The sequence below is a fragment of the Granulicella pectinivorans genome (assembly GCF_900114625.1).
Lineage (GTDB): Bacteria > Acidobacteriota > Terriglobia > Terriglobales > Acidobacteriaceae > Edaphobacter > Edaphobacter pectinivorans.
The window spans coordinates 3,452,444-3,510,114 of record NZ_FOZL01000001.1 but is presented as its reverse complement, the minus strand read 5'-3'; the positions used below and the strand labels follow the sequence as shown (position 1 = coordinate 3,510,114).

Below are 57,671 nucleotides of genomic sequence, written 5' to 3'. Positions count from 1 at the left end.
GAGCTGCAAGCCGGTGTAGAAGCCTATCGTGCACGGCGCGGCGGCCCGCAGGAACTCCCCTGCCATGCCGCAGCCCTGCTCTTCGCACGCGCGGCCGGAGTAGAACCGAATCTCGAGCAGTGGCCCGAACTGGGACGCGGTTTGATGTTCGGCCCACTCACACCGACATCGTTCCGCATGAACGGTCGCGACAGCCTGCCCGATGCGCCCGCGCGTTTCGCCGAAGAGATCAAAGCATTCGGCTGCATGAGCTCCGATCAACTAACGCCGATGCAGGCAGGACAATTACAAGCCCTCGCAGGCGCTCGCGATGTCGAGTCCTTCGCCCGCTTCGTTGCAAGCGTACCCGTATCCCGGTAATCGGCAAGGAGGCTTCCTGCATCATCCTGATGCGTCCATTGATCAGGACTAAAAAGCGATCCCCTTGGTACCGGTAAGGCGACTTATAGTCGGTAATCCCCAAACACCATTTCCGCTAGCCTTGAGCAATCCCATCTTCTATAGGCCCAAGACTAATGCCGCGCAGCCGTCGAAGTCCGCTCTGCTCCTACCCTCCACCAAACTCGAAATTCAGCGTAACCGTCGTCATCACAGGCACCGGAACGCCATTCAGCATATAAGGCCGGTACACCCACCTGGAGACCGCATCGATATAGGACTTCCTCAACATCTCAGGTCCGGAAATCGGCATGAGGTTCTTAACATGGCCATCCGTACCGATGCATATCCGAAGCACAACTGAGCCGGAAACATGCGCCTTAGCCGCCTCCGGCGGGAAGATCGGGTCCGGACGGCTGATCAACTGCCCAGCCATCGTTCCACTGCTCACTCGCGGATGAAACTCCTCGCCCGGACAGAACTTTGCCTCGTCCGGCGGCAAGCGGGACGGATTCAAAGCCTGCCCCTGGGCGACCCACGCCCAGCATGCAAGAACAGTCAGCGAAATCCTTACCCAGGTCACCTTCGCCATGCCAACCTCCAGGCGCTCCATCATCCCACTCACTCGATGCCGCGTCAATCACTGCGCGGGCATCAACAACCAAACCCCATCCTCCACCAGGCTCACTCGCACCGGAGCCTGTCCAATCCACTCCCCATCCGCCTGCACATCCAACCGCGCCTCCCCCACCGGCACACACCGAAACCCGTCCACGCTCACCACCCGCACCAGCGGATTCCATCCCAGCATCCCCACCCAGCCCGTACAAAACCAAAGCGGCAGCGAAACCAGCGCCGGAGCCCGCACAATCACCACCCGCATCTCCATCCGCCCCACCAGCGACCTCTGCACCGAGTCCCCCAGCCCCCGAAACAACCCACCCATGTCCGCCACCCGAACCACCATCGCGGCCACAGCACGCACCGTCTCGGTCCGCCCTCCCGAGGCGATCTCGACATCGAACTCCCGGAACCTTCGCCGAACAAACATCCACCCGGCCCGCACATAGTAAGCAAACCGCCCCAGCCGCCTCTTATCCCCAGCGATCATCTTGTAAACCAGAGCCCCATCCGGCCCTGCTCCAGCCATCACGGCAAAGTATCGCACCGCATCGCCGATCTCCACCCGTCCCACCGGAACCCGTCGGGGAACAAATCCCCCCTGCATCCGCGCCGCCGCCACTGGGTCCATCGGCAACCCAAGATCCCGCGCCAGCGCATTGGCGCTGCCAAACGGAATCACCCCGAGCGCCGCATCCGTACCCACCATTCCCTGCATCACCTCGTGGACAGTCCCATCCCCGCCGCAGGCAAACACGACCCGTGCCCCGACCTCAACAGCTCCAGCCACCTGCGCACCCGCAGACCCCGGTCCGGTCGTAGCAACGATCTCTCCCTCGTACCCAACCGAAGCAAGCGCCCCACGCACCCGCTCCAGCAACTCCCGCCGCTCTGCCCTGCCACCCGCCGCCGGATTGAAGATCAGCACAGCCTTCACGGAATACGCCCCTGCTAAGGCGAGTGGCACGTCACAAATCGTGACTCAAGAATCTCGAAAAAAGGCAGCAGACTCGCCTGTCAAGTCCCAACGATGCGTATCTCTCTCTCTCCAAACGACATCGCCAATGAACCTCAGTTCCCCTTCGCGAAATACAATGGAGATAGAGAGTAAGAAGGCCCTGCAAGCAAACCGGGCCTTCTGGATGTCACCTCGGACTAGTTTCATGGAAGTCCAAAACTAAACCCATTGAATCGAAGACTTTAGCCTTCAAACGAGGGGGGTACCTCCCGAAGGCTGAATCACAATCTTCATCGAATCGGCCACCGGATGCGAAGCCAGCTCGATCCCCTTCACCGCATCCTCCAGCGAGAACCGGTGCGAGATCAGCTTCGTCAGGTCCAGCGTACCGTCCCGATATCCGTCGAACACCAACTGAATCCCCTCCTCCTGAATCGCAACGGAGGCCGAGTAAGACCCCATCAGCGTCTTCTCATCCATGCAAACTGCCGCCGGGTCGAACGCGGCCGTCCCATGCTGCGTGCTCGCAAACAGCATCACCCGCCCACCCGGCCGAATCGCATCCATCGCCTGCGCAATCAGTGCATCCGCCCCAACCGCAACCAAAGCCACATCCGCCCCGCGGCCATCGGTCGCTGCCCTGCAAGCCGCCACCACATCCCCCCGCGCATCCAGAGGCCGATCCAGCCCATATTGCGCCGCCACCGCATGCCGCTCCGCATACATATCGCTCGTCAGCACGGTCGCGCCCGTCCTCTTGGCCAGCGCCGCCAGCAGAATCCCGATGCTCCCCTGCCCAATCACCAGCACCGTGTCGTCCGGCTCCAACTCCAGCAGCTGAATCGCCTTGAAACACGTATTCAAAGGCTCGATAAATGCCGCCTGCTCAAACGGAATATCGTTCGGCACCTTCACCAGCCCGCCCGTAGCCACGATCCAGTCCATCACCCGGATGTACTCGGCAAACCCACCCCCCGCCGCCGCAAACCCCGCCGTAGTCCCCACCTTCTTGTACGTCTCGCACTGTGCAAACGTCTTCTTCCGGCAATAAAAGCACTCCCCACACGGAATGTGGTGAAACGCCATCACCCGCTCGCCCACAGCGAACCCCGTAACCCCATCCCCCACCTTCACGATGGTCCCCGCCATCTCATGCCCAAACACCCGCGGAGCCGAGTGCGATCCCGTATGAATCTTCTTCAGATCCGTCCCACAGATCCCGCACGTATCGATCCGAACCAGCACCTCGCCAACCCCAATCTCCGGTACCGGCACCCTCTCCACCCGCACGTCATCCACCCCGCGATACACCGCCGCCCGCATCGTCGCCGGAACCTCGAAACTCATCTCAGCCAAAGCCAATCTCCCGAAATCATCTTTACAACCAACACTAGATGCCGCTTCCCCGCAACCCTAAACAGACTCCGCGAGGAAGGATGTCATCTCCGCCGTCAAAACCGTCAACGCCCGCTTACTGTTGCCGGCCAACTGCCCCAACTTACCCCAGAGCGCTGGGCGCACGATCGCATACGCCGCAAACGCCGCCTCCCGAAACTGTCCATCAGGCGTCCCGAATCGATTAAGCCCATCCATCTCAAACTCCGCATCATCTGAGATCACCTTCAACGCCTGAAAACCAACCCCCTGCCCCTCCGCCAGTCGAGCCACGGTCGCCGCTTCCATATCTACCGCCGCTGCCCCATAACCGGACCACAACCGCGACTTTTCCGCCACATCCGCAACCGATGCCCCAGTTACCAGAACCTGCTCGAAGCGCCGGTCGATAAAGCGCTCCCCAGTCAGGACGTCGACCACGACTCCAGCCCGAACGACATCCCCAACCCTCATCGCAGGGTCGCACCCCCCAGCAAGTCCCGCCGACATCAGCTCCGTGCCCCCTTCCGCCAACGCCGCCTTCACCGCCAGCGTTACCCGCCCAGCTCCCATCCCCGCGCAAGCCACCACCGCCGCCCCCTTGCGATACACAAACACCCGACGCGCCAACTCACGCCGCTCCCAGCCCTTCACCAACCCGGCTACTTCACGCGGCAACGCCGCAATGATCGCCCTCATCGCTTCAGCTCCGGAGGCACCGGAGCGTACCCATTCGCGACAAACCACTCGATCGCTGAGCGCAGCGCGCCATACACCGGCAGCACCCTGAACCCCAACTCCCGCTCCGCCTTGGCCGACGAGGCAAACATCATCTTCTTCCCCATCCGCACCGACTCGACCGTCGCCCTCGGCTCTTTCCCCCGCAGCCGTCCCGTGAAGTTCTCCTCAAAAAACGCAAACGCCATTGCCACCGCATGCGGCACCTTCATCGTCGGCGACGGAATTCCCGTAATCGCAGACATCCGGTCCAGAATCTGCTTCAGCGTAAGGTTCTCTCCCCCCAGAATGTACCTCTCGCCCGGCGTCCCCCGCCCCAGCGCCTCCACATGCATCCGGGCCACTTCACCGACATCCACCAGGTTCAACCCCGTCTCCATATAAGCCGGAAACTTCCCATTCAAAAAGTCGACGACGATTCCGCCAGTAGGCGTAGGTTTCCGATCCTCGGCCCCAATCGGAGTCGTCGGATTCAGAATCATCACATGCTGCCCAGCCTTCGCAGCCGCAATCGCCTCCACTTCGCCCAGAAACTTCGACCGCTTGTATACCCCGATCATGTCCGCCACGGACACCGGCGAGGCCTCATCCACAATCGTCCCATCCGCCTTGAACCCCATCGTCGCCACGCTGGACGTATACACCACCCGCGGCACGCCCACCTCACGCGCAATCCGCAGCAACTCCCGCGTCCCGGTCACATTGGCCGCGAACATCGTCTCCGGATCCCGCACCCAAAGCCGGTAGTCCGCCGCCACATGAACCAGAGCATCGCACCCGGTCAGTGCCGCCCGCAGCCCATCCGCCTGCCGCAAATCCCCCACCACCGTCTCGCCCGCGATCCCCTCGAGCGAAGCCAAATTGCTCGAAGACCGCGTCAACAAACGCAACTCAGCCCCGCCCGCGGCATAAGCCCGAGCCACATGGCTCCCCACAAACCCCGTTGCGCCGGTAAGAAAAACCTTCATCGTATGATTCCGCCGTTCAAGTTCGCCCCAAGAATAGACCCAGGCATAGAGCCTGGGCCATGGAGAAGAAACTACGTTGCTTACTTTTCTTTAGTCCAGCATCTCCGGCGCAATCTGGATATTCGTCTCGCCCGCTGCCTTCTTCTCCCAGTACTTCTTCACCCAGGCCTCGAAGGTCTTGCCCGCGGCCGTATCGCGGCCGGTAAAGGCCAGAGCAGCAATCTGCGAGTACGCCACATTGACCTTAGTCTTCTCGTTCGTAGGAATAATCCGCACAAACGAGTCGTCCAGCGAGGTTCCCGAACGCCTGTCGAACAGATACCCGACCACAACCCCGCCGTCCTTCTTGGTAATCGTCACATCCCCGCGGTAGTCGAACGCCTTCTCCAGGGCCTCGCGCACCTCTGCGTCGGTTGCCAGCTCCGGAACCCAGCCCTCGAGCTGCTCCTTGTCGCGCCCGGCAATGACTTCGATATCGTCCTGGCTCTGGTGCGCCAACTGCTCCAGCTTCGCCGATTCCTGTTGTTCCGTAGCCATCGTCCTCATCTCCCGAAATCTTACTGTGAGAGCCACACCGAGCAGCTCGGTAGCCGTCCTAATCGCCCGAAACTTCCTGTAACTCAGCAGACTTCACCGGCGGCGCAATCTGTACCAGCGGACCATGGCTCGCCGGCTTCCACTCGTTCAGCAGCTTCATCGCGTCCGCGTCTTCGTACGTCGGCTTGAACATGTACTTCTTCGCCGTCTCGATAAAGCCCTTCAGCGACCCGAAGTTGTAGTCCACCGCCGAAGCCTCATGCCCGGAGTGCACCATGCAGTTTGCGCACTGCGGATTGCCGCTCTTCGCGCCGTAGTTGCCCCATTCCGTCGTCTCCATCAACTCTTGGAACGTGTCCGCGTAGCCATCCTGTAGCAGGTAGCATGGCTTCTGCCAGCCGAAGATCGAGAACGTGGGCATGCCCCACGGCGTGCACTCAAAGTTCTGCTTGCCCATCAGGAATTCAGAGAACAGCGGATGCGTATTGAACTCCCACTTTGGGTTCCGGTTCGAAAGAATCGCGCGGAACATCCTCCGCGAGCGCGCCTTACCCAGGAACTTGCTCTGGTCCGGAGCCTTGTCATAGGTGTACCCAGGCGAGACCATCATGCTCTCCACGCCCGCTTCCATCATCTGATCGAAGTGCCGGCGCACGCTGTTCGGGTCCGCGCCATCGAACAACGTCGTATTCGTCGTCACGCGGAAACCAGCCGCCACCGCAGCCTTGATGCCGCCCATTGCGATGTCGTACCCGCCTTCGCGGCATACGCCGAAGTCGTGGTGCTCCCGCTCGCCGTCCACATGCACCGAGAACGAGAGATACTTCGAAGGCTTGAAGAGGTGCAGCTTCTCCTTCAGCAGCAGCGCGTTCGTGCACATATACACATACTTCTTGCGCGCGACCAGTCCGGCCACAATCTCCGGCATCTGCGGGTGAAGCAATGGCTCGCCGCCGGGGATCGACACCATCGGTGTGCCGCACTCTTCCACGGCCTTGAAGCACTCCTCAGGCGTCAACTCCGCCTTCAGAATGTGCGCCGGGTACTGAATCTTCCCGCAGCCCGCGCACGCCAGGTTACACCGGAACAAAGGCTCCAGCATCAGCACCAGCGGATACCGCTTCCGGCCCATCAGCTTCTGCTTCAACACATATGACGCCACGGTCCAGGCCTGCGAGATAGGTACCATCGGGAAATCTCCTTAAGAAAACTCTTTCAACAAAAGCCGTTCAACTGACGAAGATCTAACCTTCAGCCGCCGCCCGCTCAATCGACTTCTTGTACGTCGTCAGGGCCATCAGCGGGAAATACTGCTTGTATAGATGGTACCCAAGATAGAACACCCGCGGGAACCCGGTGCCCGTGTAATAACTCTCTCCATTGCGTCCGGGCATCAACTCATCCCAGCTTCCATCCTCATGCTGCCGCTCGATCAGCCAGCGCACACCCTTCGCCACCGAGTCCGACCGGCTATCTCCGCCGGCCAGCAACCCCAGCAGAGCCCAGGCCGTCTGCGAAGGCGTACTCGGCCCCACGCCCTTGTACGAGTCGTCGTCATAGGTCCCGCAGGTCTCGCCCCAGCCACCATCGGGATTCTGCACCATCCGAATCCACTCCGTCGCTGAAACGACCGCCGGCTCGTGGTGCCAGTACCCCATCGCCTCCAGGCCGCGCAGCACCAGGAAGGTCCCGTAGAGATAGTTGACACCCCACCGCCCAAACCAGCTCCCGTCGATCGACTGTTCCTTCAAAATGAACGCAATCGCCTTGGCAACCCGCGGATCACGTTGCGTGTACCCGTACGCAGCCAGCATCTCGAGCGCACGACCCGTTATGTCCACCGTGGGCGGATCGATCATCGCATTATGGTCGGCGAACGGAATCGATTCGAACAGCTTCTTCGTATTGTCCTTGTCGAACGAAGCCCAGCCGCCGTTCTTGCACTGCATCGCAAACACCCACTCCACGGCGCGCTGCGAAACCTCGTGCTGGCGACGCTCCTGCGGATGGTCTACCGTCTTCAACGCCAGCAGCACTTCGCACGTATCGTCCACGTCCGGCTGATGGTCGTTGTTATGGAAGAAGCACCAGCAGCTCGCATCCGCGATCTTCACGTTATGCGACCAGTCGCCCTGGTACCGGATCTCCTTCGACAGCAGCCAGTCCGCGCCCTTCAGCAACCTGGCATCGTCCTTGCCCAGCCCCGTGTCGCCCAGCGCCGAAAGCACCTGCGCCGTATCCCACACCGGCGAGAAGCACGGCTGCATCCGGAACGTGGGCGTCGGATAATCCGGCGTACCCTCCGGGCAATCGATTCCCAGCTTCTCGAACTCGTCCATCGCGCGGATCACCTGCGGGTCGTCCTTCGAGTACCCGAGAACGATCAACGCAATAATCGCGTTCAACATCGCCGGATAGATCGCACCAAGACCATCCGAGCGCTCAAAGTGATCCAGCATCCACTTCTCGGCCTGTTTAAGCGCCTTCTTGCGCAACGGACGGATATGCACCCGCTCCGCCCAGTGCATCACCCGGTCCGTAAACAGGAAGACATTCCGCCACGAGAACAGATGCTTCTTGTCCCAACGCAGCCGCAGGTCAGCGTTCTTACGACCGCCGACGAACAGCTCATCGATGCTCTGCTCGGGCGTCAGCTTCTTGAACGGCTTCTTCGCGTAGATGATCGACAGAGGCACCAGAATCGCCCGCGACCACGCGCTGATCTCATAGATATTGAAGTAAAACCAGTCCGGAAAAAGAATGATCTCCGGAGGAACTGCGGGCACCGCGTCGTAGTCGTACTGCCCCATCGTGCACAGGTACATCTTGGTGAAGGTATTGCACTCCACCACGCCGCCGTTGGCCAACACCCACTCGCGTGCCTTCACCATCTCCGGCTGATCCGCCGTCCAGCCCATCAGCTTCAACGCCAGATACGCCTTGATGCCGTAGTTGATATTCGAAGGCCCACCCGGATACTGGCTCCATCCGCCATCCTCATTCTGGTGGCGAAGGATCTCGTTCACGGCCCGCTGCATCTTGCCCGGATCGCCCGTCCCCAGCAGCACATGCATGAAGATGTAGTCGGCCTCGAGCATCACATCCGCTTCGAGCTCCCCACACCAATACCCATCCGGATGCTGCTGACCGAGCAGCCAGTTCTTGGCCTTCTCGATCCCCGCAGACACGTACTCCAGCCCAAGGTCCATGCGGCCAAAACGGGGCCGCGCGGGCTGCGTCGTCGCCTGCGGATTCACCGAACCTGATTCCATCTGTATCTATTCCTCTGAAGCTCTAAGCCGTGATGTCGAACGCAGCGAAACTCCTCTGCGGGAAGCGCTCTCTACACCCGAGGTGCGGAAGCGATTGCCTGCACAATCTCAGGGGGCAGACCGAAGCGCACATTCTCCGGCATCACTTCGACCTCGTTGACGTCGCCATACCCCATCCCCTGCAGGTACTCCACCACGTCCTTCACCAGAACCTCAGGAGCCGAAGCACCCGCAGTCACAGCAACGGTGTTGACTCCATCCAGCCACTCCGGATTGATGGCGTCCGCCGTATCGATCAAATAAGAGTTCGTATCCAGGTTCTTCGAAACCTCAACCAGCCGGTTTGAGTTCGAACTGTTCTTCGAACCCACCACCAACACCAGATCAGCGCCATGCGCCACATTCTTCACCGCCACCTGGCGGTTCTCGGTCGCATAGCAGATGTCCTGCGCGTGCGGCCCGTGGATATTCGGGAACTTCTTCTTCAAAGCCTCGATCATGTACTTGGCTTCATCCAGAGAAAGCGTCGTCTGCGTCAGATAAGCAACCTTCTCGGGGTCCGGAACCACCAGCGCATCGACCTCTTCGAGAGTCGAAACCACCTGCGTCACATCCGGAGCCTCACCCTGCGTGCCTTCCACTTCCTCATGATCGCGATGTCCGACCAAAACCAGAGAATACCCCTGCTTGGCGAACTTGATCGCCTCGACGTGGACCTTCGTCACCAGCGGGCAGGTCGCGTCGATCACCTTCAAACCGCGAGCCTTCGCATCCGCACGAACCGCCGGCGAAACGCCATGTGCGGAATAAATCACACGTGCGCCCTCCGGGACCTCATCCAGTTCATTGACGAAGATGGCTCCCTTCTCCGCGAGATCATTCACCACGTAGCTGTTGTGCACGATCTCCTTGCGCACATAGATCGGCGCGCCAAATGTGTCTAGCGCAATCTTCACGATATCCACGGCGCGAACCACGCCCGCGCAGAATCCGCGCGGCTTCAAAAGCAGCACACGTTTGGTCTTCGGGCTGTCGTTGATGGTGTCGAGGTCGGCGATGCTGAGGGGTGTTGGCGCGGAAGTAATCACGTTCACCAGTATACCCCGTTTGAGAGGAGAAAGTCGCTGGTTTGCACCATCAGCGGTGCAAACCAACCCACCCACAAAAACAACCGGGCCAGGCGTGGTTCATGCGCCATCCGGCGAAAGAACCCGACCCAGCCCTGTTAATCGATCGAATAACGGCTAAACCAACTCGCCGGCGCAATGCGGATGACCGCACTCACAGGCCAGCGTAGTCAGGTCTTTTGAATCTTCACACTGCTGCGAGCAGTACTTGCTGCCCTCTTTGGCCATACAGCTACAAGCCGCGTGCTTACACTTTTCAGTTGCCATCGTAGAAATCCTCCACCGTTCACCCCGTACGATGCACGTTCCTATCAAGAAGATGTGCGCCCACCCCGCTCCCAGCCCACGAATCGCAGCCGATCAACCGGACATCTACCGGCTCGTCTCCACCAGATGCCGGGCATGCAGCAGCGAAGTCTCCGTCAACTTGGCTCCACTCAGCATCCTTGCAATCTCCTCGACACGCTCGCCCTCCTCCATCCGCCGCACATCCGTATGCGTTCGACCCGCCTTCTCCGTCTTCGCAATCAGAAAATGCTGATCCGCAAATGCAGCGATCTGCGGCAGATGCGTGATGCAAAGTACCTGCTGCCCCACCGAAAGCGTCTTCAGCTTCTGCCCCACCGCCTCGGCGGCCCGGCCGCCAATCCCGATATCGATCTCATCGAACACCAGCGTCCGCGGCAGCAACGTCTTCTTGCCCTTCTTCACGCCGCTCGCCTCCTCCTCGACCGTCACCTTCAACGCCAGCATCACCCGCGACATCTCGCCGCCCGAAGCAATCTCCTCCAAAGGCTTCAGCGGCTCGCCTGCATTCGTCGCAATCAGGCACTCCACGGTATCCCAACCATGCGCCGTCCATGCGTCTGTGGCTCGATCCGCTGTAACCCGCACATGAAACTTCGTCTTCATCGCCAGGTCGTTGATCTGCGCCTCCGACCTCTTCTCAAGCCGGCTCGCCGCAGCCGTCCTCGCCGCCGTCACCGCCCCCGCCGCAGCCTCATAGCGAGCAGCATCCGCCGCCTGCCGGCCCTTCAACTCCGCCAGCAGAGCATCCCTGTTCTCCACCTCGGCCAGCTTCCCCGCGGCATCCGCCCCAAAGGCAATGACCTCTCCAAGCGTCTTGCCATACTTGCGTTTCAGCCGGTCCAGCGCCTCCAGACGATCCTCGATCTCTTCCAACCTCTCCGGCGACGCATGCACATTCTCCGCGAAGTCCCTCACCTCGGCGTCGACGTCCTCCACCCCCGCCTTCGCCGCCGCCAACTGCTGCGCCGGCCCCTCAAAACGCGCGTCGTACTTCGCCAGCTCCTCCACATGCTTCAACGCCGCCCCCAGCATCGATTCCACCGACTGCTCCGCCTCATACAGGAGTTCATGCGCGTTCATCGCCGCGCTGTACAGCTTCTCGGAGTTCGCCAGCACCCGCTTCTCCGCCTCCAATTGCAGATCTTCATCCTCAGCCGCGATCGCCGCCCCGTCGATCTCTCCCGTCTGAAAACGCCACAGATCCGCCATCCGCAGCCGGTCTTGTTCGTCCGTCTCCAACTCCTCCAGCTTTGCGGTGGTCTCCCGCCACGCCCGGAATGCCTCCCCCACCGCATCGGTCGCCACCGCTCCAAACCGATCCAGCAGGGTCCTCTGCTGCACCGCATCGAACGCCCCCAGCGTCTCTCCCTGCGAGTGGACCAGAGCCAGTTCCGGAGCCAACAGCCGGAGCACTCCCACGGTCGCCGGCTGATTATTGATAAAGACCCTGCCTTTACCCGCCGCCGTAATCTCACGCCGCAACAGGATAGTGGCTTCATCCGCGTCGGCATCCACCCCGTTGGCCTCGAGAATCGCCCTTGCCCCCGGCGTCATCTCGAACACGCAGCCCACGACAGCCTTCTCCGCCCCGTGCCGCACAAAGTCGGCAGAGGCCTTGCCCCCCAGCAGAAGCGCCAGCGCGTCGATCAGGATCGACTTTCCCGCGCCCGTCTCGCCCGTCAGCAGGTTCAGCCCGCGACCAAACGTGGCCACCGCCCGGTCGATCACCGCATAGTTCTCCGCCCGCAACTCCAGCAGCATTCGCTTCGCCTCACGTTCGCTTTTGCGAAGCATACCACGTCCCCGTCAACGCGAAGGGCCTACGCTCATCCTTGCGGCAGCGAGAGCATCAACCGCATCATCTCCGCCTGCCGCCGCGTCCCGGTCTTCGCCAGCAGACTCTTCGTATGGAACCGCGCCGTATCCACCGCCACCCCCAGCTCCGCGGCCACCTCCTTCACCTCCAACCCCTTCAGCAACAGGTCCGAAACCCGCACCTCCGTCGGCGTCAACCCGTACAAAGCCTTCAACGCCGTCCCCCGTGTCTGCCGGCCACTCTCCGAATCGCTCACAAACACCAGCGACGCCAGTTTCTTCGAGCTCCCCTCCGTCACACCCCGAAACGGCATCACCGTCACGCGCAGCGGCCCGCCCTGAGGCCGATGCAGCAGCACCGAGCCGCTTGCCTCCCCGTTCCGCCCCTGGCGCAACAGACCCGCCAGCCCGGCACTCGCGCTTAGCCTGCCACCCCGCAACGACAGAGCATCCCCCGTCTCCAACAACTCACCCGCCCTCCCGTTGGAAACCACGACACGTCCGCTCTCATCCAGCCCAAACACCGCATGCCCCAGCCGATCCAGCGCCGCCCCCAACCCGGCTACCTGTCCTCGGGCATCCTCAAGCTGCAGATGCAGTTGCAAAGCCCTCTGCATATGCGGCATCAGAGCCTCGTAAACCGTATCCGCATGCACCCTTCGCCTCCCCCATCCTCCCCCTGTCACCGCGGCGTCCGAACGCACACACCGCACCGCGCCATCTCCGCCCAGCATCCCAGCCGTCACTGCGCCATCGAAGCCCGCATAGGCATGACACGCCACGGGCTTCAACCCCTTGAGCGCAAACATGCGCTCCTCCGGAATCCGCACAGAACCGCCATCCGCCGCCGCGGCGATCTTTTCCATCACCAGACTCCACAACGACGGGTCGTTCACCGTGGCATAGATCAGCTCGATCAACCCAAGCAGTTCCCTGCTTCCACCAAAAGCCAACGCCGGATCTTCAGTCATGGGACCACCTCAAGCATGCCGTTCTGCTTCATCGATTAACAACGTGCTCCCCGCAGAAAAACCTTTCGCTGCCACCCCGGAACTTCGTTTCCGCCACTCTCGCCCTTGAGTCAAACGCCAAAAGCACACCCCATGCCCCCTGCACCGATATCGAAGCAGGTAACCCAACGCGATCCCATCTTCATCCGTCCAACCCGAAGCCGCTACACTAGAGCGCAGCAGCACCTAAAAAACCGATGACGACACCCCTACTTTTCGCGCTAGCTCTTCTTCAGGAACCCGACGCCACCTCCACCGCCGTGCAGACCACCAACGGCTCGGCCATCGTGGAGATGCTGCATAACAGCGGCCCCGTCGCATTTTCGGTCCTTATCCTGCTCGCCCTCTCCAGCGTCTTCTCGTGGACCATCATGATCGCGAAGTGGCGTTCCTTCTCCGCCGCCCGCACCGGATCCACCGGTTTTCTCCGCGCCTTCCGCAAATCCGGACGTCTCTCCGAGATCGCGACCGTAGCGGAACAGTTCAAACCCAGCCCCCTCGTCGCAGTCTTCACCGAAATTCATGACGAGTACCTGCGCCAGAGCGGTGGCCGCGGCCTTCCCCGCAACCCCATCGCCCTCGATCGAGCCGCCCAGACCGCCTCGTCCGAGGCCCTCACGCTCATGGAGCGCCGGCTTACATGGCTCGCCACCATCGCCAACACCGCCACCTTCATCGGCCTCTTCGGCACCGTCTGGGGCATTATCGACGCCTTCCATGGCCTCGGCACCGCCGGAGCCGCCACCCTCCGCGCCGTCGCCCCCGGTATCTCCGAAGCCCTCATCACCACCGCCGCCGGCCTCGTCGTCGCTATCCCTGCCGTCATCGGCTACAACCAGCTCACCGCCCAGCTTCGCGACTTCGGCGCTCGCATGGACGACTTCGGCCGCGAGCTGCTCAATGCCATCGAAAATGCCGCCATGCTCAACCTCCCCGGTGACGACCCCCGTATCCTGCCCCCCGCATCCGATCCCCGCCGGAGGACCTTCTAGCCATGGCCTTCAACACCCGTGGCCGCACCCAGACCGCGCTCGCCGAGATCAACATCACCCCGCTGGTCGATGTCGTCCTCGTCTTGTTGCTCATCTTCATGCTCACCGCGCCTGTCCTGCAATCGGGAGTGGATGTGTCGATTCCTAAAACCCGCTCCGTCAATCAGCTCACCGAAGAGCGCGAGGTCGTAACCATCGACAAGGATTCGAACGTCTTCCTGCAGGACAAACCCGTCAACGTCAACGACTTGCCGAAGCTTCTTAAAGTCGGTCAGGATCCGTCCAAAAAGATCATTTATCTCAGAGCCGACCACCGCGTCCCCTTCGGAGCCTTCGCCTCTGTGATGGATGCCGTCAAGCAGGCCGGCATCACCAACATCAGCATCGTCACCCAACCGCTCAAACAATAAGCTGCAAACGTCGGAGACGCTCCGTAGCAGCACGTTTTCATTCTGAGCAAAGCGAAGAATCACCGTATTGCCTGTTGCTTGTTCTTGCTTTTGTTGTTGCCGTTGCCCCTTTGGTTGTCATCCCCGAGGGAATCTGCTTCTTCCTTTGCCGTTGCTTCTAGGTACCCCAAAGCTTCAGCCTTGGGCCCAAGGAGCCCACAAAAACAGGCTTTAGCCTGGGTATGCTCTCTCTCCCCAGCAGCAAGCCGCGAACACGAACCAACGAAAACATGGCCACGCCGACCACCAACTGGACCCGCCCGACACCTCCCGCCCCCACCGGCGGTCTCGACGTCGTGCTCTCCATCCTCCTCCATGCCGCCATCGCCGGAGCCCTCTTCGGACTCGCCCTCTTCCATCCCCACACAAAGCCCTGGGGCGATCAATCCGCCACCGCCGGCGCCATCCAGGCCACCATGACGGACTCCATCCCCCTGCCTCCAAAGCAGCCCGTCGACGAAAAGAACGTCCTGGCCTCCGACGACACCAGCCCCGCCCCCATCGTCACCAAGGAAACGACGCCTCCGCCTCCCAGCCCCAAAGACATCCCCATCGTCGTCAAGCAGCCCCCGAAACCCACCAAGCCCGTCAAGGAAGCCCCTCCGGTCCAGACGATCAAGCGCCCCGTAGCTCCGCCCCCGCCGCCCACCAAAGCCGCCACCGGCGAAACCAGCGGCATGCGTCTCGCCCAATCCACCATCCAGATGAAGAACGGCTCCGCCTCCGCCAACGTGCAGGACCGCAGCTTCGGTGCCCATTTCGCCTACTACGTAGCCGCCGTCAACCGCCGCGTCACCCAGAACTGGTTCACGCAAGAGGCAGATCCGAAGGCATCCGAAGGCAAGCATGCCGTCGTCCTCTTCGACATCGACCGCGACGGCAACCCATCGAATGTCCGCCTCGAAACCCGCAGCGGCTCCCCCACCCTCGACACCTCCGCCATCCGCGCCGTCCAGCGCGTCGACAGCTTCGGCCCCCTCCCCCAGGGCGATCACATCACCGTCGAGTTCACCTTCGACTACAAGCAGCAGTAGAGACCGAACCAAGCCATCGCCGGTCAGTTCTCGGATGGATGAGTCACGCTATCAATCACCAACATCTGCACCGGACCCTTTTGCGGATCGAGCTTCAGTCCGAGCTGCTCTTGCACCGCCTGAAAGAGCGAGGGCTCGGTGGAGTCAGCATCAGGATCAGGGTCCCACACCAGGGTCCAGTCGTAGGTACCCGCCAGTCCCGTCTTGTCGAGCACCGGGTGTTTCAGTTGAATGCCAAGAACGGTGCTCAGGTACGACACCGGCACATTGGTCCCGGTCATGCGGCCAAGATGGGAGGATTTGTCGGTGTTGAGGCCAGGTGCCTTGCTGGAACCGGCAGCCGCCTGCAACGCAGGGCCTTTCTTTGCGACCACCAGGGCATAAACATCTCCCTGTCGCGTCTCCCAATGAGCCTTCAGCCGGAAGCGATCGGCCAGCAGGCTCATCACCCGCTTCCTGAAGCCATCCTGGGAGACCTCTGTCTGGTCGCCTGTGACTGCTGAAATATCGTATGTATCGCTGTCGAGCCAGCTCGGGCCTCCAACAAATTGATAGTTCTGCAGGTCGTACGCCGTGCGAATCAGGGTTCTCAGAGAGGCATTGGTCATCGTAAGCCTCCCCCGGGTCATATCGATGCGGGCGTCCCCGCCGTTCTGGTTGCGGTGGATAGCGACAGCGTCGAATGTGGGCAGCGATTGCGCCATCAGGACTGACGACGGCGAGGCAAGCGCGAGGATGGCGGCGAAAGAGAAGGCCTTGAGAGTCATGGCATACCTCGGAGCGAAATCGAACAGGCGTGGTCCAGGGGCCATGCGCGGGCAGGCATTCCCGACTTGCTATACGGAGAGAATTCGCTGGCGGTTCCCCAGGACGGCTCACATGGAGTCTGACCGGCCTCTCCGGCGGCAGCCACCCGTACCCCCCAAGTACACCCCCCTAACATCCTTCCGTTCATCAAAGGCGTCTACCATAATTGATGATGAAGACCAATGAACGTCCCGCGCGCCTCACGCCCTCCATCAAGCGCCTAGCAGCCTTCGCGCTCGCCCTCTTCCTCAGCCCCCTCGCACAGGCCCAGGACAACTGGTTCAAAACCGAGACCAGCACCGGAGCCGGCACTGTCCGTCTCGCCGCCGCCGACTTCAAGTCCCAGGCAAACGACCAGTACAAGAAGACCTTCGACGCCGTCCTCTACGCCGATCTCGCCAACGCCGGTATCTTCGACCTCGTCTCGAAGTCCCTCATGCCCACCGCCACCCCCGGCGCGCCCAACGAGATCTCGCTCCCCCAGTGGTCCGGAGCACCCGCCAACGCCGCCATGGTGGCCTTCGGCTCCATCAACGCTCAGGGCAGCCGGCTCCTCGTCAACGGCTATCTCTTCGACACCAAGAACTCCCAGTTCCCCCAGATCCTCAGCAAGCAGTACAACGAAGACGCCACCGACGACTCCGCCCGCCAGATCGCCCACCGCTTCGCCGACGAGATCATCCTCCGCCTCGGCGGAGGCATCAACGGCATCGCCGAGACCAAGATCTACTATGTCCACGGCGGCGTAGGCGGCAAGGAAATCTGGGAGATGGACTATGACGGTGCCAACCAGCATCCCATCACCAAGCTCGGCGGCATCGCCCTCTCCCCCCGCGTCTCCCCCGACAACAGCCGCCTCGCCTTCTCGTCGCTCGACAGAAACGGCAACCAGATCCGCATGTATTCCCTACTGCTCGGCCGCATGGTGGCCTTCCCCACCTCCGGCGGCACGAACATCACGCCAGCCTGGTCACCCAGTGGCAAGGAGCTCGCCTTCTCCTCCTCCCGCTCCGGCGACCCCGAAATCTGGATCTCCGATACCAACGGCGGCTCTGCCCGCCGCCTCACCACCCGTAAAGGCCCCGACGTCTCCCCCGTCTTCAACCCCAAGACCGGCTCCCAGCTCGCCTTCATCTCCGGCGGAACCGGCGGCATCCCCCAGCTCTACATCATGGATGCCGACGGCGCCAACGTCACCCGCATGACTGACGGCGGCTACGCGACCTCCGTCTCCTGGAGCCCCGACGGACGCTTCCTCACCTTTGCCTGGAACCGCAAGTACGGCCCCGGCGCACCCGGAGGACAGGACATCTACATCATGGAAGTCTCGACCAAGCGTTGGATCCAGCTCACCCACGACGCCGGCCACAACGACTTCCCCTCCTGGTCCCCCGACGGACGCCACATCGTCTACGCCAACTCCCCCGACGGACGCATGCAGAACACCCGTATCTGGTCCATGCTCGCCGACGGAACCCTCCAGCGCCCGCTCAGTACCGCAGGCGGCGACATGCCCAACTGGAGCTGGAAATAAAGAGATTGCTCCTTTGCTCCTTCTTCCCGGGGGGACTCTCCACGATCCCGGCTTTCTCCCCAGCTAAGACAAACGTCCCATACATCAGAAACGTTTCCAAGTTCCCCATACCCGTACCATCCACAATTCGTTAGAATCGTACTTTCCGAGTAACCGGGGGCCTTCCGGTTCAGAACGCAGGAGACAGGATCCCATGAACGCTATGCATCGCAAGCTGCTTCCCTTCGCCGCCATCACACTATGCGGCCTCGTCTTCACCACCGGCTGCCACAAAAAAGACAGCGTACCTCCCCCCACCGCATACGCTCCCACCGTCGAGAGCCCGGCCCCCACAGCTACCCTGACCGCCGATCCCCTCGCCATCGAGCTCGGCCAGTCCGTCGTCCTCAACTGGCGCACCACCAACGCCACCTCGGTCAGCATCGATGGCCTCGGCCCGGTCGTTCCCAACGGCACACAAACCGTCTCCCCCGCCAACTCGACCAACTTCCACCTCGTTGCCAAGAACGATGCTGGTGCCACCGTGGAAGCCAACGTCCGCGTCACCGTTCGCACCGCCGCCCCGCCCACAGCCGTCGGCGGTGACGACAACGGCACCATGGGCTCCGACGCCATCTTCCACCAGAACGTCCAGGATGCCTTCTTCGACTACGACAGCTACGAGCTCCGTCCCGACGCCGTCGCCGCCACCGCCCACGCCGCCGCCTACATCATCGCCCACCCGGCCATCCGCGTTCTCATCGGCGGTTACTCCGACGAGCGTGGCTCCGCCGAGTACAACCTGGCCCTCGGCGAGAACCGCGCCAACGCCGCCCGCACCGCACTCGTCAACGCAGGCGTCGCTCCCAACCGTGTCCGTATCGTCAGCTACGGCAAGGAGAAGCAGTTCTGCACCGAAGAGAGCGAAAGCTGCTGGCAGCAGAACCGCCGCGCTCAGTTCTCCCTCGACCGCTAAACAAAAGGGTATGGGCGGACCAAACGTCCGCCCATACCCACAAGAAAAGTCCTTGCTCCTGCCCGTTCTGACCTATTTCCCTGCCTTTCCGTCTCTCCCCACATTCCCTTACGCAAGGCCAATCCGATGACGAAGCTCTCCTCCAGAATCCTAGCCGCCGCCCTCATCGTCCTCTCCCTCACCGCCACGCCGGCCTTCGCCGCCAGCAAGGAGATGATCCAGCTTCAGACCCAGGTGCAGCAGCTCCAGGAGGCCATCGCGCGCCTCCAGCAGTCCAATGACGAGCGTATGGGTGTCCTCAAGGATCTCGTCCAGCAGTCCGCCGACTCCGTCAACCGTCTCAGCCTCAACATGGACGCGCTCCAGAAGCAGATGCGCAACCAGCAGGACGCCCAGGGCCAGAAACTCGACCAGGTCTCCACCCAGGTTCAGGCCCTCAACGACTCCCTGGACGAGATGAAGGCCCGCATCGGCCGTCTCGACAAGGCCATGTCCGATATCTCCAATCAGCAGCAGTCCATGAGTTCCACCTTGCAGAGCATGCAGCCCGGTGGCCAGCCCGTTGCGACGCCTCCGCCCGTTGATCCCGCCCCCGCGACTGCCGCTCCCATCACCCGCCGTGGACGCGACGCCAAGCCCTCCGCCGCTGGCCCCGCAGCAGCGGTCATCCCCCTTGGCGACGATACCGCCGCAGCCGCACCCACTGCCGTAGCCGCAAGCCCCAACGCTCCCCCGGTAGGCGATATGTATAAGCTCGCCCTCGGCGACTACATGGGCGCGAAATACTCCCTCGCTTCAGCCGAGTTCGCCGACGTCATCCGCGCCTATCCCGACAGCCCCCAGGCCGGAAACTCCCACTACTATCTCGGTGAGATCGACTATCGCCAGGGCAAGTACACCGCCGCCGAGAAGGACTACGACGCCGTCATCGAGCAGTTTCCCGGCAACCCCAAGATCCCCGCCGCCCAACTCCACAAGGGACAGGCTCTCATCGTCCAGAAGCAGACCGAAGCCGGAGCCCGTGAGTTCCGCTCCCTCATCGCCCGCTATCCCAACTCCCCCGAGGCCTCCCAGGCCCGCTCCAAGCTCAACGCAATGGGCATCAAGCACTAAAGAAAAACAAAGGCCTCTGCTTCAACCTGGCGATAGCGCGACCCATCTTCGCGCGGCCTCATCGGGCGAAGGTGGGTTTCAGCCTCAAACCTTCATCCCGCCAAAATCCCTCCCCCGCACAAGCATCAACCCCATCAAAATTCAGTCACTTTTACCTCATCCCAGCGTCTAACTAATTGACTAGCTAGTACCCGGCCCTACCCGGCAAGCTGTACCCTATCTGAAGAGGTCACGACCCAAACATGGAATCACCGAATCCCTCGAAACCATCGATCTTCGAACGCACCCGCAACCATCCCCTCGCGACCAGCTTCACCCTCCTCGCGACCCTCTCGGTAGGCATCCTCGCCGGCTCCGTCCTCACCCGCAACGTCAGCGGCATGGAGCAGCAGAAGGTAGACTCCTCCGACGCCCGCCCCATCGTCATCCCCAACCCAACCACGCTCGGCAACGGCTTCTCGCAGATCGTCAAGACCGTCGGCCCCGCCGTCGTCAACATCAACACCGAGCAGATGCCCAAGCAGTCCGCCGTCAAGCCCGGACGCCGCCGCGGTGCCAGGCCCGGCACAGGCGACGACGACTCGCAGCAGGGCGACATGCAGGACTTCTTCAACAAGTTCTTCGGTGGCCAGAACCCCGGCACCGATGACGATGGTGACGGCTCCGAACGCCGCGCCTTGGGCTCCGGTTATATCGTCGATCCCCGCGGCTACATCATCACCAACAATCACGTCGTCGACAAGGCCGACAAGATCTTCGTCAAACTTGCCTCCGACCCCGAAGGTGGCCCCGGTGAACAGGGCCGTCCTGCCAAAGTCATCGGCGTCGACAAAGAAACCGACATCGCCGTCATCAAGATCGAGACCACCACCCCCCTCCCCACCGTCAAGCTCGGAAACTCGGACGGCGCGCAGGTCGGCGACTGGGTTCTCGCCATCGGATCTCCTTTTGGCCTCTCCCAGACCGTCTCCGCCGGTATCGTCTCGGCGAAGAACCGCTCCATCGACGAAGGACCCAACGCCTCCGGCGTCGCCACCAACCAGTTCCAGCGCTTCATCCAAACCGACGCCGCCATCAACCCCGGCAACTCCGGCGGTCCGCTCGTCGATATGGCTGGCAACGTCGTCGGCATGAACACTGCCATCTACACCCAGTCCATGGGCTCGCAGGGCGTCGGCTTCGCCATGCCTTCCAACACCGTGGCCTCGGTCTACAACATGCTCATCGGACCCGAGCATAAGGTCATCCGCGGCTCCATCGGCATCCAGTTCCAGGGTGCCACCGCATCCGCTGTCACCCGCATGTACGGCTTCAAGAACGGCGGCGTCATCATCTCCGTCATCACCCCCGGTGGCGGCGCGGCCAAGGCTGGCCTCCAGCCGCAGGACGTCATCGTCTCCGTCGACGGACGCGCCATCAAGGATGGTGACGATCTCGTTGCCGACATCTCCAGCCGCAAGGTCGGCTCCACCGTCAAAATCGGCTATCTCCGCGACGGCAAGCAGAACACCGCCAACGTCACCATCGGGGACCGCGCCAAGCTCGCCTCCGACTTGGCGAAGGACGACAGCGACGACTCCAACTCCACCCCGCAGGAAGTGGATGCCGGCGTCGGCAAACTCGGGATCAAGGTCTCGGCCATCCCCTCCGCCGTCGCGACCAAGCTCGGCGTCAAGGGCGGCGTTCTCGTCACCGATGTCCGCCCCGGCTCCTTCTCTGACGAGATCAGCCTCTCCAAGGGCGCTGTCATCACCGAGATCAACCGTCATCCCATCACCGACGAATCCAGCTACCGGACCGTCGTCAACGCCCTCAAGTCCAATGACGATGTCGTCTTCGTAGTGCGTTACCCCTCCAGTCCAACCCGGGGCAGCTCCTACGTCGGCGGAACTCTCCCATAATCCTGCACCATGCCTTGAACGCCGAAACCCGCCATGGAGGCGGGTTTCGGCGTTCTACCACCTCGAAGACTCTCGAGCGCAGCCAGGGATCACCCCAAACGAAAGCAGACGCGCCGAAATCCCGTTCGGATTACTTTTTCGTCCAAAAAGAGTTACTAACAAGGCAACCATTCCCCTTGCCGCGAGACAACATCCGTCGTAGTCTTGTGTCCGTACCCATACGAAGCGGCAATAGATCAAACCGCTTCGGCACGACTGAGGCACTCTCCTATGCGTCATAAGCTCCTCGTTTCAGCCCTCGTGTTCGCGTCAACGATTCCCGCCCTCGCGGCTCCCAGAGCCCGTCGCGGTCCGACTTCTCCTCACATCTTCTCCAAGCGCGCCACAAAGGCCCCGGCGAAGGCGACCTCTCAGCGCGGCATCGATCCTGAGCGCGCCACCCAGATCCAGGCCGCTCTCATCAAGCAGGGCTACATGATTGGTGAACCATCCGGCAAGTGGGATGCCAACACCGAGGCAGCCCTCGAAAAGCTTCAGGGCGACAACGGCTGGCAGACCAAGCTTGTTCCCGACTCCCGCGCCATCATCAAGCTCGGCCTCGGCCCCGGATCCAGCCCCGAAGTAGCCTCATACCCCGCCTCCTCTACCCCCGAGAAGCTCGCTCCTCTCCCCTTTTCCGGAGAAGCAGAAGCCTCCACCCCCGCCCAGCAGTAAGCGGACATCAACAGCAAAAGAAAGGCCCCCGACCAAGGGGGCCTTTGCTTTGGCCTCCAGCCGCATCGGTGCAGGAACATCCCCATCCCAGCCAACGTATAACCGTCAGCGGGGGAAGACATCTTTCCCCGTAAACCCGTGTCTTACCTCAAGAGAGGGCTTCTATGACCACGCAAGAGCAACAGATGCTTCAAGACCTCACCGACCGGATCAATAACACGCAGCTTGCCGAAAAAGACCCCGAGGCCGAGCGCTATCTTCAGGACACCCTGGGCCGTAACCCCGACGCCCTCTACATCCTCGCCCAGACCATGCTCGTCCAGGGCTACGCCCTTGAGCAGGCGCAAAAACAGCTCGCCGACCTCCGTGCTCAGGCCGCCCAGCCCAAACGCACCACCAGCTTCCTGGGCAATCTCCTCGGCCACAACGACGAGCCCGCGCCTCCTCCACCCCCACCAGCGTCCTACCAGCAGCAGCCCCAGTACCAGCCGGTCCCCAACTACCCGCCCCAGCAGGCCTACTATCCTCCCCCTCCCCAGTACGCAGCGCCCCAACCTGGGTACGGCTACGGAGCTCCTCCCCAGCAAGGCGGAGGCTTCCTCCGCTCAGCCATGACGACCGCCACCGGAGTAGCTGCGGGGGCCCTGGCCTTCGAAGGCATCGAAAGCCTCATGCACGGCTTCGGCGGAAACCACGGCGGCGGCTACGGCTTCGAGGGCGGCGGCGCTCCGCGCGAAGAGATCGTCAACAATTACTACGGCGACTCCTCTCCGCAGCACGAGCAACACTCCTCCGATCTCGGCTCCGACATCGAAGACCGCCGCAACGACTTCGCCGACACCGGCAACAACGACAATTTCGCCGACGACAACTCCAACGACTTCGGCTCTTCGGACGACTCGGGTTCTAGCGACGACTCCAGCCTCTAGCTCACCCTTCGCGCAAGATCCGGGAGCCCTGTCGGGCTCCCGGATCGCCAGTGCAGAAGTATCCATCCCAAAACCGCATGCTGGCCACAATATCCATACAAAAAACCACGTTTTAGCATCCCGAAAACGACAGGTAAAACCCGAAGAAGACCCCATCAGCCCCGAAGAAGAGCTCAAAACTCACCACAAATGCCAAAGACAATCCTTCTGGAGAACTTTCCCGGTTTGCGACCGATTTTCAACAGAGGCGTCTAATCGAAATGCGGTAGTTTAGGCATAACTTTTGCAGGACTTTCATCTGTGTCGTATTCACGGATACACTGTGAAAGAGTTGGATGCTCCGTTTTTGCCGGTTGCAGCCTGATGGTCTCCTGTAACTCGTTGCAGGAGATGGATTTGGGACCAACGGCACCGTTTCGAAGCAGGGACGATGCCGGGCTAAAAGCCTTTCGAGGCAAATAGGCTGAAGGGGGAACATGTTCGAACGCTATACAGAGAAGGCGCGCCGTGTGATCTTTTTTGCACGGTATGAAGCGAGTCAGTTTGGGTCGCCTTACATTGAAACCGAGCACCTCTTGCTCGGGCTGTTGCGGGAGGACAAAGCACTGACGAACCGCTTTCTGCGGTCTCATCAGTCTGTCGAATCAATCAGAAAGCAGATCGAAGGGCATACTACCATTCGCGAAAAGGTTTCGACCTCGGTCGACTTACCCCTTTCGAATGAGTGCAAACGCGTCCTCGCCTACGCGGCGGAGGAAGCAGAACGCCTCTCCCACAAACACATCGGGACAGAGCACTTACTGCTGGGCCTCCTGCGAGAGGAGAAATGCTTCGCGGCCGAAATTCTGCAGGAACGCGGTCTCCGCCTCCCTGCCATCCGCGAAGAACTCCAGCGCACGACCCAGGAAAAGGCTCCTGCTGCACAGGGCGGAGGCTCCAGCAAAGGCCAGCGCGGTGAGCAAAGCATGCTTGCCGAGTTCTCCCGCGATCTCACGCAAAGTGCTATGGATCAACAACTTGACCCGCTTGTCGGACGGGACCAGGAAGTTGATCGGGTCATACAGATTCTTTGCCGGCGGACGAAGAACAATCCGGTTCTGATCGGTGAGCCGGGTGTCGGGAAGACCGCGATTGTGGAAGGTCTCGCGCAGAAGATTGCCGACGGCGAAGTGCCTTCTTTTCTTGCAGATAAACGCGTACTTGCGCTCGATCTTTCGCTTATTGTGGCTGGAACGAAGTACCGCGGGCAGTTTGAAGAGCGTCTGAAAACGATCATGAAAGAGTTGATGGAAAATCAGAACTCCATTGTTTTCATCGATGAACTGCACACACTTGTAGGAGCGGGGTCGGCTGAAGGTTCTCTCGACGCCGCAAACATCCTGAAACCGGCCCTTTCGCGCGGCGAAATTCAGTGCATTGGTGCGACCACTCCGGCCGAGTACCGCAAATCGATCGAAAAAGACCGGTCGCTCGAACGCCGCTTCCAGGCCGTCAAGGTCCCACCACCGAATGAAGAAGATGCCGTCAAGATCATCATGGGCATCAAGGACAAGTACGAGAAGTTTCATGCGGTGAGCTATACCGATGAAGCGATCAACTTCTCCGTCTCTCACTCCTCGCGCTACATTCCCGACCGTTTCCTGCCGGACAAGGCCATCGATCTGATCGACGAGGCGGGAGCCCGCGTCAAACTGCGCCAGACCTCCCTGCCCGACGAACTGACCGAGGTGCAGAAGCGCATCAAGTTCATCGTCCATCGCATGGAGAACGCCATCGCGAACCATGAGTTCGAGAAGGCGCGTTTCTACTCCGATGAGGAGCGCAAAGAGCGGGAAAACCTGCGCTCCCTGCGTGAAAAGTACCATCTGGACGACTCGTCCGCCGGCATCGTCACCAAAGAAGACATCGAAGACGTGGTCAGCCGCTGGACCGGCGTGCCCATTACTTCGATCAAGGAAGAGGAAACACAGAAGCTCATGCGCGTGGAGGAGGAGCTTCACAAGCGCGTGATCTCGCAAGATAAGGCGATCTCGGCACTTTCCCGCGCCATCCGCAGGTCGCGGGCCGGTCTCAAGAACCCTGCTCGGCCGATTGGAAGCTTTCTGTTCCTTGGACCGACAGGTGTCGGTAAGACCGAGATGGCACGTACGCTCGCGCAATTCCTGTTCGGCTCCGAGAAGTCGATGATTCGATTCGACATGTCGGAGTTCATGGAAAAGCACTCGGTCTCGAAGCTGATCGGTTCGCCTCCGGGCTACGTCGGTTACGAGGAGGGCGGCCAGCTTACGGAACGCGTGAAGCGGAATCCTTACTCGGTCGTGCTGCTGGACGAGGTGGAGAAGGCGCATCCGGATGTGTTCAACCTTTTGCTGCAAGTCTTTGAAGATGGGCAGCTTACGGATGGGTTGGGCAATACGGTCGACTTCAAGAATACGATCATCGTGATGACCTCCAACATCGGGGCGAAGCACCTGATGAAGAAGGAAGGGTTCGGCTTCCAGTCGGACAAGAACGAGATCGTGATGGAGAAGATGCAGGAGATGGTGATGAGCGAGGTCAAGCGGACCTTCAATCCCGAATTCCTGAATCGACTCGATGAAGTGATCGTGTTTACGTCGCTTTCCGACTCGGATCTCATGCAGATTCTTGAACTTCTGGTTCAGGGGCTGAATACGCATCTGGTTCACAAGGCGATCACGATCTCGGTGACGGACGAGGCCAAGCGCTGGATTCTGACCAAGACCGTGGCGGACCGGTCGTACGGGGCTCGTCCTCTTCGTCGCGCGTTGCAGCGCTACATCGAGGATCCTCTTTCGGAGGCCCTGATCTCCGGTCACCTGGTGCAAAGGCCTGCGTTCTTAGAGGTTTACACCGACAACAACCAGCTCTTCTACCGTCCGATCTCCGCCGATGGCGAAGAGAAGATGGCTGGTCTGGCGCTTACGACGGTCTAACTGGTCAAACCACTTTCCGATGTTCTACACTCGGTGCCTCAGCCTTCTATCGGCTGGGGCATCGCTGTTTTGGGCTACTTCCATAAGTGGCTGGAAGATGAAGAAAATAAAACCTTTAACCGTTCCGGAAAAAGTAACGGATATGCTTACGTATTTGACGACTGTATCTTGTTGATTTGCAACGATCTTCGGTTTTTGTGGTGAATTGTGGTCAGTTTTAGGGTTTGTTTCGGGTTTTATAGGGTTTTCTTCGGGGTTTACCTGCTGTTTTCGGGACGGTAAAACGTGGTTTTTTGCGTGGATATTCTGGCCAGTTTTGTAGTCTTGGAGGTTCGATGAATCGTCGTGAGTTTTCGCTGATGGTGTCCGCCGCTTCCCTGCTCGGGGTTTCGGCCGAGGGGCAGAGTTCGGGTGCGGGGCAACTGGTGTCGGGGGTGTATCCGGCGGGCAAGGAGCACAAGGCTGGGGAGGGACGGGTGTCGCAGCCTTTTCTGACCGGGATGCTGCAGCCCACGCTTCGGCTGGAGGCGCATGAGACGGTGATCGAGCCGGGGGCTCCGCCGGAGGAGACGCGGAATCATCTGCATAACGAGATCTGGCTGATGAAGGCCGGAACCGTGGAGCTGATGGCGGATGGGGTGAAGCACGTGATGAAGGCCGGGGACCTGGGGCTGGTGGTCGCTGGGGGGATGCACTATGTAAAGAATATTGGGACGGACCGGGCTAGCTACTTTGTGTTGGCGGTGGGACCGCCGGAGTAGAGACTGGCGGTTCCCCGTTTGCTGAGCTGGCCGCTGAGGACGGCTGAGAACGACATCGTTCGTTTTATGCATGGCATTGGCGCCAACGCTAAGCGAGGAAAGGAGCCACTGCGGACCGGGCAGTTCAAACTCATTTTGGATTTGGCTTACTGGAGGGGGTGCCGCGAAGCGAGCAAAATGCGGGGGCGCTGCGCTCAAAATGACGGGTGTTTTGAGGGGCTTTGCGTCGCCGGGGCAAGAGCAACGGAAGCAGCAGATTCCTTTCGGGAATGACAACCAACGAGTGAAGGGCAAGAGCAGATCCTCTTCCTGGATGACAACCCAGGGGCGACGGCGGGGATGAGGCAAAGGCAGCGTTCGGGCTCGCGGCAGGGCGTGGGGATTCCTTGTATTCTGGTAGACGGCTATGACATACCAGACGAATAATCTCAGGATCAAATCAAGCAGGATTGTGCTTCCTCCCATTTTTCTGGAGGAGGAGATGCCGGTGACGGATAATGCCTCGCGGACGGTGTTTGGGGCGCGGGGGCAGGTGGTCGACGTCCTGAATGGAGTGGACGACCGGCTGGTGGTGGTGGTGGGGCCTTGCTCGATTCATGACCCGGTGGCGGCCAGGGAGTATGCGGGGATGCTGCGGGAGGCGATCGGAGAGCTGAAGGACGACCTGGTGATCGTGATGCGGGTCTACTTTGAGAAGCCCCGGACGACGGTGGGGTGGAAGGGATTGATCAACGACCCTTACTTCGATGAGTCGTTCAAGATCAGCGATGGGTTGCGGATCGCGCGGCGGCTGCTGCTGGATCTGGCGGAGATGGGGGTGCCGGCGGGGACGGAGTTTCTGGATATGATTTCGCCGCAGTATATGTCGGACCTGGTGAGCTGGGGGGCGATTGGGGCGAGGACGACGGAGAGCCAGGTGCATCGGGAGCTGACGTCGGGGTTGTCGTGCCCGGTGGGTTTCAAGAATGGCACGTCGGGCAATGTGCAGATTGCGATCGACGCGATTCTTTCGGCGGGGCATCCGCATACGTTTCTGGGGACTTCGGAGACGGGGCAGGCTTCGATCATGCTGACGGCCGGGAACCCGGATTGCCATGTGATCCTACGGGGCGGGCGAGGTGTGACGAACTACGATGCGGCGTCGGTGGAGAAGACGGCAGAGCAGATGGTGAAGGCGGGTGCGCAGGCTCGGATCATGGTGGACTGCAGCCATGCCAATAGCGGGAAGGACTACAGGAAGCAGGGGGCGGTCTGCAGGGCCGTGGCGGAGCAGGTCGCGGGGGGCGAGCGGCGGATTATGGGCGTGATGATCGAGAGCAACCTGGTGGCGGGGGCACAGTGTCTGGTGGATGGGAAGGCCCTGGTGTATGGGCAGAGTATTACGGACGCCTGCATCGACTGGGGTGAGACGATCGGCCTGCTGCGGGAGCTGGCAGGGGCGGTGAAGGCTCGGCGGGCTTCGTGACGGCGCTACCCCACCCTCTTGCGGGTGGGGTAGCTCTCGGGAGAGAGTGAGCTAGTTGCGGCGGCCCAGGGTGGGGCGGTCGTCGCCGTTGGTGGTGGTGCCTCCGTTATTGGAGCCGGGGTCGGCGCTGGCGCGGCGAAGCGTGGGCTTGTTGGCGTCGCCGGGCTTGTTCAGCTTGCGCTTGTTTTCCAGGCGCAGGAGGCGCGCCTTGACGTCGTCGAACTCACTGGTGGTGACGATGTAGTCAGGCTTCGCCGGCATGATGGTGGCGATCTCTTCTTCCGAGCGCTGGATGCGGTCGGGCGTCTGGGGGTGGTCGGAGAAGAGCTTGGCGACGGCGCCTGGTTTGTGCTTCTCGAGAGCGTCGATCTTTTCGAAGAAGGTGATGAAGGACTGGGGGTCGTAGCCGGCCTTGTACATGTACTGGAGGCCGAGGAAGTCGGCCTCGGACTCATCCATGCGGGAGAACTTGAGGAAGCCGATGGGGATGGCGAGCTGGGTGGCCTCGTAGATGCCGTAACCGGTCCAGGAGCCCTGCGTGAAGATGATGAGGGGGATGGAGGCGATCTGGGCCATGTTCATCTTGGTCATCTGGCGGGCGGCGTGGTGGGCGACGACGTGGGAGATCTCGTGGGCCATGACGCCGGCGAGCTCGGACTCTTCGTCGGCGGCGAGGATGAGGCCGGAGTTGACGTAGAAGAAGCCGCCCGGGAGGGCGAAAGCGTTGATCTCGTCGGAGTCAATGACCTTGATGGTGAAGGGGACCTTGGCGTCGGAGTTCTTGACGATGTTCTGGCCGACGCGGTTGACGTATTCGACGATGACGGGGTCGGTGACGAGGTGGGCGGACTTTTCGACTTCCATGGAGTACTGCTTGCCGGCGCGGATCTCCCAGTCGGTGGAGTACCAGTTGCCGATGCCGCGACCGCCGATGTTGCGGGTGCCGATGGCGTTGACGTCGTCTTCCGAGCCGGGCTTGATATTGGTCTTGAGCTCTTCGCCGGGGGATGGGATGGAGTCACCCTTGGCGGCTACCTTGTCCTTGGCCGCCTGGAGCTCTTCGGCGGTGGGGCCCTTCTTGTCGTCGGTGGGGGTGGGCTTCGAACCGCCTGGGGTCTTCTGGGAGCCGCCGTTGGTGGTCGAGCCAGGGCCGTTCTGGCCCGTGGTCTGGCCGGGGTTTTGACCGCCGTTGATCTGGGCGTGAGCGCCGAGGGAGACCAAGAGGAGGGCAGCCAGGGTGAGATGGGCGACTGTACGCATGAGGGTTCTCCTGTGGAGCGGGCGACGGACGCAACTCCACGTTATCTTGGACGCTGCTTTTTAGCAAAAGTCGCACACGCCAGGGCCTAGGGCTGCACGCGGGTTACCAGGTGTTGTAAGGGCTGCCGTCGGAGGAGGGCTGCTGGGCTCCGCTGTGTACGTCGCAGATGCCGGGGTCGGTCTGATCGACGGAGGAGACGGCGTCGCACTGGGCGGTGACCCAGGAGTCGGTGCGTTGCGTGATGGGGTCCTTGGGCATGGAGCGGATGTAGCCGGCGGTGACGACGTCATCCAGGGTGGTGGGGCCCTTCTGCTTGTCGACGGTGTAGGAGTCGATGGAGACGCGGAGAGTGTGGAGATCCTCCTTGAGGACGGCCTCGCGTGCGGCGCGGACGTTGGCGACGTAGGCGGGGACGGCGATCGCGGCGAGGAGGGAGATGATCGTCATGACGATGAGGAGCTCGAGGAGGGTGAATCCTGAGTCGGGCGCGCATCGATTTGGTTTATTTTTCTCTACCATGTCTTGTATTTCGTTCCGTCGATTGCGGTTTGGTCGCTCTTGGAGTGTACGTCGAAGACGTTCGAACTGGAGCCGGAGTCTGAGTCGGGGTCGTCCTGATTGGCGACGACGCCCCAGTCGGCCTGACCGGTCATGGGGTCGATGGGGATTTGACGAAGGAAACGGACCTTTGTCGTGCCGGCGGTGACACCGTCGACGAGGGTTTGCAAGTCGGGCGGGTAGCCCTGAGAGTCGACCTTGACCTGGAAGGCGTTCTTGTCAGCGGCGTCTTTGTAGGCGTCGATGGCGGCTCGCATCTCCCAGAGGTCGCGACGAAGGACTTTCTCCTTGTTGCGCTTGATCTGGAAGCGGGCGACCGGGATGGCGGCGGAGGCGAGGACGCCGAGGATGGTGATGACGATGATGAGTTCGATGAGGGTGACGCCGGATTCGGGGATCAGGGGTGCTGCTTGTTTATGGTTCAGGGCTCTTGGCTGATGGCGGTTCGCCATGCGTTTTGGGCCTCGGGATTTGGATGGGCTTACCATGTGTTGTACTTTGTGCCGGCTATCGAGGTTTTGTCGCTCTTGGAGTGGACGTCGAAGACGCTTTCCCCGCCGCCGGAGTCGGAGCCGGGATCGTCTTCCATGGAGCGAACGGTCCAGTCGGCCTGACCGGTCATGGGGTCTTTGGGGATCTTACGGAGGAACTGGACGTGCTCGGTTTTTCCGCCGGTGCCGGAGGTGCAGTCCACGCCGTCGACGAGGGTCTGGAGGTCGGGCGGGTAGTTGAAGGAGTTGAGCTTGGTGGTGAAGGCTCCGAGCTCCGCGGCGTGCTTGTACTGATCGATGGCATCGCGCATGGTCTGGAGATCGGTGCGAAGCTCGGTCTCCTGCGCGGTCTTGATGCGGTACTTCGCGATGGGCGCGGCGGTGCCGGCGAGGATGGCGATGATGGCGGCGACGACGATGAGTTCAACGAGGGTGAGGCCGGAGTCAGGGTGAAGCGAGATGTCCGGTGGCTGACGAAATACCCGGATACGCGTATCGCGAGGAGAGGAGGGCGTACCCCAGGGGCTCAAGCTGGACTCTTCAGGTCCCTGTGAGACCCAAGGCTGAAGCCCCGGGGTACCAAGAAGCCGAGACAAAAGCCCCCCGCGATTCGACTGGTAAGGCTTCGGTGCAGAGCCCTGGCCTGCGGAGCGCTGGGCGCTGGGCCCTCTGCCCTGCTTCCTCACTTCACATGCACCACGGCCTGACTTCCGATGGCGGGCAGGCTTGCCTGGGAGCTGTTGCGAGCCCCTACCTTGACGAGGGCGAGGTTGCTGTCGCCGATGGCGATGGCCTTGAAGGTAAGGACGCAGAGGCCACCCTGACCGTCGACTCCCTTGCTGTTGGGGGGACGCGAGGTAGAGACCGTGACGAGACCGTTGCCTTCGTCGCGGTGGACGATGGCGACGGCCTGACCGCCGCGGGCGAGGAGTTCGCCGGAGTCCACGTTGACGAGCTGGAGGATCCTGGGGTCGAACTGGAGCTGGAGCGGTGCGGCGTAGAGGTCGTGCGCGTTGGTCGCGGTGATGTTGACCTGGAAGGTGTTGCCTACGGTCTGCTGGGCTGCGCTGGGCACGACGGCAAAGGTCACGGGACCGGAGACGGCGGCGGTTGCGGCCTCCGCGGCGGGAGAGGTTCCGGGAGCAGGCGGGGTTCGCGGAGCTGCGGCCTCAGCCAACTGGCGGGCCATGGTGGAGGCGGCCTGCGCGGCGGTGGTGGGGTCGCTGGTGGATGGCTTGCGCTGCGAGAGGAGGTTGTAGGCGGCGTCGGCTCCGGCCTGACCGGGGGTTTCGATGGAGACAGGTTTCTGACGGAGCTCGTAGCTCTGATCGGTGCCGGTGTCGATGGCGGCGGTGTTGAGGCGGGTGAGGACGGACTCGCGGACGATGTGCGGGATGAGGAGGAAGACGACCTCGTCCTGCTGCTTTTCAGTGTTCTTGGAGCCGAAGATGTACTTGAGGATCGGAATCTCGGCGAGACCGGGGGTGCCGGAGACGGTGGCGTTGTCCTGCTTGGTGAGGATGCCGGCGAGGATGGAGGGCTCACCCTCCTTGAGCTGGATGACCTGCTCGATGGAGCGCTGGGAGATGATGGGCTCAGTCACGTTGGAGATGGTGACGTCGGAGGTGTGGGAGGAGACCTCGATCTTGAGCTTCAGAGTGATCTCACGGTCGTAGTGAACCGTGGGGGTCATGGCGATGTTGACGCCGATGTCGAGGTAGGTGAACTGGGTCTGGACGCCGAGCGAGACGGTTCCGGTGGAGACGCCGGAGGAGTAGCTGCCGGTCGCGATGGGGATACGCGAACCGATCTTAAGGGTGGCAACCTGGCCGTCGGTGGCGCGGACGCGTGGGTTCTGGAGGATGCGCGTGTCGGCGTCGGAGAGGAGGGCGTTGAGGGTGCCGGCGCCGATGGAGACGGCGAAGTTGTTCGCGTTGATGTTGGCCAGGGTGTTGAGGGTGAAGTTCGAGGTGGTGCTGGAACTGGAACTTGAGCTGGAGCTCGAACTGGAGCTGGACGACGTCGAGGCCTGGGGGGTGATGCTAATGGACTGCGGGAGGGAGATGCCGAGGTTGCGGGTCTTGTCGCGGTTGACCTCGAGGATGGCGACGTCGACGACGACTTCGGGACGGGCGCGGTCGAGATCGTTGATGATCTTCTGGGCGATGAGAAGCTGGTCGGGCGTGGCGCGGAGGATGATGGCGTTCTGCGAGGCCACTGAGTAGATCTTGATGTTCTGCGTGAGCATGTTGCGCACGGTGGTCAGGATCTCGTTGAGGTCGTTGGCCTGTCCGATGTTGGTGAGGTAGAAGGTCTGGACGGCCTGCTCATCGAGGTCGCGGTGCTTCTGGATGTTGTTCTGTGCGACGAAGATGGTGTTTGAGGTGACTGGCTTGTAGAAGGTTCCGGCGATGGTGCCTACGATGCGGAGCGCGTCGGCGAGCGAGACGCTCTGGAGGTCGACGGGGATGCGCTTGGACTGGTAGTCGGGATCGAAGAGGACGTTGAGTCCGGCGGCTTTGCCGATGGCCTGGTAGATGAATTTGGTGTCTTCGACTGCTTTGATGGTGATGGGGTCGTTGGAGACGGGCTGGAGCTTGAGGGGAGCGTCCAGATTATCGATGGCGCGGAGGGTCTCGGCCTGGTAGGGGGTCTGCTCGAGGGAGTTGGCACCGGGTACGGGGGGAGCGTTGGGCGGCGGGGGAAGATTGTTGGGGTGCAGGATGATGTTGATCTCCTGCTGCGCGGTGGTGTTGCCCGGATCGATGGTGAGGGCGCGCTGAAACTCGGCGAGCGAGGCCTGGATATCGCCGGACTGCTTGAGAACGCGGCCGCGATCGACGTGGGAGGCGGCGGCGAGGAAGCGCAGTCGCTCGGAGCGGGTCTTGTAACGGATGTCCTTGGGGGCCTTGAGGTGGGCCTGGCGGTAGCCTTCGTAGGCGGCATCCCAATCTTCGTGGGCCTCCGCGGTTTCGGCGCGCTTGTTCCAGGCGCTGGCGGACTGTGCGTTCGCATGCGAGACGGTCAGGGCGAGCAGGACCGGCAGAAGGGCGAGGAGTACGGTGCGGCGGAATGATGTGGAGAGAAGGACTCGGCGACCCATGCTTTGTTTGTTTGCTTCCTTTTGAGCTGCACCCTGCGTTGCGTTTTTTTGCCCGGAACTGTCGTTCCCTGCCCGATGATTTGGTGTTTTAGGCGGGGTCTCCGGCTCGGGTGAGTATAGCATTCGGGTGAGCGGCGCCTCTTGACTCAAGTGCATGGTTTGGCTGGTCTCGCGTGTTAAGATGGACGTTTGGGGTCACAGTTGGTGTGCGGATTCCCAATTTGGTGCCGATGCCGGGTGCCGAGGTAGAAAAGAGTCCCTCGGCGTGGCTGAGGCCGTGCCGTAGAGCAAGACAACAGGAATGAATCGTTATGCCACGTTCTCTTTCCAATCCGACCGTAGCCCACCAGCCCAAGGCTGTGGTGAAGGAGAAGGACCGCGACCCGGTGGCGGCGGGTAAGCGGGATGCCGCGTTCAACCGTTCGGCCAGTTTCAACTACTTTCTGACCGACAAGTTCGAGGCGGGAATCTCGCTGCGCGGGACTGAGGTGAAGTCCATTCGGGAGGGCAAGGCCAACCTGAAGGACGCGTATGGGCTGCTGAAGGACGGCGAGTGCTTTTTGCTGAATGCACACATTGGACCGTTCTCCCATGGCAATGCGATGAACCACGATTCCCTGCGTACGAGGAAGCTTTTGTTGCATAAGCAGGAGGTTCGCAAGCTCGAAGGTATGACGAAGCAGAAGGGATTTACGCTCATCCCGGTGCGACTTTATTTCCGGAACGGGCGGGTGAAATGCGAGATCGCGCTGGCCAAGGGTAAGCAGGAATGGGACAAGCGCGCGACCGAGCGGAAGCGTGAGGCGGATAGCGAGGCCAAGGCTGCGGTGGCGCGGAGCCAAAGACAGTAAACGGCTTGCCGCCGTACCTAAGCTGTGTACCGGTCGTGATGGAAGAAGTCTATGCGGGCCTTCCTTCGGCCGGCAGTGTCTTCTCGGTTACGATGGTTGTCATGAATACCAAAGTTCTCTTTCAGGATGCGGCGGCTGTGCAGACTCCTCTGCTGGCTGTTTTTGCGGTGGATGTGGCGGTGGGGAAAGACGCCGATCCGATGCTGGCGCTTTTGACGACTTCGGATGCGATCTCGGAGGCTGCGGCGTCGGTGTTGAACTCGGGTGAGTTCAAGGGAGGGCTGTGCGAGACGCTGCTTCTGCACGCTCCGGTTGGGGTGAAGGCCGAGAGGCTGCTGGTGGTGGGACTGGGCAAGGTGGGCAAGCTCTCCATTCATCAGATCCGGAAGGGTGCCGGGACCGCGGTGCGGTTCTGCAAGCCGCGTGGTCTGCGCGATCTTACGATTGCGTTTCCGGAGGACCATGCGCTTTCAGATGAACATCTGGAGGCTCTGCCGTGCGACCTGACGACGCGGGCGATGGTCGAGGGCGCGGAGCTGGCGGAGCTGGACTGGGACACGTACAAGAGCGACCGAAAGGACAAGTCGGTGGCGAGCTGCACGATCGTATCCAAGGACGTGGAGAAGACGACGAAGGCCGAGATTCAGAAGGGTCTGGACGATGGGCTGGTGATTGCGGCGGCGCAGAACTTTACGCGCGGGCTGGTGAACGAGCCGGGCAATGTGCTGACTCCTACGGAGCTGGGCAAGCGGGCCGCGGCGATGTGCGCGGAGTCCGGGTTGACGTGCGAGGTTTTTTCGACGGAGAAGCTGCATGAGCTGGGGATGGGGGCTTTCTGGGCGGTGTCGCAGGGATCGCCGGAACCTCCGGCGCTGATTGTGATGACGTATGAGCCTGCTTCAGGACATGTGGATGGGGCTCCGGTGCTTGGGCTGGTGGGCAAGGGCATCACGTTCGATACGGGCGGCATCTCGATCAAGCCGGCGGATGGCATGGAGAAGATGAAGTACGACATGGCCGGGGCGGGCGCGATGATTGGCGCGATGAAGGCGATTGCCGGGCTGAAGCCGAAGGTGAAGGTGATTTCGGTGATTTGTTCGGCGGAGAATATGCCGGATGGAAAGGCCTTCAAGCCGGGCGATGTGGTGACGGCAATGTCGGGGAAGACGATTGAGATTGTGAATACCGATGCCGAAGGGCGGCTGGTGCTGGCCGATGGGCTGCACTATGCGAAGACGCTGGGGTGCACGCATCTGATCAATGCGGCTACGCTGACGGGCGCGGTGGCGGTGGCGCTGGGCAAGCTGAATGTCGGGCTGTTCTCGAACTCGGACGATGCGACCGAGTTGTTTATGGCGGGGCTTAAGGCGAGCGGCGAGAAGTACTGGCGGCTTCCCTGCACCGACGACTACAAGGATCAGATTAAGAGTGCGATCGCGGACATTCAAAATACAGGGATTACGCGCTATGGCGGGTCGATTACAGCGGCGATGTTTTTGAAGGAGTTTGTGGGAGATACGCCGTGGATTCACCTTGATATTGCGGCATGCGCGTGGCTGGATGAGGTGCAGCCGTGGATTGCGAAGGGGCCCAGCGGAATTGGGGTACGGTCCCTGGTGGAGTGGGTGAAGGGGTATGCTTCGTAGTTTCGTTTTGTTGATGCTGGGCCTGACGGCTGCATGCGGTGCGCAGGGGGCGGAGGTGACTCCGGAGCTTGCGCATCGCATGGAGTCGATGCTCCGGGAGAAGGTGCGGTTCTCGCCGGGGACTTCGATCCAGTTTGGGACGCGGAAGGCAAGTGAGATTCCGGGGTACGACGCGGTTGAGGTGAAATACGCGTCGCTGGATGGCGGAGCGGGGACGATTGCGCTGCTGGTGTCGAAGGATGGCACGAAGATGGCGCAGTTTACGAGCTATGACATTCACGCGGATCCGAAGGTGGCGTTTCCGCTGGGGGACAGGCCGGCGCGGGGTGGGCCGGTGGGTGCTCCGGTGGAGATTGTGAACTATGACGATCTGGAATGCCCATTTTGCGCGCGGCTGCATGCTTCGATCTTTCCGGCGCTGATCGATCGTTACAAGGACCAGGTGCGGGTGGTTTACCGGAGCTTTCCGAGCGATGGGCATCCGTGGGCGATGCGGGCGGCGATCGATACGGATTGCGTGGCGGCGGAGAGCGCTCCGGCGTTCTGGGCTGCGGTGGACACGATGCATGCTCGGGCGGCGGAGTATGGGGGGCCGGAGAGGCAGTTGAAGGTCGCGGAGAAGCAGATCGACGACGAGACGCGGGGCGTGGGGCGGGTGTTTGGGGTGGAGCCGAAGAGGCTCGAGACTTGCATCGCGGCGCAGGACCCGAAGGCCGAAAGGGAGAGTCTGGCGAAGGGTGCAGCGCTGGGTGTAGGGTCTACGCCTACGTTGTTTATCAATGGGCTGAGGATTGAAGGGGCGGTGCCGCTGGAGTTTTTGTTTGGGGTGATCGATGAGGCGCTGGTGGCGGCTGGACAGGTGCCGCCGGCGAAGTATGTGGCTCCTGCGGCGAAGTGATGGACACTAGCCTCTGATTCGCAGCAATCTCATGTCGTACAGTCTTGTGGACGCGTTTGCGATCTGCATCTTCCGGGCATCAGGGTGGAGAGGATTCAGAAGATAGTTCCAGCACTCCGGGACGATTGCGGAAGGAACACGAGCCAACGCAGTCTCCGCTGATGCGAGCCAGGTATCGCCGATCGCTCTTGTGAGGATTTTCTGCGTCTCCCAGCCTTGGCTTTCCGGCACGAGGTTGGAGATCGCGAGGCCTGCTGGCATGGTGACTCGCAACAAGGTGTACTGATCGGGAATTTCATCTCGCTCGATAGGTAAATGGACCAGAATCTCTAGCAGAGCCCCTGCGGACGACTCCGCCAAATACACGACTGGCTGACCGATCGTATTCCAGCGTCCGTCGGAGTAGATTCCGCCCTCTCCGTTAAGATTTTGATGGACGCTGATTCGCCAGAGATCCATCGCTTTCGTCAGCTCACGCACAGGGGGGGCTCCAGAAAATCTAGGCGAACATTCCATCGGCGATCTGCCAGAGCATACCTTCCACCAGGCGACCGCCGATGTCGGTTCGCACCATGACCAAAGGGGAGCGTCCGTCAAAACGATCTTTCGGTCGAGACAGCCAACGAAGGGCTTTGTCCTGATCGCCAAAGACGCGTACAGCATGGTCATACACGCGCATGAGCCGAGCTAGTTTGTCGGACTCTTCGAGGGAAAGATTCTGCTGCCGGGCACGCCGATGCTTCAACGTTCGCGCAGGAATTACCACTTCATACACCGACTTGAGGTCCAAACCGGACACCGAGGCGAAGCGAGTAAGCGCGTCGAGGGGTAGTCCGGTTTCTACTGCGTCCAGGTCGATATGAAATGCCGCTGTTGTCGAAGCTGCGGGTCCTTCCACCAGAGTCGCCATGAGCCATTATGCCACAGGATGAGCGGCATAATGTCTACATGATGGGTGGGGCTTCGATGCCGAGGTAGCCGAGGGCGCGGATGAGTTCGCGGTGGGCGGCGGCGGCGGTGGCCAGCAGGAGAGCACGGCGGGTTTCGTCGGTCTCGTTGAGGATGTGGTGGCGGTGGTAGAAGTTGTTGAACTGCTGGGCCAGGGTGAAGGCGTATTTTGCGAGGACTGCGGGTTCGGCGGACTGGATGGTCTGGTCGAGGACGGCGGTGAGGCGGGAGGCGGCGAGCCAGGTCTCCCAGAGGCTGGTTCCCTCTTCGCTGGTCAGGATTTCGGGGAGACCGGCGAGGGCGGGGACGGCAGCCAGCGCCGCTTCCGGTGTGGTGTTGGACTTGCGGAAGATGTTGGCGGCGCGGACGATGGCGTACTGGATGTAGGGGCCGGTTTCGCCCTCGAAGGAGAGTGCGTCCTGGAAGTCGAAGGCGATGATGGTGTTGCGGGTAAAGCGGAGCATGAAGAAGCGGAGGGCGCCGACGGCGATCTGTTTGGCGATCGTGAGACGGTCGGCTTCGGGGATCTCGGGATTGCGGGTGTCGACCTGCGACTTGGCGGCTTCGATGAGCTTGTCGATGAGGTCGTCGGCCTTGACGCCGAGCCCCTTGCGGCCGCTGACTTCGACGAAGGGCTTGGCGAGGTCTTCTTCGGGAACGACATAGCCGAGGTCGACGGCGGTGCGGGTGGTCATCGCTACCATCGCGTAGCTGAAATGGGTGTATCGGCTGGCGGCGTCGGTGAAGCCCATGGCGCGGAGGGCTTCCTGGACCTGGGTCTGGGGGTCGTTCTGGCGGGCGTCGATGACGTTGTAGATGGCGTCGGCCTTGCCGAAGGTGGGAGCGGCTGGGTCGCTTGGGCCGGAGGTTGAGATCCAGCAGGGGTGATCGGGATAGTTGAAGAAGGGGATGTATCCGAAGTCCTTGCCGGGGAGAAGGCCGAACTTCCAGAGGTGGTAGGCGATGTCCTTGCCGACGTAGGTGACGGTGCCGTTGGAGCGGACGATGACCTTGGCGTCTTCGTCCGTGGTGCCCTCTTCGAGGGCCTCGGCGCCGGCGCGACGCATGACGAGGCACCCCTTGTTCTTGCCCTGGGTCTCTTCGTAGAGGACGCCCTTGTCGAGCATGAGCTTTTTGGCTGCGTCCCAGAAGTGGAGGGAGAGGATCTCGGACTCGCGGGGGAGAAAGTCGTACTCGATGCCGAGGCGGAGCATGGTTTCGAGGTGGCGGCGGAGGACTTCGGTGGAGACTAACTCGGCGATGGTCGCGGTTTCACCTTCGCCATGCTCGAGGGCGTGGAGGGTATCGAGGCGGATCTGCTTGCGGGCCTGGAGTTCCGCGGCGGATTCGCCGGGCTCGGTGTACCACTGGCTGACGCGGGCGTAGAGGTCCCAGCAGTAGAAGTCGATGCGGGTGTTGGTTTCGAGGAGCTCGGTGAGGAGTTCGCGGACGCTGTCGAGGTTCTTCTTTTCGAGGTGGACGAGGCCTACGACGACATCGGCCACCTGAACGCCGGTGTTGTCGATGTAGTTCTGGACGCCGACCTGGAAGCCGGACTTGTAGGCGTCGGGGCGGAGGAGGCGGGCGAAGGTATCGCCGAGGATGGCGTTGCGAAGGTGGCCGATGTGCGCGGCCTTGTTGGGGTTGATGCTGGTGTGCTCGATGAGGCGGAAGCCGGGGCCGCCGAGGTCGGCGTGCTCGCCGGCGGCGATACGGAGGACGGTGGCGGCGCGGTCGAGCTTGATGTTGAGGTAGCCGGCTCCGGCTACTTCCACGGCAGCTACTCCGTTGGGGAGGGTGCGGTTGAGTTCAGCGGCTAACTCCGTGGCGATGGCGCGGGGGGCTTTGCGGAGGCGCTTGGCGAGCTCGAAGGCCACGGGGAGGGCCAGTTCGCCGAGGGCGATGTTGGGGGGCTGCTCTACCGCCAGATGCGGGAGCGTGACTTCGTACTTGTCGAGGAGTATCTGCTGGATGCGGGACTGGAGGGAGAGCTGGATTGTACGGTACATAGTGTCTGATTCACCCGTTCTTTGGGTTAAGGGTAACAGTTCTCGAGGGAGGGTTCTGAGGCGGAAGCCCACCTTCGTCGCGATGAGACTGCGCCGAAGGTGGGGCACATTACGTGGCGCGGAGGATTTCCGGGCGGCACACCCACATCTCAGAATCGAGATGTGGGGCACCCGACTTTGTGGGCCGCCGGCTAAAGCTCGTTGGGGAGGGTTTCGATCTCCTGGAGCAGGGGCTTGCGGGCGGCGGTGCGGATGCGGTGGGCCATGAACATGGCTCCGCCGATGCCGGTGATGACGACAAGCATCCAGACGTGGAGGGCGAGGCCGTAGAGGGTGGCTCGGACGGGGTCGGCTCCGTGGCTGACCAGGGCGGTTTTGATGGCCATCTCAAAGGGTCCGATGCCGCCGGGGGAGCTGGGGACGAGGAACGAGAGGTTGGCCCAGGCTACGGCCTGCCAGGGGCCGGCGGGGCCGGATTCGATGCCGAGAGTCTTGGCAGCAGCGAGGAACTGCATGCCTTCGGCGGACCAGATGACGATGGTTTCGGCGAGGAGGAGAAGCGACCCGAGGGCGCCGATGCCGCGGATGCACTCCAGCGCGAGGATGATCCAGTTCTCAAGCTTGAGGAGGATGGGCTTCTCGGGGAGGCGGATGAAGAGGCGGCGGATGGGGCCTTCGAGTACGCGGGCTCCGAGAAGAAGGACGATGATCGCGACGAAGGAGACGCCCAGGAAGGTATGAGAGGTAACACGCAGGTGAGTCGATGCATTGGGGCCAAGGAAGACCACGAAGAAGGCGACCAGGACGAAGATGTCGAGGAGCTTTTCCAGGAGCATCGTGGAGAGGATGACGGACGGCGTGGTGCGGAGGTCGGGCGCGTAGGTGAAGACACGCATGACGTCTCCGATGCGAAAGGGCAGGATGTTATTCGCAGCCAGCGAGGTCATGAAGACGCGGGCGCAGGTGAGGAGGGTCGCGTCGGTCGAGCGCATCATGTAGTGCCAGCGGATGATCCGGAGCGAGTAGCTGACGATGCCGAAGGCGATGAGCGAGACGATCCAGATGGGGGCGACGATGTGGAGGGAGCGGAACTCCTCGGGGGAGACGCCCTTCTTGAGGCCGTGCGCGTCAACGCGGGGCCAGAAGGTGTACCAGAGGAAGAAGGCGCTGATGACGAGGCCGGGCAGGGTTTTGAGCAGCTTGCTCGCGGAGGCGCGGGTCATGGGCGGCACGTCCGGGGGAAGACGTGATTGGGATGATTTTGTTTGGGCATGCCTAGGGAGATTGTACCGTCTTGGGGTGTACTGCGTGGGGTATGCTCGGGGGGATGGGATCGATACGGGCGGCGGCGGGGTGGGTGACGGGCTGGACGGCGGTGGGGATGGCGGTGCTGGGTTACCATCCTTATGCCGAGGACGGCGGGCTGTATGTGGCTGAGATCAAACACCGGATCGATCCCGGGCTGTATCCGTGGGGGACGGAGTTTGTCGCGGGGCATCTTGGGTTTGCGGGCTTTACCGGGGCGATGGCATGGGCGGTGAAGACGCTGGGCATGAGTCTGGATTGGGTGCTGCTGGGGGTCTACGCGGTTAGTCTTTGGGGAATGCTGCTGGGAGTCTGGTGCATTGCGGGCCGATGCTATGGGGACCGTAGAGCCCAGATCGGGGCGGTCGGGCTGGTGGCGGTCTGGCTGGGGGTGCCGGTGGGGGGGACGTCGATGTATCTCGCGGACCCCTATTTGACAGCACGGAGTGTCGCGATCGCTTTGACGGTGATGGGGCTGGCGGCTGGGGTCTGGCGGCGTTGGGCTTGGGCGGCGGTCGCTGTGGGGATGGCGGTAGCGGTGCATCCGCTGATGGGTGGGTATGGGGTGGTGGAGTTAGGCGGGCTTTGGTGTGTGTTGCCTCGGATGGATTCCGGGTGCCCCACCTCTCAGAAGCGAGATGTGGGGCACCCGGGTTTGGTGGCGGCGTTTCTTTTGGGGGCGTTGGTTGTTGGGTGGGTGGGGCAGGCTTCGGGGGCGCCGGAGTCGGAGGAATATGTGCGAGTGGCGATTACGCGGTACTACTGGTTCTTGTCGGCGTGGCAGTGGTTTGAATGGGTGGGGCTGGTAGCTCCGATGATGATTCTGGGCTGGTTCGCCTGGCGGTCTCGGATAGAGGGCGAGAAGGCCATCGCGCGGTGGGCTGTGCTGGTGGGCGGAGCGGCGGTGCTGGTGGCTTTGTTGTATGCGCGCGAGGGGGCGAGGGTACATGTCGTAGCGCGGTTGCAGCCGCTGCGGATGATGCAGATGGTGTATCTGACGATGGCGATGGTGTTGGGAGCGACGGTGGGGCGGAGGGTTTTGCGAGGGGTGGTTTGGCGGTGGGTGGTGGGATTGGGGGTGATGGCGGGCGTGATGTTCTTTGTGGCGCGGGAGACGTATCCGGGGTCGAATGCGCTGGAACTGCCGTGGGTTGCGCCACGGAATGCGTGGGTAAGGGCGTTTGTCTGGGTGCGGGAGCATACGCCGCGGGATGCGGTGTTCGCGATCGATGCGAACTATGTGCACTGGGATGGAGAGGACGCGCAGGGGTTCAGAGCTATTGCGGAGCGGAGCGTGCTACCGGATGCTGCGAAGGACGGAGGGATCGCTTCGATTCGTCCGGAGCTGGTGGGGGCCTGGGCGGCGGGAGAGAAGGCACAGGCAGCGTTGACCAAGAAGACGGATGCGGAGCGGGTGGCGGCGGTGGCGGGGATGGGAGCTTCGTGGGTGGTGTTGGGGCGCGAAGGGGTTACGGGGTTTGTCTGCCCGTATGAGAACGAAAGGTTGCGGGTTTGCCGGTTGCCGGTGAGGTCGAGGCCAGAGCCCACATCTCAAAAGCGAGATGTGGGGCACCCGGATTGATGGCTGTTAGTTACTGGCGGTTGTGGTGGTCGCTCCGGGCTTGATGACGACAGGTTCCCGGTCCTTGGTTTCGAAGGAAGTGAAGAAGGTGCGGAGCCTGGGAAACTCTTCCGCGGTGTAGATGGTCTGTCCGATGATGAAGTCGCGACGGATCGTGTAGTAGCCGGGAGCCTGCTCGGACTTGAACCGATAGAGTGCGTACTTTTCGAACGGGATGTTTTCATCCTTGGGGATGGATTCAACGGAATAACCCTCCGGGTAGTGGATGCGGACGACGTCGTTGTCGGTGTGGCCGTAGTGGAAGAAGACGCCGTCCTTACGCTCCTTGCTTGGGAAGGTGGGGTGATCCTGGGCCTCGAAGAGGTCGGAGACGATGAGGGCGCGGCGGCCGGCGGAGGTCGCGACCGGGCCTTTGACGGAAAACGATACTTTCAGGGGCTGCTCGTACTCCTTGAGGTTCTCCACCTTCTCGACTTTGACGTCCATGCTAGTCCCGAAGATGGTCTGGATGGACTCGATGAGGTCGTGGTCGAGGCTGGTGGCGTCTCCCCGGAGCGCCTTCTGGCGCCAGTAGAGGGCGGTAGGGCCGGTGTAGTTGAGGCGGACCGTACCGGTGGCTATGCCCTCCTTATCGAGGATGAGGTCGGCGATGCGCTGGTTGTTGGAAGCGCTATAGGGCTCGTTGGGAGTGGTCACGAAGCCGGTTCCCTTCTCCATCTGGCGGATGCCATCGGACATGGTGTGCTTCCATGCGAGGTGCTGAAAAGGGATGTAGCGCTGGCCTGGGTCGAAGTAGAGGTCCTTGCCGTCGACGTTGACGATGGCGATGAGGTCGTCGATCTGCTTCATGCTCAGATAGCCCCTGAGAAAGAAGTGGCGGTCGCGGCTGGTGATTCCGGCGGCGTAGGCCTTGAAGCCGGCGGCGCGAGCCATGGCGATGAAGAGCTCAGTAATCTGGTCGTCGCTGCCACGCTTGCGGGTGAGAACGTCATCCGTGGAGCGGATCTCCTTGACACCCTGAGCGCGCTCTTCGGCCTGCGTGTGGGTGCGGGTGAAGACCGTGTTTTCGATGTCCATGCAGGCGGCGTAGATCTTCTTCAGCTTGTCGATGGGCGGATCGGAGGGCGGGGCGATCTCCTGCACGGCCTGTTTGACGGCCGGACCGGGGCCGATGAATTTGTCCTGCTGCTTGCTCCAGTCCTTGCCTTCGGAGGCCCAGAACTCGTCGGCGTTGCGGTAGGAGCTGTAGTAGAAGAGGACGCGGTCGGTGAGCGAAGCCATGGGCGGCAGAAAGTCCTCGTTCGGAGTCGGGGGTATGTTGGCGACGTCGACGGAGAGGGTCTTGGCACCGCTGCCCGGCAACTGGACGACCTTGACCGCAGACTCCTTGGGCAGGATGGGGAACCAGGCGAGGGAGTTAACTACACCCTTCGAGCCCATGAGCTCGCGCGTGGTGGTCTTCCAGGCATAGTGGCCCTTGCGGAGAAAGAGCTCGGACTGGATGTACCAGTCGGGCGAGATGTAGTAGTTGTCCTCGTAACGCATCTTGTAGCGGTACTCGATGATGCTGCCTACCTGGACGTCAGGCAGGGAAAAGACCTTCGACATGACTTTCGTGTCGTTGTTCTTTTCGACGAGCTTCTCGAAGGGCTTGCCGGTGAACGGGATGACGGTTCCGTCGGGATGGATGGTGCGGCCGGCGATCTCGGTGATGTTGGCGTCGGCTCCGCCACCGGCCTGGTAGGGGAGCTCTACGTTGGCGTACTCCTTGCCGTGGTCGTTGAGGACCTTGAGCCGGACGTAGATGCTGAAGTTGTGATTGTCGTCGTCGGTGGTCTCCTCCTTGTAGAGGTAGACGGCGGCGGCCCCGGGGACTTCGGGCTGGGCCGTCATGGAGAGCTCCTCGGGCGTGGGCGGGGTCCATTGCGCGCGGGCGGCGAGGGGGAGGAGGACGAGGATGGTGAGGGCGAGGATGCGGCCTGTGTCGCGGAGATTCATGGAGCTCCCAGTCTCTGTGTGCTGAAGCTATTTGCGGATGAGGATAGCGTTGTTCTGCTCGTCGGCGTTGATGACGGAGGCCAGATGCTGGAGGTCGGTGTACTTCGAGGCGGGCAGCGTGATCTGGCGGATGGTGAAGGTGCGGGTGTAATGGAGCGTGCCGTCCGTGAGGGTGCTGGCGCTCTCATAGGAGGCAAAGCCGAGGTCGAGTTTGACCGGTAGAGGGAGTTCGTCGACGGCGTAGCCCGGGGGCAGTTTGATGTCGTAGGTGTCGGTGGACTGCATGGTCTCGCCGAGGTCGATGGGGACGTTGCGGGGCTTCTTGTCGAGGCCAAAGGCGTTGGTGCCGAGGATGCGCGGACGCAGCATGAGCATGGAGCCCATGGAACGAGCGTAGCGGTCGGCGGTGACGTGGAAGGACATGGTGTAGTCCTTATTGAGCGAGGCGACGTTGTCCAACTTGAAGTCCCTGACGGTGAAGCTGGAGAAGTCCTGATTGAGGAGGCGATCGAGCATCTTGCGCTGCTCGGCGGAGTCTCCCTGGAGTTGGTCGCGATGACGCTCGGAGACGTCACCGAAGCGCTTCTCGGTGACGGAGCCTTCGAGGGTGCCATCGGGTTTGAGCTCGAAGGTGGCGTTGCGGCGGATGGTGTTGCGGTCCGGGTCGAGCACGGGAAGCTGAATGGCCTCGGTCTGCGCGCCTTCGAGGAGAATGCCGTAGCTGCCCTGGAGATTGTTTTCAAGCTGGCCGAAGGGCGTTAGCTCCCAGGTGGGATCGAAGATGAGGTAGCGCTTGCCGGTCCTGGCGGTGACCACGCTGCGGAGCAGGGGCGATTTGTAGCCGTCGGGGATTTCGATGGCGGCAATCATGTGATTGCCAACGAGCGATGGGGCGTCTGGATCGACCACGCCACGGCGAGAGTCGACCATCATGAGGGTGGAGTGGATGCCGACCGAGGAGAGCATGGCCGAGACGAGAGCGGCCTTGTCCTTGCAGTCGCCGTAACGGTTCCGGAAGATGTCGGCGGCGGGATGGGGCTGGTAGCCGCCGATCCCCATCTCGATGACGAAGTAGCGAACCTTGTTCTGGACGAACTCGCCGATGGCTTCGGCCTTGTCGTGGAAGTCGGACTTCCCTGCTGTGAGTTCGGCGGCCTTGGCGGCGATGTCGGGGGTGGGGTTGATGCGGTCTCGATAGAGCGGCTGGTACCACTCGCCGATGCTGGGCCAGGAGGCGAGGTCCAGCGCGGAGGTGCCGGGGGCGGCGTAGTGCACGGTCATGCGTCCGGCGAGCGCCTGCTCGGACGGTGCCATGGGGACGTCGTCGAGGTCGATTCCGGGAACGTTTTCGAGCTTCCAGCGGAAGCGCTGGTGTTCGAGTTCAACGACGGGCGAAGTACTGTGGTGCGACCAGACGCTGCCGTAGGTGAAGCCGGGAGGAAGCTCGAGGGTGAAGCTTTCGTTGAGGCGCGGGAGGTTGCCCTGAAAGTCCCAGGTGGTCTCGGTGACGTAGGGGCGGGAGACCTGATCGTACTCGTAGGCGATGACTCCGCCGGGATCGCGGCCGGGCGGCTGTGCGACACGCATCTTGTAGTCTTCGTAAAAGTTGCCGCTGCCTGGGTAGCCGATGTCGACGAGTTCGCTGTCCTTGAGAGCGTACTGGTGGCCGTCGGGGGCGATGCTCCAGACCTTGAGGGAGCGGATCCTGGTGGCGTTGTCGAAGGGTACGCCGACGATGGCCTCTTCGCGGCCGCTGGGACGGAGGATCTTCACGACGTGGCGGCGATGCTCAAAGGCACTTCCGTTCGACGCGACCGAGTATGTGACCTCGTCGAGGAGGACGACGGCATTGGTGGCGGCGGGGTACGTGGGGAGGGTCTGGTGAGCGGCCTCGGTGACCCAGGGGGGAATGGAGTCGTCCTTGGGCGAGGCGTAGCAGGCGGCGCTGCCGAAGAGCGACAGGAGGGTGAGGGCGGCGACGATGCTGCTCTGGATGCGCTGGAGACTACGGTGGCCCATGGGTCCTCGATCGGTAAAGTAGGCCAATCCCATGGAAGGAACGCGTGACTGCGGATCAGTCCATGAGTCATCAAAAAATACGGCAAGGGTGTGACTGGAGTTATACCTGAGCGCACACGGGAGATCAAACGGAAAAGCCCGCCTTGGCGGCGGACTTTCCGGGAACGTGGAGGAGGAGTTCGGTTATGGGACTTTGAGGGGGCGGAGACCGTCGACCGGGAAGAGGCCGGTGGGGTACTCTTCGGTCGGATACTGCGGACGGAAGAGGTACCGAACGAAGAAGCCGCCGGAGATGGTGTTGAAGTTGTTGGTGTTGTTGCCGGTCGCGAAGGCACCGACGTACCAGTTCGGCGCAATGTGGTACGAACCTTCAAAGTTGACGCCGTAGTTGGCGCCGGTGTTCGAGTTGAGGGGATAGACACCGCAGGTCTTCGAGGTGATGCTGGCGAGCGAGCAACCTGTGAGCGCTCCGGTCTGGAGGGACGGGTCCAGCGGGTAGTACGGCGCGCTGTCTTCCTGGAAGGTTTGAACGCCGATGCTGCCGGCGATGACGTAGTGGAAGTCCGACTTGTAATGGCCGTTCCAGGTGATAGGCACGCCCGCGAGGAAGTAGGCAGCGGGGCTGAAGTATCCGCCGGAGCCGTAAGTCTGGCCGCGCAGGTTGTGAGCGAAGTGAGCGCCGTAGAGGGAGCCGCCGACGTTGAGGGACCCGTACTCCGGCCAGACCTTGACGCGGAAGTACGCGCCGCCGGAGCCACTGAAGGTGGTATTGGCCTGGACGTGATATCCGTTGAGGCTGGCTCCGTTGACGGTGAAGTAGAGGCCGGACTTCTCGCCCCCTACGTCGAAGCGGAGGCCGCCGCCGGTAGAGATAACACCGCCCCAGATGTTGCCGGGGTAGACGGTGGTGGCGGAGCCGGGATCGCGGAGGCCGGCGTAGGAGAGCTGGGTCTCCTTGATGGAGTCGCGATCGACGAGGAAGGTGAAGTGTCCGCCGGCGGGACGCCAGCGGGCGTGGGCGGTGATGTTCGAGACGAGGAACTCGTAGGGTGTGTAGCCGAGCGAGACGCCGAAGTTGGTGGTGGTCATCTGGAGTTCGCCGCCTACGCCCGAGGAGAACTGCTGCGATGGGGCGTTCAGCGCATTGGCCGGTAAGGTTCCGAGGATAGGAACGGTGCCGGTGACGCCCTGATACTGGGTGACGTCGAGCTGTCCGGAGTTGAGGAAGACGGCCTTGGGAACGACGGTGAAGCGGACGACTTTGCCGAGGACGGCGGAGAACTCGACGGGAGCTTCGAGAGCCGTGAGGCGGTCGATGCCGGCGGTGCCGGAGCGGTAGCGGGCGTAGCCTGTTCCGCCGACCCAGCCGGTGTAGGAGGCTTCGAGGGTCGCGAGTTCGAGTTCGGTCTGCTCCCGCTCGCCACGCGCCGCGGGCGGATTCAGGGGAACCTGACCGTCGTAGTTGCGCAGGGGAGGAACGTTTTTGGCGACGAGCTGGGCGTCGGATGGGGGCGTGCCGAGGGGATACGCCGCTCCGATGGCCGGGTAGGGCTGAGGCTGGAGGGGCTGGGCCACAGGCGGGTAGGCAAGACCACCGGGGAGAGGCGCAGAGGCATTCTGGGCGGGCGTGGGTTTAGTGGCCCGGCGGGTGCGCCGACGGACGGGCGTGCTGTCGTCACGGACAGGCCCTCGGTCGGGCTGGGGATACTGCTGGTCGTCGTCGCTGGTGGAGCGCGTGGAGGTGGAGGTATTGTCGGGATTGCTCTGCCCGGTCATGTCCCTGCCACGTGCGGAGGGACGGCTGATCTGGTCGGTCTGGACCTGGGCGGCGTTGTACTGCGCGTTCTGAGTCGGAGGCGTGGTGTAGTCGTCGGTGGGATTGGCCTGACCGATCATGACGGGATTCGACTGCTGGCGGCGGATGCGGGCGGCTTCGGCTGCGGCGAGCTCGGGGCGCGTGTACTTGGGGTCCTTGATGCGCGAGTTCGGCATGTAGCGCGCCTGGGGGACGACGTCGGTGATCTCAGGCTGCGGGAGAGCGACACGAGTGCGGTTCTCGCCGAGGTTGACGGCGACCGCCGAGCGAGCCGGGGGGACGTACGGGACGAAAGGGCCGTAAGCGTCACCGGTGTTGGAGGCCTGCTGGACGGGCTGTGGCTGGGAGAGGGGCGCGGCGGTGATGGGGAGAGGCTGCGACTGGGCGCGCTCGATGGCGCTCTGAATCTGCTGGTACTGGTAAGCGCGGGTGGCTTGCGCTTCTGCCTCGGCGGGGGTCTGCTGGGGCTCGGGAATCTGGTTCTGGACGAGTTCCTGCGTGGGCGAGGCGGACGTCGTGGCGCTCATCCGGATGATGGGACCGGAGACGTCAGAGGCATCGTTCGAGGCCGACTGCATGGAGCCGGGGGTCGCCTGCAAGGAGGATCCGAAGCGGTCCTGCATCTCCGCCACAGCGGCGGGATGCGGCCGATTGGTTGGCTTGGCCTGCGTCCTAGCCTGCGCGCCGCCGTTGACAGCGTTGCGGATGGGATTGCGAGGGGCAGGAAGCACGAAGCCGTCCAGTGTGGACGGTCGCACTACCGAGGACTGGGGCGGAACATAGTTGCCTAAGGTGCTGGGGGCGGGTCTGACGGTGCGACCCGGGGAGGTCGAATACTGCGGTGTACTGTACTGCGGGGGGACGGACGGGGATGTCCCATATTGCGGCGTGGTTCCCTGGAGCTGGACCGGAGCTGTGCCGTAGGCGTTTCCGTAGTTTGGCAGATAGGCCGGAGGAGGAGCGACGGGAATGGCCGGGGCCTGGGCGGCGATCTGGTTTCCTACACCGCCGGGGTTCAGGAGAGACGCGAGATCCTGCGACTGCGACTGGCCGGGGAGACGGATGTTGCCGTTTCCGTTGGGACGGCTGAGCTCGTTGGCCAGCTCGGCTCCCGGATCGGGGAGCGGCATGGCGGCGAGTGAGGCGCGATAGTACTCGGCGGCCCGCCCGTTGGCGCCGCGGGCCTGCTCGAACTTGGCTCCCAGGGTGAGGAGCTGGGAGTCGCGCGGGTAGGCGTCGAGGCCGTACCGCAGCCAGGTTTCGGCGTCCTTGTTGTCGTTGGCGGCGAGCGCGGCACCGACGGCGGCCTTGTAGTCCGAGGCCGTGGCGTGCGTCATGTCCTGCGCCTTGAAGATAGCGACGGCTTCCTTGGGGTAACCGGCGCGGGCATATCCACTGGCGAGGGCCTTGGCGACACCGGGATTATCCGGAAAGGCGTGTGAGGCGGCGTTGAGGATGGCGAGCGAGCGCTTGGTGTCACCTGCGGCGGCGGCCTGATTGGCACGGCGGACAGCCCAGTTGGCCCAGATGGTCTGGACGGTGTGACGCTGCTCTTCGGAGAGATCGGTGCGACCGCCGAGGGCCATCAACTGGCGATACAGCGAGGTTTCATTGCCGGAGTTGTAGAGGAGCCAGGCGTCCTGAATGTCGATTTCGGCGGGTGCGTTGGTGCGGCGGAGGGTGTAGTACTGCTTGACGCGAGCCTGAAAGAGGGCGGCCTGTCCGGGCTGGCCGAGTCCGTTGTAGATGGCGGCGACGTTCTGGAGATATTCGGGGTCCTGCTCGAGCCTGGAGCGCACGGGGAGAGGAATCTGCTGAATCTGAGCGAGGGCTTCCTGATCGCGCCCGTTGGTGTGCAGGGCTGCGAGAAGGCCTTTCCAGGCGTCGACGCGGTCGGGGGTCTGGCTGAGGACGCGCTGATAGATGGGGTACGCAAGCTGCGGATTGTTCCGCTGAAGATAGATGGCGGCGAGCTGGAGCTGGATGGGTGTGGACACCACCTGTCCTGCGCTGGCCTGTTGCGCGAGGCTCTTTTCGAGCAGATCCTGTGCGATGTCGAGCTTGCCCTGGCCCTGGTAGATCGCGGCTACCGTGGTCTCGAAGCCGGGATCGCGCATGGCGGCGTCGTAGACCGAGGGGGGCATGCTTTCGAGGGTTTGCACGGCCTGGGCATCCTGCGCCATACCGTGCTGGACGCGGACCAGACCTTCCCAGCCATCGGCGTTGCCGGGGTCGGTGGCGAGGACCTGACGGTAGAGACCGGAGGCCTGTTCGAGGTGGTTGGCGGCCTGAAGGAGCGCGGCGTACTGGAGCTGCGTCTCCGCCTTCAGACCCTCGCCACCCGCAGGAAAGGGCAGTTCGAGGGCTGAGTGCAGGACGCGCTGGGCGTCGGCATCGCGGCCGACGGCGGAGTAGGCCGACGCAAGGGTCCTGAGGAAGTCGGGATCGCGCATCAGCTGTGCGTGGATGCTGGCGGGGATGCGCTTCTCGGTGGCCAGCGCGGCGGCCGCCTGCCCTGCTCCGTACTGCGCCATGAAGAGACCACGCCAGGCCGGAAGCGAGCTGGGCTTGGCACGCACGAAGCGCTCAAAGAGCTGGATGGCGGGTTCCGGCTCCTGCGCCTTAAGCAGCGTTCCGCCAAGGCCTTCAAGGGCTTCGGGGCTGGTGGGGCGCATGGCGAGGGCGGACTGGTACTTGGCCTGCGCGGTGGCGAGATCGTTTTCGTTGAGGGCGGCTTGCCCCTCGCCCATGGTGTACCAGAAGCGGGAGGTATTGAGAGCGGTATCGAGGCCACTGTCGCGCACGCCGTTCTGCTTGGCCTCGACAAGGAAGCTGATGGCTCCGCCAAAGTTGGACTGCTGCATCCGGATGTAGCCCATGCCGGCGAGCGCGGGCCCACTGGAGGGATTCATGACGAGGATGGACTTGAAGCGCTCTTCCGCCTCTTCAATATGGTGCGCGTTGAGTGCGCGGTACGCGGCCTGCTCCTCTGCCGAACGGGCGCGCTGCGCGTCGAGATCGGCCTGCTGCTGCGGTGTGAGCGCAGGCGGCGTATAGGTGCTGCCGCCACCACGTTGGGCGCGGGGCGCGGGCGGCTGATTGCGGAGGGCGGTAGCGAGTTGCTCGTCGGGGTGCTTCTGGAGGTACGAGCGGATCTCGGTGGCGGAGGCGGGGTTCTGCGCGTCCCAGAGAAGGGACTGGCGGAGGGCCTCGACCGCGGAGGGGTCCTGCGGGTGACGCTTGAGGAAGAGACGGCCCTCGGCGCGGGTCTTGGGATTGTAGGTAAGGATGCGGCCGAGGGTGATCTGGTAGCGCGAGTCCTGCGGGTACTTGGAGACGAGGTCGCGGAGACCGGCGATGGCATGCGGACGACCGTCTTCGGTGGCGGATTCCGTTTCGTAGTAGGCGAGCGCCCAGTCGCCGGGGGGCGGTGTGCCACCGAAGACCTGGCGGTAGATGTTCATGGCCTGGGCGTACTGTCCGCCCTGCGCCAGCTTGCCTGCCTGCTGGAGCTGGGCTAGATTCGATTGCTGGCTGTTCATCGATTCCACCTTGGCGATGTTGGGGTCGCTGGGGTTGATCGCTTTCAGCTTTTCGATGTAGGCGTTGGCCTGGGAGACGTTCCCGCTGAGTTTGGCTGCACGGGCAAGACCGCCGAGGGCCTCCGCGTTATTGGGATCGGCGAGCAGAACCTGCTGCCAGGTCTGCGAGGCCATATCCATGCGTCCACGGACCTCGAGGGAGTGGGCTTTCTCGAGAAGTGCCTGAGTGGGCGAAGAGACGGCCTGTGCACGCAGAGGCGGGTAGGGCGTGAAGGCCATGGCCGCGAAGAGGACCGCAGGCGTCACGAGCCGAATTGTGCTGTTCTTCTTCATCATTGTCGAGTGACCGGTGTTCCCTTTTGACGATGGAGTCCGGCTATGATCTTGAGACTATAGTCTTTTCCCGGGTTTGAAGACATTCTTTTCGGTTTTTACAGCTTACTCCACAGGTTCAACAGAAGCTGTGATCGGGTTTATTTCCATTTGACTTTCAGTTTCCCGTCACGGTCAAAGTGGAAATGCTGGTCGCTCCAGCCGGTGGCGAAGAGCGCGAGATTCTGATCGTAGTAGGTGGCGTCGCGCCCGTAGAGGCCGGTGGCATCATCCTTGACGGCACCGAGACGGTCGTCCTGAGCCTTCTCCTGGTCCTTGTAGCCGACGAGATGGAGGTAGGGGATCACGGCGGCGGAGAAGCCTACCCGCCCGTCGGCGTTGACGATCTTGCCGGTGACATCGACGATGAGCGGCGGGGTGACGGCGGTCTTGAGATAGGAGGACATGCCGGTGGTGGAGTGAAGGAGATCACGGATGCCGGAGGTTCCGGGATCGGTCATGCCGAGCCAGAGGTAGACACGAATGGCGTCGTAACTGCCCACGGGAACGAGGCCTTCGGTCTTCCCGGTGGCGAGTTGCGTAGGAGAGAGTGAGGGCTGAACGGAGTCGCCGGCGGAGACCCAGTCCATGACATAGCCGTCGCCGGAGCCGCGGGAGAGGAGGATCTTCAACGAGTTGAGGATCTGGTTCCACGGCCCCTGTGGCTGGGCTTTGGCGAAGTAGGTGAGGAGGAACGGCGGAAGATAGCTGGGGTTGAGGATCCAGGTGTTGGCCGTCTGGTGAAAGCCTTTTGGTCCGGGCAGAAGGCTGACGCCGAGGCCAGGGATGTCGACGGTCTCCTGCTGCGCGATGCGCAGGGCCATGGTGGAGCCAAGCTTGGCGTAGCGGTCGTTACGCCAGAGGCGACCGGCCTCCATGAGAGAGTACGCCATCCAGAGGTCGGCGTCGGCAGCCGGGTTGTCGTCGAGGATCTTCCAGGTGCCATCGGGCGCCTTGCCCCAGTTCCAGGCGGGGAGGCGCAGGGTGAGGTCGCCGTTGGCGAGATTGGCCTCGGACCACTTGAGGAGCTTGTCGAAACGGGGCTTGTCGTTGGCGACGAGGGCGAAGAAGAGGGCGTAGGACTCGCCCTCCGAGGTGGTGCGATCCTGAGCCTGACGATCGATGACGCGGCCTTCGTCGTTAACGAAGCGCTGACTGTACTTATCCCACTGGTCCCAGCCCTGGGCCTTGCAGCCGGTCTGGCCGAGAACGAAGAGGCTGATGAGCAGGGCGAGGAAGGCCCGGTACCGATGCCGACGTGTGCTCCCAGTGTGTGTCGTGGTGCTCAAATCCATAGCCCTACCCAGCGTGGTGCGAAGTTTGGGAGCGAACGCCATGGTGGGCGGTCTCCGCGAACAGCGTAACGTATCCATCCGTTGGCGACAGGGAGCCGTGTTTAGTCGGTTCCCTGCAGCCGGATGCGGGCGCGGCGACGCAGGATTGCGCGGATGAGAGCCGCCATGAGGACACAGAGGATGAGGGAGGTGATGACCACGATCCAGGGGAACTCCGAGAACAACATGTTGATGCGGACCCAGGGGGAGAGGTAGCCGACGCGATAGATGTCGGCGCCGATGCGGTAGGAAGAGAACTTCGTCCCGTGAAGCACGCTGACGGACTGGGAGATGTCGGACGACTGCGAGGATTTGAGGAAGACGTTGAGGAAGTTGGGGACGACCGAGTGATCGCGCAACGCCATGACAACGACAGAGCGATTGGAGCCCGAAGGCCACTCGATGCCTTCGAGGAGCGCGTCGGGGAGACCGCCGGCGGTTTCGAGCTGGCCGGAGCGGACGTGGTCGGATGAGCGGACACGCCACCAGGCCTTCTGCAGAGGAGCGAAGAAGCCCTGCGTGTCCTGGATGTGGAGGCCGTTGCCATCGATGACGACCGGGAGATTGGCGTTGAGGCGCTTGAGCGCGGGCTGATCGTCCACGGTGCCCATGACGAGATAATCGCGTTTGCCGTCAGCCTTCATGCCATCGCCATTGGTGACGGAGAGGTTGAGGACGGGATAGCCGGTCTGCGCGCCGAAGTGACCCATGAAGGTGAGGAACATCTCAAGCTCGTCGGCGGAGGGAACGTCGGGAAGGACGACGGCGGTCTCGGAGAGGTCGGCCATGCGGGTGAACGGGTAGCCGGCGTTCGAGTAGAGCTCGAGGTTGGGCAGAGGCGTCCAGTGCGGGATGCCCTGGATGTCGAGATAACTATCCTTGAGGATGGCACCCTGGAGATTGAGCGGAGCGGTGTCCTGGCACTTCCCTTTCTTGGCGATCTGGAAGACGAACTTCAACATGAGGGAGTTGTTGAAGGGACGGAGATCGGTGACGGGAACGGGGATGACGGTTTCGAGCTTGGCGGACGCCTTGTCGGAGTGCGGCATGGGCGTGGAACTGACGTAGGCGGTGTTGACATAGACCTGCAGGGTACTCTCGTTGGCGAGCGGGATGCCGTTATAGCGGTAGCCCATATGGAACGAGAGATTGCCAAGAGGTTCGGTGAAGAGATCGGGCGGCAGGCGCATGTAGGCCCCCACGGGCACGGACCCGTCACCCTGAAGATCGCCGGTCTGGGTGATGTCGCCGACGGTGGTCTTCTTTTCGGTCGAGAGCCAGCGGGGCGCGTCGTCGGGCTTGCGGGGATCAGGCCTGCGAACGTTGTGAAGGCTTTGCGTGTCGGAGGCCAGGAGATCGCGCTGGAGGGTAAGAACCTGCGCGGCCGCGACGAGGTCCGCGCCGTTGTCCCCGGTGAGGATGAGCAGCTTGGAGTACGGGTCGCCGGGGTTGGTGCGCATGGCAACCGTTGGGCCGGAGCTGGCCGTGATGTTCAGGGCGGGCGGTAACTCGGAGGCGTTCTCCCCGATGACGATGGCGTTGCCCTGCGGGATCGTTCCGATGGTGACCGGGAAGTGGACGGGGCGATAGTCGGTGAGGATGCCGAACCACGAGGCGACGATGGCCGCGGCGTGCATGGCTTCGGGCGACGGCTGCGAGAGAAAGACGATGGGGATGACGGGGTGCAGGTTGACGGCTACGTCATAGAACGGCAGAGGGAGAAGCTTGAGGTCGTTCTGGAGCGGAAGGAGCGCGCCGGAGAGCTCGATGGAGGAGTTCGAATCGACGTGTGCCCAGAGTGTGGAGTGCGAGGGGTCTTCGCACTGCGAGGTGTAGTGCCCGATGAACTCGAAGGTGAGTTCGTTGGACTGGACGATCATGTCCGCGGGGAGGGTGAGCGTGGCTTCGAGGAGCGCGCTGTTCTCCGAGCGGGTGACATTGATCTTGTCGGAGGATGCGACCTTCTCGTCGGGGGTGAGGTCGGGGCCGGTGAAGCTGGGATTGTTGGTGACGGGCAGCGTGGCGAAGAGTGTGCCGTTGAGCGACACCTTTAAATGGCTCAAGGCCGGCAGAAGGCCTGGCGAAAAGTGATACCGGATGTGCATCGTGGCGCTTTTGACGATCTGGGTCTGCGGCACATTGAAGAAAGTGGAGTGGTAGGCGTCGACGCCGCGCAGGACGATGGTATCGGGCACCGAGACGTCGGCGAGGGTGAAGACGTTGTCGAACTGTCCGGGGGGCACGACGCGGGCGGCACGAGCCCCATTCTGGATCTGCGTCGGGGTGCCTTCGGAGGCGGCAGGACCGAGTTGCTGCACAGGCACGTTGACCTGCGCGCTGGCGGGGTGTGCGACGAGGCCGAAGAGGACGGCAAAGAGGAGCACAGGAGCGATATTGGCGGCGAGACGTCCCTTGGGAGCCCGTTTCTTACTCTTCAACATGCCTCGAACGGTCTGGTTGAGACCACGGATGGAAAGCTGCAGGATACGGAGCATGCTCTTGAGCGGAGCGTCGGCTTCGCGGGCCTCGCCCCAACCGAGCCAGGTGTCGGCGCGGGAGTAGAGGACCATGGTGAGGGCCTCTTCTTCCTGGAGCGTGAGCGGGTCGAACTGCGCGCGGAGGACGTTGCCATCGAGGCCAACGACCGTGGCGGGAAGCGTGGCGTCGCCATCGAGTACGGGAAACACGAGGCTGACGGGCTCTCCGGGGCTGACGATGATTCCCTCTTCGAGGTGGACCATGACGCCGCCGCTCGAGAGGTCGGAGGTGACGCCGGGGAGGATGGAGCCGTCGGCGAGAACGACATCGGTGGGAACGGACATAGCGACACGAACGGTCTGGCGGCGCTGCTGGCTCTCCCAGGCTACGGCCGTGGCCACGCCGAGAATCACCATGTTAAAGAGCGTCCAGACGACGTTCATGACGATCGTTCCGGGATGGGTGCCGTCATAGAGGCCACCGAGAACGGGCAGATCGAGGAAGAAGAAGCGCGGAATGGCCATGAGGAGGCCAAGCACGTTCAGGAGAAGCATCAGGATGAAGGGCTGGGCGATGCGGGTGTCGAAGAAGCCGCGATTGACGACGCCGCCCTTGGCCGTGACGTTGAAACTGCCGAGCTTGGGGTTGACGAGCGCAAGCATGGTGGGAAGGAAGATGTACGGAGCGAGGACGGTCTCGTAGATCTCATTCCAGAAGGAGTGACGGTGCTGGCCCTGGATGCGGG

Annotated in this window: 43 protein-coding genes (2 of these 43 running past the window's edge); 17 read left to right on the top strand and 26 right to left on the bottom strand. The window is 62.3% G+C overall.

The features are described from left to right. On the top strand, positions 1-360 hold the 3' end of the coding sequence (locus BM400_RS13925; RefSeq protein WP_089839764.1) for a flavin-containing monooxygenase. It extends 1,176 nt beyond the left edge of the window; the window shows 360 of its 1,536 coding nt (coding positions 1,177-1,536); the start codon falls outside the window, past its left edge; the stop codon is at positions 358-360. 187 nt (positions 361-547) lie between these two features. Here BM400_RS13925 and BM400_RS13920 read toward each other — a convergent pair whose 3' ends face one another. The 11 genes from BM400_RS13920 to BM400_RS13870 form a co-directional block, all read right to left on the bottom strand. Continuing rightward, entirely contained in the window at positions 548-970 is a 423-nt protein-coding gene (locus BM400_RS13920; RefSeq protein WP_175529033.1) for an energy transducer TonB, read from the bottom strand. A 48-nt stretch (positions 971-1,018) separates the two neighbouring features. Then, a complete protein-coding gene (locus BM400_RS13915) occupies positions 1,019-1,966 on the bottom strand; it encodes a diacylglycerol/lipid kinase family protein (RefSeq protein ID WP_089839760.1) in 948 nt (315 codons plus the stop codon). Between the two features lie 240 nt (positions 1,967-2,206). After that, positions 2,207-3,304, bottom strand: a complete 1,098-nt coding sequence (locus BM400_RS13910; RefSeq protein WP_089839758.1) for an alcohol dehydrogenase catalytic domain-containing protein — start codon at positions 3,302-3,304, stop codon at positions 2,207-2,209. 66 nt (positions 3,305-3,370) lie between these two features. Then, on the bottom strand, positions 3,371-4,030 hold the full coding sequence (locus BM400_RS13905; protein ID WP_089839756.1) for a phosphorylase family protein: 660 nt from the start codon (positions 4,028-4,030) through the stop codon (positions 3,371-3,373). Next, on the bottom strand, positions 4,027-5,037 hold the full coding sequence (hpnA, locus tag BM400_RS13900) for a hopanoid-associated sugar epimerase (protein WP_089839755.1): 1,011 nt from the start codon (positions 5,035-5,037) through the stop codon (positions 4,027-4,029). Before hpnA ends, BM400_RS13905 begins: the two co-directional genes overlap by 4 nt. 90 nt (positions 5,038-5,127) lie before the next feature. Continuing rightward, positions 5,128-5,574 carry a hypothetical protein gene (locus BM400_RS13895; RefSeq protein ID WP_089839753.1) on the bottom strand — a complete coding sequence of 149 codons (447 nt, stop codon included), beginning with the start codon at positions 5,572-5,574 and terminating at the stop codon, positions 5,128-5,130. Between the two features lie 58 nt (positions 5,575-5,632). Further along, on the bottom strand, positions 5,633-6,763 hold the full coding sequence (gene hpnH / locus BM400_RS13890) for an adenosyl-hopene transferase HpnH (RefSeq protein ID WP_089839751.1): 1,131 nt from the start codon (positions 6,761-6,763) through the stop codon (positions 5,633-5,635). A gap of 55 nt (positions 6,764-6,818) precedes the next feature. Then, the gene (gene shc / locus BM400_RS13885; protein WP_089839749.1) at positions 6,819-8,846 is read right to left on the bottom strand and encodes a squalene--hopene cyclase; all 2,028 of its coding nucleotides are present in this window, start codon (positions 8,844-8,846) and stop codon (positions 6,819-6,821) included. A gap of 71 nt (positions 8,847-8,917) precedes the next feature. Further along, on the bottom strand, positions 8,918-9,904 hold the full coding sequence (locus tag BM400_RS13880) for a 4-hydroxy-3-methylbut-2-enyl diphosphate reductase (protein ID WP_089841941.1): 987 nt from the start codon (positions 9,902-9,904) through the stop codon (positions 8,918-8,920). A 441-nt stretch (positions 9,905-10,345) separates the two neighbouring features. After that, entirely contained in the window at positions 10,346-12,043 is a 1,698-nt protein-coding gene (gene recN / locus BM400_RS13875) for a DNA repair protein RecN (protein ID WP_089841938.1), read from the bottom strand. Between the two features lie 65 nt (positions 12,044-12,108). After that, entirely contained in the window at positions 12,109-13,068 is a 960-nt protein-coding gene (locus BM400_RS13870; RefSeq protein WP_089839747.1) for a helix-turn-helix transcriptional regulator, read from the bottom strand. Positions 13,069-13,304: 236 nt separating this feature from the next. On the opposite strand from BM400_RS13870, the gene BM400_RS13865 reads away from it, so the two are divergent. From BM400_RS13865 to BM400_RS13855, 3 genes are all read left to right on the top strand, one after another. Further along, positions 13,305-14,099, top strand: a complete 795-nt coding sequence (locus BM400_RS13865) for a MotA/TolQ/ExbB proton channel family protein (protein ID WP_089839745.1) — start codon at positions 13,305-13,307, stop codon at positions 14,097-14,099. Positions 14,100-14,101: 2 nt separating this feature from the next. Beyond that, entirely contained in the window at positions 14,102-14,509 is a 408-nt protein-coding gene (locus BM400_RS13860) for an ExbD/TolR family protein (RefSeq protein WP_089839743.1), read from the top strand. A gap of 269 nt (positions 14,510-14,778) precedes the next feature. Then, positions 14,779-15,582 carry an energy transducer TonB gene (locus BM400_RS13855; protein ID WP_175529032.1) on the top strand — a complete coding sequence of 268 codons (804 nt, stop codon included), beginning with the start codon at positions 14,779-14,781 and terminating at the stop codon, positions 15,580-15,582. Positions 15,583-15,605: 23 nt separating this feature from the next. Here the strand turns inward: BM400_RS13855 and BM400_RS13850 are convergent, their stop codons facing one another. Then, the gene (locus BM400_RS13850; protein ID WP_175529031.1) at positions 15,606-16,349 is read right to left on the bottom strand and encodes a TIGR03435 family protein; all 744 of its coding nucleotides are present in this window, start codon (positions 16,347-16,349) and stop codon (positions 15,606-15,608) included. Between the two features lie 209 nt (positions 16,350-16,558). Between BM400_RS13850 and BM400_RS13845 the strand changes: the two genes are divergently transcribed. From BM400_RS13845 to BM400_RS13805, 9 genes are all read left to right on the top strand, one after another. After that, positions 16,559-17,923, top strand: coding sequence for a translocation protein TolB (locus BM400_RS13845; RefSeq protein ID WP_245781876.1), 1,365 nt, complete (start codon positions 16,559-16,561; stop codon positions 17,921-17,923). A gap of 193 nt (positions 17,924-18,116) precedes the next feature. Further along, a complete protein-coding gene (locus BM400_RS13840; protein WP_089839735.1) occupies positions 18,117-18,878 on the top strand; it encodes an OmpA family protein in 762 nt (253 codons plus the stop codon). A 126-nt stretch (positions 18,879-19,004) separates the two neighbouring features. Continuing rightward, positions 19,005-19,991 (top strand): tetratricopeptide repeat protein, encoded by a 987-nt coding sequence (locus BM400_RS13835; protein ID WP_089839732.1) that lies wholly within the window; start codon positions 19,005-19,007, stop codon positions 19,989-19,991. Positions 19,992-20,233: 242 nt separating this feature from the next. After that, positions 20,234-21,892 carry a trypsin-like peptidase domain-containing protein gene (locus BM400_RS13830; RefSeq protein WP_089839730.1) on the top strand — a complete coding sequence of 553 codons (1,659 nt, stop codon included), beginning with the start codon at positions 20,234-20,236 and terminating at the stop codon, positions 21,890-21,892. Positions 21,893-22,162: 270 nt separating this feature from the next. Next, positions 22,163-22,606 carry a peptidoglycan-binding domain-containing protein gene (locus BM400_RS13825; protein WP_141223929.1) on the top strand — a complete coding sequence of 148 codons (444 nt, stop codon included), beginning with the start codon at positions 22,163-22,165 and terminating at the stop codon, positions 22,604-22,606. A gap of 164 nt (positions 22,607-22,770) precedes the next feature. Then, a complete protein-coding gene (locus BM400_RS13820; protein ID WP_089839728.1) occupies positions 22,771-23,535 on the top strand; it encodes a DUF2076 domain-containing protein in 765 nt (254 codons plus the stop codon). Positions 23,536-24,011: 476 nt separating this feature from the next. Then, complete coding sequence (locus BM400_RS13815) at positions 24,012-26,489, top strand: ATP-dependent Clp protease ATP-binding subunit (RefSeq protein ID WP_089839725.1); 2,478 nt, start codon at positions 24,012-24,014, stop codon at positions 26,487-26,489. Positions 26,490-26,824: 335 nt separating this feature from the next. Next, complete coding sequence (locus tag BM400_RS13810; RefSeq protein ID WP_089839723.1) at positions 26,825-27,250, top strand: cupin domain-containing protein; 426 nt, start codon at positions 26,825-26,827, stop codon at positions 27,248-27,250. A 406-nt stretch (positions 27,251-27,656) separates the two neighbouring features. Beyond that, complete coding sequence (locus BM400_RS13805; RefSeq protein WP_089839721.1) at positions 27,657-28,715, top strand: 3-deoxy-7-phosphoheptulonate synthase; 1,059 nt, start codon at positions 27,657-27,659, stop codon at positions 28,713-28,715. A gap of 51 nt (positions 28,716-28,766) precedes the next feature. Here the strand turns inward: BM400_RS13805 and BM400_RS13800 are convergent, their stop codons facing one another. The 5 genes from BM400_RS13800 to BM400_RS13780 all read right to left on the bottom strand — a co-directional run bounded on the left by BM400_RS13800 (position 28,767) and on the right by BM400_RS13780 (position 34,128). Continuing rightward, a complete protein-coding gene (locus BM400_RS13800) occupies positions 28,767-29,975 on the bottom strand; it encodes a M48 family metalloprotease (protein WP_089839718.1) in 1,209 nt (402 codons plus the stop codon). Between the two features lie 103 nt (positions 29,976-30,078). After that, positions 30,079-30,495 (bottom strand): type II secretion system protein, encoded by a 417-nt coding sequence (locus tag BM400_RS13795; protein WP_089839716.1) that lies wholly within the window; start codon positions 30,493-30,495, stop codon positions 30,079-30,081. After that, positions 30,489-30,986, bottom strand: coding sequence for a type II secretion system protein (locus BM400_RS13790; protein WP_089839714.1), 498 nt, complete (start codon positions 30,984-30,986; stop codon positions 30,489-30,491). Before BM400_RS13790 ends, BM400_RS13795 begins: the two co-directional genes overlap by 7 nt. 29 nt (positions 30,987-31,015) lie before the next feature. Continuing rightward, a complete protein-coding gene (locus tag BM400_RS13785) occupies positions 31,016-31,555 on the bottom strand; it encodes a type II secretion system protein (RefSeq protein ID WP_245781875.1) in 540 nt (179 codons plus the stop codon). A 152-nt stretch (positions 31,556-31,707) separates the two neighbouring features. Then, entirely contained in the window at positions 31,708-34,128 is a 2,421-nt protein-coding gene (locus tag BM400_RS13780) for a cohesin domain-containing protein (RefSeq protein WP_245781874.1), read from the bottom strand. A gap of 311 nt (positions 34,129-34,439) precedes the next feature. Here BM400_RS13780 and smpB point away from each other — a divergent pair, with 311 nt between their 5' ends. The 3 genes from smpB to BM400_RS13765 all read left to right on the top strand — a co-directional run bounded on the left by smpB (position 34,440) and on the right by BM400_RS13765 (position 37,523). Then, positions 34,440-34,979, top strand: coding sequence for an SsrA-binding protein SmpB (gene smpB, locus BM400_RS13775; RefSeq protein ID WP_089839710.1), 540 nt, complete (start codon positions 34,440-34,442; stop codon positions 34,977-34,979). A gap of 101 nt (positions 34,980-35,080) precedes the next feature. Further along, a complete protein-coding gene (locus BM400_RS13770) occupies positions 35,081-36,625 on the top strand; it encodes a leucyl aminopeptidase (RefSeq protein ID WP_089841929.1) in 1,545 nt (514 codons plus the stop codon). Beyond that, positions 36,615-37,523: a DsbA family protein gene (locus BM400_RS13765; RefSeq protein ID WP_089839709.1), complete on the top strand. Its 909-nt coding sequence runs from the start codon at positions 36,615-36,617 to the stop codon at positions 37,521-37,523. The genes BM400_RS13770 and BM400_RS13765 overlap by 11 nt, the downstream gene beginning before the upstream one ends. Before the next feature lie 6 nt (positions 37,524-37,529). On the opposite strand, the gene BM400_RS13760 is transcribed toward BM400_RS13765, so the two are convergent. From BM400_RS13760 to BM400_RS13745, 4 genes are all read right to left on the bottom strand, one after another. After that, positions 37,530-38,003 (bottom strand): RES family NAD+ phosphorylase, encoded by a 474-nt coding sequence (locus BM400_RS13760; protein WP_217644114.1) that lies wholly within the window; start codon positions 38,001-38,003, stop codon positions 37,530-37,532. A 19-nt stretch (positions 38,004-38,022) separates the two neighbouring features. Beyond that, positions 38,023-38,433 carry a type II RES/Xre toxin-antitoxin system antitoxin gene (parS, locus tag BM400_RS13755; RefSeq protein WP_089839705.1) on the bottom strand — a complete coding sequence of 137 codons (411 nt, stop codon included), beginning with the start codon at positions 38,431-38,433 and terminating at the stop codon, positions 38,023-38,025. Positions 38,434-38,467: 34 nt separating this feature from the next. Then, entirely contained in the window at positions 38,468-40,480 is a 2,013-nt protein-coding gene (locus BM400_RS13750) for an arginine--tRNA ligase (RefSeq protein WP_089839703.1), read from the bottom strand. A gap of 191 nt (positions 40,481-40,671) precedes the next feature. After that, a complete protein-coding gene (locus tag BM400_RS13745; protein ID WP_245781873.1) occupies positions 40,672-41,703 on the bottom strand; it encodes a lysylphosphatidylglycerol synthase transmembrane domain-containing protein in 1,032 nt (343 codons plus the stop codon). A 104-nt stretch (positions 41,704-41,807) separates the two neighbouring features. Between BM400_RS13745 and BM400_RS22090 the strand changes: the two genes are divergently transcribed. Continuing rightward, positions 41,808-43,367, top strand: coding sequence for a hypothetical protein (locus BM400_RS22090; protein ID WP_175529030.1), 1,560 nt, complete (start codon positions 41,808-41,810; stop codon positions 43,365-43,367). A gap of 6 nt (positions 43,368-43,373) precedes the next feature. On the opposite strand, the gene BM400_RS13740 is transcribed toward BM400_RS22090, so the two are convergent. The 5 genes from BM400_RS13740 to bcsA all read right to left on the bottom strand — a co-directional run. Beyond that, positions 43,374-45,365, bottom strand: coding sequence for a transglutaminase family protein (locus BM400_RS13740; RefSeq protein ID WP_089839699.1), 1,992 nt, complete (start codon positions 45,363-45,365; stop codon positions 43,374-43,376). Positions 45,366-45,392: 27 nt separating this feature from the next. Beyond that, positions 45,393-47,384 (bottom strand): DUF3857 domain-containing transglutaminase family protein, encoded by a 1,992-nt coding sequence (locus BM400_RS13735; RefSeq protein ID WP_089839697.1) that lies wholly within the window; start codon positions 47,382-47,384, stop codon positions 45,393-45,395. 183 nt (positions 47,385-47,567) lie between these two features. Further along, a complete protein-coding gene (locus BM400_RS13730; RefSeq protein WP_175529029.1) occupies positions 47,568-53,048 on the bottom strand; it encodes a cellulose biosynthesis protein BcsC in 5,481 nt (1,826 codons plus the stop codon). Positions 53,049-53,215: 167 nt separating this feature from the next. Further along, positions 53,216-54,451 carry a cellulose synthase complex periplasmic endoglucanase BcsZ gene (gene bcsZ, locus BM400_RS13725; RefSeq protein WP_245781872.1) on the bottom strand — a complete coding sequence of 412 codons (1,236 nt, stop codon included), beginning with the start codon at positions 54,449-54,451 and terminating at the stop codon, positions 53,216-53,218. Between the two features lie 59 nt (positions 54,452-54,510). Continuing rightward, positions 54,511-57,671, bottom strand: partial view of a UDP-forming cellulose synthase catalytic subunit gene (gene bcsA / locus BM400_RS13720; protein WP_089839692.1) — the 3' portion only. Its footprint extends 1,381 nt past the window's final position; 3,161 of the gene's 4,542 nt are visible here — the last part of the coding sequence; the start codon falls outside the window, past its right edge; its stop codon occupies positions 54,511-54,513.

What these genes read in the sequence shown, in the direction of transcription:
- BM400_RS13920 (WP_175529033.1), bottom strand. Translation starts at nt 970, where the DNA reads ATGGCGAAGGTGACCTGGGTAAGGATTTCGCTGACTGTTCTTGCATGC.
- BM400_RS13910 (WP_089839758.1), bottom strand. Translation starts at nt 3,304, where the DNA reads ATGAGTTTCGAGGTTCCGGCGACGATGCGGGCGGCGGTGTATCGCGGG.
- BM400_RS13905 (WP_089839756.1), bottom strand. Translation starts at nt 4,030, where the DNA reads ATGAGGGCGATCATTGCGGCGTTGCCGCGTGAAGTAGCCGGGTTGGTG.
- hpnA (WP_089839755.1), bottom strand. Translation starts at nt 5,037, where the DNA reads ATGAAGGTTTTTCTTACCGGCGCAACGGGGTTTGTGGGGAGCCATGTG.
- BM400_RS13895 (WP_089839753.1), bottom strand. Translation starts at nt 5,574, where the DNA reads ATGGCTACGGAACAACAGGAATCGGCGAAGCTGGAGCAGTTGGCGCAC.
- hpnH (WP_089839751.1), bottom strand. Translation starts at nt 6,763, where the DNA reads ATGGTACCTATCTCGCAGGCCTGGACCGTGGCGTCATATGTGTTGAAG.
- shc (WP_089839749.1), bottom strand. Translation starts at nt 8,846, where the DNA reads ATGGAATCAGGTTCGGTGAATCCGCAGGCGACGACGCAGCCCGCGCGG.
- recN (WP_089841938.1), bottom strand. Translation starts at nt 12,043, where the DNA reads ATGCTGCTGGAGTTGCGGGCGGAGAACTATGCGGTGATCGACCGGGCG.
- BM400_RS13870 (WP_089839747.1), bottom strand. Translation starts at nt 13,068, where the DNA reads ATGACTGAAGATCCGGCGTTGGCTTTTGGTGGAAGCAGGGAACTGCTT.
- BM400_RS13865 (WP_089839745.1), top strand. Translation starts at nt 13,305, where the DNA reads ATGACGACACCCCTACTTTTCGCGCTAGCTCTTCTTCAGGAACCCGAC.
- BM400_RS13860 (WP_089839743.1), top strand. Translation starts at nt 14,102, where the DNA reads ATGGCCTTCAACACCCGTGGCCGCACCCAGACCGCGCTCGCCGAGATC.
- BM400_RS13855 (WP_175529032.1), top strand. Translation starts at nt 14,779, where the DNA reads ATGGCCACGCCGACCACCAACTGGACCCGCCCGACACCTCCCGCCCCC.
- BM400_RS13850 (WP_175529031.1), bottom strand. Translation starts at nt 16,349, where the DNA reads ATGACTCTCAAGGCCTTCTCTTTCGCCGCCATCCTCGCGCTTGCCTCG.
- BM400_RS13845 (WP_245781876.1), top strand. Translation starts at nt 16,559, where the DNA reads ATGATGAAGACCAATGAACGTCCCGCGCGCCTCACGCCCTCCATCAAG.
- BM400_RS13840 (WP_089839735.1), top strand. Translation starts at nt 18,117, where the DNA reads ATGAACGCTATGCATCGCAAGCTGCTTCCCTTCGCCGCCATCACACTA.
- BM400_RS13835 (WP_089839732.1), top strand. Translation starts at nt 19,005, where the DNA reads ATGACGAAGCTCTCCTCCAGAATCCTAGCCGCCGCCCTCATCGTCCTC.
- BM400_RS13830 (WP_089839730.1), top strand. Translation starts at nt 20,234, where the DNA reads ATGGAATCACCGAATCCCTCGAAACCATCGATCTTCGAACGCACCCGC.
- BM400_RS13825 (WP_141223929.1), top strand. Translation starts at nt 22,163, where the DNA reads ATGCGTCATAAGCTCCTCGTTTCAGCCCTCGTGTTCGCGTCAACGATT.
- BM400_RS13820 (WP_089839728.1), top strand. Translation starts at nt 22,771, where the DNA reads ATGACCACGCAAGAGCAACAGATGCTTCAAGACCTCACCGACCGGATC.
- BM400_RS13815 (WP_089839725.1), top strand. Translation starts at nt 24,012, where the DNA reads ATGTTCGAACGCTATACAGAGAAGGCGCGCCGTGTGATCTTTTTTGCA.
- BM400_RS13810 (WP_089839723.1), top strand. Translation starts at nt 26,825, where the DNA reads ATGAATCGTCGTGAGTTTTCGCTGATGGTGTCCGCCGCTTCCCTGCTC.
- BM400_RS13805 (WP_089839721.1), top strand. Translation starts at nt 27,657, where the DNA reads ATGACATACCAGACGAATAATCTCAGGATCAAATCAAGCAGGATTGTG.
- BM400_RS13800 (WP_089839718.1), bottom strand. Translation starts at nt 29,975, where the DNA reads ATGCGTACAGTCGCCCATCTCACCCTGGCTGCCCTCCTCTTGGTCTCC.
- BM400_RS13795 (WP_089839716.1), bottom strand. Translation starts at nt 30,495, where the DNA reads ATGGTAGAGAAAAATAAACCAAATCGATGCGCGCCCGACTCAGGATTC.
- BM400_RS13790 (WP_089839714.1), bottom strand. Translation starts at nt 30,986, where the DNA reads ATGGCGAACCGCCATCAGCCAAGAGCCCTGAACCATAAACAAGCAGCA.
- BM400_RS13780 (WP_245781874.1), bottom strand. Translation starts at nt 34,128, where the DNA reads ATGGGTCGCCGAGTCCTTCTCTCCACATCATTCCGCCGCACCGTACTC.
- smpB (WP_089839710.1), top strand. Translation starts at nt 34,440, where the DNA reads ATGCCACGTTCTCTTTCCAATCCGACCGTAGCCCACCAGCCCAAGGCT.
- BM400_RS13770 (WP_089841929.1), top strand. Translation starts at nt 35,081, where the DNA reads ATGAATACCAAAGTTCTCTTTCAGGATGCGGCGGCTGTGCAGACTCCT.
- BM400_RS13765 (WP_089839709.1), top strand. Translation starts at nt 36,615, where the DNA reads ATGCTTCGTAGTTTCGTTTTGTTGATGCTGGGCCTGACGGCTGCATGC.
- parS (WP_089839705.1), bottom strand. Translation starts at nt 38,433, where the DNA reads ATGGCGACTCTGGTGGAAGGACCCGCAGCTTCGACAACAGCGGCATTT.
- BM400_RS13750 (WP_089839703.1), bottom strand. Translation starts at nt 40,480, where the DNA reads ATGTACCGTACAATCCAGCTCTCCCTCCAGTCCCGCATCCAGCAGATA.
- BM400_RS13745 (WP_245781873.1), bottom strand. Translation starts at nt 41,703, where the DNA reads ATGACCCGCGCCTCCGCGAGCAAGCTGCTCAAAACCCTGCCCGGCCTC.
- BM400_RS22090 (WP_175529030.1), top strand. Translation starts at nt 41,808, where the DNA reads ATGGGATCGATACGGGCGGCGGCGGGGTGGGTGACGGGCTGGACGGCG.
- BM400_RS13740 (WP_089839699.1), bottom strand. Translation starts at nt 45,365, where the DNA reads ATGAATCTCCGCGACACAGGCCGCATCCTCGCCCTCACCATCCTCGTC.
- BM400_RS13735 (WP_089839697.1), bottom strand. Translation starts at nt 47,384, where the DNA reads ATGGGCCACCGTAGTCTCCAGCGCATCCAGAGCAGCATCGTCGCCGCC.
- bcsZ (WP_245781872.1), bottom strand. Translation starts at nt 54,451, where the DNA reads ATGGCGTTCGCTCCCAAACTTCGCACCACGCTGGGTAGGGCTATGGAT.